Below are 57,671 nucleotides of genomic sequence, written 5' to 3'. Positions count from 1 at the left end.
TACTTGTGCTATGACCTTGAATTGCAGTTCTGGAAACAAAAAAAGTAAAATTCGAGCTATTGCTGAAACTGACGGAATTGTAGCAATGATTCCTGTTCAAAAAATGGAAGAATGGTCAGGAAAATACAGAAGTTGGCGAACATTTATTTTTGAAAGTTACAACAATCGCTTTGAAGAATTGCTTTCTGCTATAGACAATATAGCATTTATGAATATGAACGAACGTTTGTACAATTACCTTTCGGAACGAAGTAAAGTTGAAAATTCAAACATAATCAATAAAACGCATCAAGAAATTGCTGGGGAGCTCAATAGTTCGCGTGTTGTTATTTCCAGATTATTAAAACTTCTTGAAAGAGAACAAAAAATAAAACTCAACAGAAATAGTATTGAGCTTTTGTAAAAATTACTTTTTTTCCGTGAGGTATTTCCAATATCTTTTAGGAAGATGTTGTAAGTGTAATTTTTTATTTTTTCGCTCTTTTATATTGGTACTATCAAAATAATTTTTCCAAAGCAGTTCGTAATTTCGTTCTTTTTCGTGTAGAAGTGATGACGGATTGTGAAGATTTTTTTTCATTTGTTCATCAGGGATGAAAAAATCAATCTGTTGCAAATCATAGAATATACCATAATTTCTGTGCAAATCGTAAATCATCCATTTTTGAGAAGAATAACGATTTTTGAAATGTGGAGCAATTAAGGGAAGTACATCAAAATCAGGAGCTATGTGGGCGTAAAAAGAAGAATCCTGAAGTTTCTGAAAACGAACAAAAGCCTCCATACGATGCTTTTCCCTTTTTACGGATTTTACAATTTTTGAAATTTGCATTATGTGACTATCAGCAAAATTTTGGAAAATATTTCTTTTTTCTTGTACAAGGTATTTTATAGCATAGAATATCAGATTTTCTCGCGAATTATTTTCTGACAGGAAAACCAAAAGCAACATCTTAACAGCCGTTCTGTCAGCATATTTTTCAACACCTTTTATAACACGTTCTGCTTTTTCCACATTGGTAACAACAAGATGTTTTTCAGCAAATAAATGTGATATAACAAACTGATTTGAAACAATATTCACATCATTATACTTGTACTCAAACACTTCAAAAACAGCAGTGAGTAGCCCTTCAAAACTACCATCGTAAATCAGTTGTATCATCAGAATAAACTCAATTGTTGCGAAAAATCTTTTCTGTATTTTGATTGTGAATCTTTCAGAATAATTTGACGTAAAGATATTTTATCCAAATGCTTTAAGAAAGGATTTGTCGTCTGAAAATCAATAAAAAACTTAGCTCTATTAACAGCTACTCCCATTTTTTTCAAATGTTCTATTCCAATGATTTGAAATCTCCGTGCATTGATTATTTTTCTGGCTGAAATTTGTCCTATTCCAGGTACTCGAAGTATCATTTCCAATGGAGCAACTTGCAGATTTACAGGAAACTTATCTATATTCCTTAATGCCCAAGCCAATTTTGGATCAATTTCCAAATCCAAAAAAGGACTTTTAGGGTCAAGTATTTCCTGTGCTTCGAACCCATAAAAACGCATTAACCAATCAGCTTGATACAAGCGATTTTCCCGAACCATAGGCACAGGTGTAGAAATGGCTGGTAATCGATTATCTTGAACTACAGGAACATAACCAGAATAATAAACGCGTTTCAGATTGAATTTTTTATAGAAATAATCAGCACTTCGTATTATTTGAATGTCATTTTCACCAGCCGCTCCAATTATAAACTGACTGCTTTGTCCTGCTGGTGCATATTTGGGAGTTGATTTGATTATTTTCTTTTCCGTTTTATGACGAACGATTTCATTTTTCACGAAATCCATTGGTTTCATCATTTCTTGATGATTTTTGTCTGGAGCGAGAAGTTTTAGTCCTGAAACTGTCGGAATTTCAAGATTTATACTTAATCTATCGGCATACAAACCCGCCTCAAGTAGCAACTCTTCAGAAGCTCCCGGAATAGTTTTCAGATGTATGTATCCATTAAATTTCTGCGTCAATCTGAGTTCCTTTGCAACTCGTACCAAACGCTCCATTGTATAATCAGGATTTTTGAAAATTCCTGAACTTAAGAACAAACCTTCAATATAATTTCTCCTGTAAAAATTAATTGTTAAATCCACCACTTCTTCCACAGTAAAAGCAGCTCGTTTAATATCATTGCTTTTTCGTGAAACGCAATAAATACAATCGTAAATGCAATGATTTGTAAGTAAAATTTTCAGTAAAGATACACATCTTCCATCTTCCGTATAAGTGTGGCAAATCCCTGAAAAGGAGGAATTTCCCAATCCTCCTTTAGTGTTTTTTCTATTACCTCCACTTGAAGAACAAGACACATCGTACTTGGCAGCATCTGCCAAAATGGAGAGCTTTTCATTGATTCTATCAAAATTCATTTAGATAATTTTTCAGTTATTTTTTTAGGATTTATTTTGACAAATATAAATTTTATTTATTAATTTTCAAAATATTTTGTAGTAGTTTTCACATAATCATCTATTTTTTCAGAACTTTTAAGCATTTCTAACTGATTTTCTGTAATTCTGGTAGGACGACTAAAACTTTTATAATAACCATCTTTACTTATCAGGATATTATGAGGAATTCCCGCTATCCGAAAAGCCTCTCTCGTTTGCCTCTCATCAATTGAATTCAACTGAATTCCAGCAGGATTTTGTTCTGATATAAATTTTTCCCACGAGGAACGATTGGTATCTAAGGAAATATCTATAAAGATAAGATTTTCGTCATTTTTAAACATTGCCTTAATTTCCTCAAGTCTTGGCTTTTCAGCCTTGCAAGGTCCACACCAAGTAGCCCAAAAAGTCACATACACATTTTTACCTTCAAAATCAGAAAGTTGCACATCTTTTCCTTCTAAATTTTTAAATGTATATTGAGGTAACTTCGTAGGTGATGACTCTCTGAAATCCCACAAAACCATCACATTATGCAAATTTCCCATTTCATCTACGGAAAAGCCTTTCTTTCTGATTATCAATGGTTGTGAAAATAAAAAATATCCAAAAATTCCTAACAGAGGAATCAAAAACAGGAAACGTGTTTTTGGTAGAATTTTTTTTCGCGAAAGTAGCAAAGCCAATACAGCACACAAAATCAAGACAAAAACGAACGGAATGTAAAAAAATTTTAACGGAACGAAAGCAAAAAGTCCTACAAGTAAAAAAGGTAAAAGAGACAATCTAGTTTTTTGATTAATGCGTCCGGCAAAGTAAAATCCCAAACAAGTCATTAGTATAGGAATCCACTTCAATGTTCTTATTTTGTGTATCTCAATAAATCTTGCTAACAAAAATATTATCCCAAAAGTTGCTACACAAACTAAAACTCCTAATATCAACCTACGAAAATCTCCCATTTTATTCATAATGTATAATCCTTTTCTGGCAAAGTTAGTACAATATCAGAAATAAAAACAAAAAACTGACAAAAAGTCATCATTAAAACAATTCTTAACAAAAAGAACAACCTAAATAAAACACTATTAAACAGATATCTAAAATAAAAATTACTTTCAATATATTAAGCTATCAATTTAGAAATAAGACAAAAAGTCATTTATTTTTTAATGGTATAAAAATTGACTTTACTTGAGCGAACACACAAAAACATTAGGACTATGAATTTTAACAATTATACCATCAAATCACAAGAAGCTGTACAACGGGCCCAGCAAATTGCTCAAAGTTACGGACATCAAGAATTGCAAAACGAACACTTTTTCAAAGCCATTGAAGAAGTTGACCAAAACGTATTGCCTTTCTTACTTAAAAAACTGAATATCAACAGAGAGCAACTCTCAAAAGTGTTAGAAACTGCCTTACAAAGTTTTCCAAAGGTTAGTGGCGGACAAATGTCGCTCTCACGCGAAGCAAATACAATGCTCAACGAGGCGGCAAACATCGCCAAAAAAATGAATGACGAATACGTTTCTATCGAGCATTTAATTTTAGCTATCTTTAAGTCAAACAGCAAGATAGGACAATCTCTTAAAGACCAAGGTGTTAAAGAAAAAGACCTTGAAAAAGCCATTCAGGAATTGCGTAAAGGTGAACGCGTAACTTCGGCTTCCGCAGAAGAAACCTACAATTCGCTCAACAAATATGCAAAAAACCTCAACCAAATGGCGGATAGTGGCAAACTTGATCCCGTGATTGGGCGTGATGAGGAAATCCGTCGTGTATTGCAAATCCTTTCTCGACGAACCAAAAACAACCCAATGCTCGTAGGAGAACCTGGGGTAGGAAAAACTGCAATCGCCGAAGGATTAGCTCATCGTATTGTTCAAGGAGATGTTCCTGAAAATCTGAAAGATAAATCCATCTATTCTTTAGATATGGGTGCCTTAATTGCAGGTGCGAAATACAAAGGCGAATTTGAAGAACGACTAAAATCCGTTGTAAAAGAAGTTACTTCGTCAGACGGAAATATCATTCTTTTCATTGATGAAATCCATACGCTTGTGGGTGCTGGTGGTGGCGAAGGAGCAATGGACGCTGCCAACATTCTCAAACCTGCTTTGGCTCGAGGCGAATTACGTGCAATCGGAGCTACAACATTGGACGAATATCAAAAATATTTCGAAAAAGACAAAGCCTTAGAACGTCGTTTTCAGAAAGTTATGGTAGAAGAACCCGATACAGAAAGTGCTATTTCTATCCTTCGCGGAATTAAAGAAAAGTACGAAACGCATCACAAAGTTCGCATCAAAGACGAAGCTATCATTGCCGCCGTTGAACTCTCCGAGCGTTATATAACCAATCGTTTTCTGCCCGATAAAGCCATCGACCTAATGGACGAAGCCGCTGCAAAATTGCGTATGGAAATCAATTCGAAACCCGAAGAATTGGATGTTCTCGACCGAAAAATAATGCAGTTAGAAATTGAAATTGAAGCCATTAAGCGTGAAAATGATGAACAAAAACTCAAAATGCTTTATGCCGATGTAGCCAATTTGAAGGAAGAGCGAAACGCTATTTTCGCCAAATGGCAAAGTGAAAAGAATGTGATTGACGAGGTGCAAATCACTAAAGAAGCCATCGAAAATTACAAACTCGAAGCTGAAAAAGCTGAACGCGAGGGCGATTATGCCAAAGTAGCCGAACTTCGTTACGGAAAAATCAAAGAAGCTCAAGACAAATTAGTACTTCTTCAAGAAAAATTAGACGAAGCACAAGGAAATTCACTTATAAAAGAAGAAGTTACATCGGAAAATATCGCCGAAGTAGTTGCCAAATGGACAGGAATTCCTGTAACGAAAATGTTACAAGGCGAACGCGAAAAATTACTAAAATTAGAAAGCGAACTGCACAAACGTGTCGTAGGGCAAGAGGAAGCCATCGAAGCCATTTCCGATGCTATCCGCCGAAGCAAAGCAGGTTTACAAGACCCAAAAAAGCCTATCGGTTCGTTCCTTTTCTTGGGTACAACTGGGGTCGGAAAAACTGAACTTGCCAAAGCTCTTGCGGAGTATCTGTTTGACGATGAGAATGCTATGACGCGTATTGATATGAGTGAATATCAAGAACGTCACGCCGTAAGCCGATTGGTGGGAGCGCCTCCGGGGTATGTGGGCTACGACGAAGGTGGGCAACTTACTGAAGCCGTTCGTCGAAGACCTTATTCGGTAATTTTGTTGGACGAAATCGAAAAAGCTCACCCCGACACGTTTAATATTCTGTTACAAGTACTTGACGAAGGGCGACTTACAGACAACAAAGGACGTACTGCCGATTTCAAAAACACCATTATCATTATGACCTCCAACATTGGTAGCCATTTGATACAAGAAAGTTTTGAAAAATACGCGAACGACCTTGAAAAAGCCACTGAAATTGCCAAAGATGATGTTTTGCAATTATTGAAGCAATCGGTTCGTCCTGAGTTTATTAACCGAATTGATGATATTGTGATGTTTACGCCACTCACTCGCGAAAATATCCGAAGCATTGTACGTTTGCAATTGCGTTCTATCATTAAAATGGTGGCTCGTGAAAATATTTTGCTCGACGCTACCGATCAGGCGATTGATTATTTAGCAGAAAAAGGCTTTGACCCTCAGTTTGGAGCTCGTCCCGTAAAACGAACACTTCAAAAAGAGGTACTTAACCGATTATCCAAAGAAATTTTGAGTGGTAACATCCACAAAGATAAGACCATTCTGTTAGATGCCTTTGATAATCAATTAGTTTTCAGAAATTAGAAAATTGAAAAATGAATAGTGAAACAAAACTTTGCTGAGATTTTACTTCAGCAAAGTTTTTATTTTTATACCTCAATTCATAATCATCTCTTTTTAGGAAATTTACAAATCAAAATTGATATCATTTTTTTAGCTTTCAATATCTATTCAAAAATAATTTTGAAATTTCAATAAAAAAGTATAGTTTTGCTGAGTACTTAAAGCATAAGAATATGAGTGTACTAGTTAATAAAAATTCAAAAATAATTGTACAAGGTTTCACAGGTAGTGAGGGAACTTTTCACGCTGAACAAATGATTGAATACGGAACAAATGTAGTCGGAGGAATTACGCCAGGAAAAGGTGGACAAACTCATTTGGGAAGGCCTGTTTTTAATACTGTTAAAGAAGCTGTTAAAGAAACTGGAGCCGATGTTTCTATTATTTTCGTTCCGCCAGCCTTTGCAGCTGATGCTATTATGGAAGCAGCCGATGCAGGAATAAAAGTAGTTATCACTATTACTGAGGGAATCCCTGTAGCTGATATGATTCGAGTAGCTAATTACATAAAAGGAAGAGATTGTCGTTTGGTAGGACCTAATTGCCCTGGGGTAATTACGCCTGAAGAAGCAAAAGTAGGTATTATGCCAGGCTTTATATTCAAAAAAGGAAATGTAGGTATTGTTTCAAAATCAGGAACTTTAACCTACGAGGCTGCCGACCAAATTGTGCGTCAAGGACTTGGCATTACAACTGCTATCGGTATTGGAGGCGATCCAATCATTGGAACAACTACTAAAGAAGCCGTAGAGTTACTGATGAATGACCCTGAAACAGAATGCATCGTGATGATTGGAGAAATTGGAGGTCAGTTGGAGCCTGAAGCAGCACGTTGGATTAAAGCTAACGGAAATAAAAAACCAGTGGTAGGATTCATCGCGGGAGAAACTGCACCAAAAGGAAGAACGATGGGACACGCTGGTGCTATCGTAGGTGGAGCTGATGACACTGCCGAAGCTAAAAAACGTATATTAAAAGAATGTGGTATCCACGTAGTTGATTCTCCCGCAAAAATTGGAGAGAAAGTAGCTGAAGTCATTAGAAAGTAATTTTTCAAAATATATGCAAAAGCAGAATTCAAAATAAGGAACTTCTGCTTTTATTTTTTGTTTCAACCTAAAAACACTTTAAATCAAGTAGATACTTATAAAAAATGCAAACAGATAATATACAATATTACAACAACGTTTTGGAACTAATGGGAAACACTCCTTTAGTTTCTTTAGAAAAAATCACAAAAAATTTAAAAGGACGTTACTTTGCTAAAGTAGAAGCCTTCAATCCAGGGCATTCAGCAAAAGACCGCATCGCTCTCTATTTAATTGATGAAGCGGAACGCAATGGAGAATTAAAACCTGGAGGAACAATCGTTGAAAATACATCTGGCAACACAGGATTTAGCTTAGCTATGATTAGTGCCATCAGAGGTTATCGATGTATTTTAGCCATTAGCGATAAATCTTCGCAAGATAAAATAGATATGCTAAAAGCTATGGGAGCAGAAGTACACGTTTGTCCTGCAAGTGTTCCTGCTGATGATCCTCGCTCATATTACAAAACTGCCGAACGACTGCACAAGGAAACTCCTAATTCTATCTACATTAATCAGTATTTCAATGAGAAAAATATTGATGCTCACTACCACTCCACAGGAAAGGAAATTTGGGAACAAACCTCTGGAAAAGTCACACACGTAGTGGTTTGTAGTGGAACAGGCGGAACTATATCTGGAATAGGACGTTATTTGAAAGAAAAAAATCCGAATATAAAAATTTTAGGAGTTGATGCCGAAGGTTCTGCTATTAAAAAGTATCACGAAACTCGCGAATTTGACCCAAATGAATTACACTCATATCAAGTAGAAGGATTAGGTAAGAATATGATTCCTACTGCGACTGATTTCGATATTATTGATGAATTCGTTAAAGTAAACGATAAAGAAAGTGCTTTGGCTGCTCGTAAAATCACTACCGAAACAGGAATCTTCTGCGGATATACCAGCGGTTCGGCATTTGTGGCAACAGAAAAATACGCTCAAAAAGGCTCTTTTGACGAAAACAGCGTAGTTGTTATCCTTTTTCCTGATCACGGCTCCCGCTATATGAGTAAAATTTACAGCGATGAATGGATGAAAAAACGAGGTTTTTTATAACAACAAAATATAAAAATCTTAAGTAGATATTTATACAAAAATCAATCTTATAGATATAATTTTCATCAATAACAAAGCAAAAACAACACAAAACATATATACATCTTCTAAAAGATATGTATATAAAATAGTAAAAATGTATATATATTTTCAAAAAGATATATATACATTTTTTATGAGTTATAAATATCAAAGTATAAAGACATATACTAACAACTTAACTATCTTAATTTCAATTATTTAATTTTAAATATATTTTTATGAGAAATTATTTATTTTTACTATTAATCACAAGTATTTTTATTAGTTCTTGTATCAGAGAAGAAGGAGCTAATCTTGAAGCTGATATTGAAAATGCAACTATTCCTGATGCAAAAAAAATGCTTCGTTCTGAACCTATTATCGGGAATAATTCAATTATTTTCACACTAAAAGAATTCAACGGAAATTACTTATTTTCTCCAAAATTTGAGCTTAGCAAAGGTGCTACAATATATCCAAATAATAGCACTGAATTAGATTTTAGTAAGCCTCAGAAGTATACTGTTATCTCCGAAAATGGAGAATGGAAAAAAGAATATAGCGTATCTTTTGTTGTTGATAACAGCACTGCTCTTCGACATTATTCTTTTGAAAATGCAGAAACCATTAACACAACTTACCCAGAAGGACACTTTCATAAATTCTTCGAAATACTTCAAGAACAAAAAAGATATGACTGGGCTACTGCTAATGAAGGTTATAATACATTAGCAAAGAACTTATTAAAAAAGGGAGAAGAACTTACTCCTGCTGTATATCCTTCGGCACAAATTCCTGATGGATATATAGGAAATGGTATAAAGTTAGAGACAAAAAGTACAGGTTTTTTAGGAGATTTATTTGGAACTCCTCTGGCAGCTGGAAATCTTTTCTTAGGAACGTTCAAACAAACTTTCCCAATTATTAAATCAACAAGGTTTGGAATGAACTACAATTTCAAGGAAACACCTAAAGCTATTAAAGGTTATTTCAAATATTCTGCTGGTGAAAATCTAACGATAACCAAGAGAGAAACGAACCTAACACGCGATACGTGGGACGCTTATGCTATATTATTTGAAAAAACCGAAAAGGATAATTTTCTATACGGAAACCACGCTTTTAAAGATCCGAGAATAGTTAGTGTAGCACGTTTAAAGCCCGAACAACGAATCGAAACTAATCAGTGGACACCATTTGAACTATTTTTTGAGAATATTGATGGGAAGAAATTCAATCCCGAATCCGAATATATGTTTACTATTGTACTGACTTCTAGCATTGAAGGTGACGTATTTAACGGAGCTGTGGGTAGTACTTTATATGTAGATGAAATACAAATTATCACTGAATAAATTAATTTTATGAGAAAAATAATACTTGGAATTGCCCTACTAACAGGGATTATGTGTAATGCACAACAAACAGAAACATCAAAAAATCACTTCTTTAACACTAATATTGATTACCAAATAAGAGCTAATTTCAGCGTTGGAGGCAGTGCTCCAATAGGTATTCCTCGGGAAATCCGAAGAATAGAAAGTTATAACCCAATGATACTTTTAGGAGCAGAAATCAATACAACCAAATGGTTTTCTGACGAGAAAATATGGGGAATACGCTTAGGAATCCGTTCTGAAAGAAAGGGAATGGAAACAAAAGCTCAAGTAAAAAACTACATCACTGAGATTGAAAAATCAGGAGAAAAGATACGAGGTTACTATACAGGAATGGTTAAAACTGAAGTTATAAACTCATATATTAGTTTACCTATTTCGGCAGTTTACAGAATTTCTGATAGATGGAATCTTTACACAGGTGGATATTTCAGCAGAGCCATTTATCAACAATTTAAAGGTTCTGTATCAGAGGGTTATTTACGACAAGATACTCCCATTGGAGCAAAAATAAGTTTTGAGCAGAACGAACAAGCTAAATATGATTTTTCTGATAAAATTCAGAAAACAGAATGGGGAGCTTTGTTAGGAGCAGAATGGTATTTAAGTGATAAATTTTGCTTCTTCCCAGAAATCACATACAGCTTCAATAGTTTACTAAATCCAAATTTTGAAGCTATTTCTTTCAGTTTGCATAATGTGTATCTGAATTTAGGTTTAGGATATAGTTTCTAAATTATTTACTAAAAATATAGAGAAAAAAGGTGATTGATTTAATAAATTTTTAGTAAAACAAGTTCATCAAAACGATAAAAACATACACAGTTGATTGACCTCTCAAAAAAAATATAATACAATTTAAATCAACAACTTAAAACAAAAATACATTATTAAAAGGGATAATTCTAAAAGAAAAATAATGTTAAAAGCAGATAGACTTTAAGAACTTTATGAAAAATTAAATGGTAAATAAAAATTTACTCTTAAATTTGTCCCTCAAAAACGATGAAAAATTAAATAAATATGAAAGATTTATTTGAACACATAAAAGAGAATAAAGGAAATATCGGTCGTTGGGCATCACACGCCGAAGGGTATTATGTTTTCCCTAAATTGGAGGGAGAATTAGGACCAAGAATGCAATTTCAAGGAAAAGAAATCCTAAATTGGAGTATCAACGATTATTTAGGTTTGGCAAATCACCCTGAAATTCGTAAAGTTGATGCCGAAGCTGCTGCTGAGTACGGAGCTGCTTACCCAATGGGAGCTAGAATGATGAGTGGACACACGTCAATGCACGAAGAGTTAGAAAGAAACTTGGCTGAATTTACCCACAAACAAGCAGCCTACTTGCTTAACTTCGGTTATCAGGGGATGGTTTCTATCATCGATGCGTTGGTAACGAAAAACGATGTGATTGTGTACGATGTGGATTCGCACGGTTGTATTATTGATGGAGTTCGTCTTCACTTTGGAAAACGATTTACTTACAAACATAATGACGTAGAGAGTTTTGCTAAAAACATTGAACGAGCTAAAAAACTTGCTGACACTACAGGCGGAGGTATTTTGGTAATTACTGAGGGAGTTTTCGGAATGCGCGGACAACAAGGAAAACTTAAAGAAATCCTTTCATACAAAGAGAAATATGGTTTCCGTATTTTGGTAGATGACGCTCACGGTTTCGGAACGCTCGGAAAAACAGGAGCAGGAGCAGGTGAAGAACAAGGCGTTCAAGACCAAATCGATTTGTATTTCTCTACTTTTGCCAAGTCAATGGCAGGAATTGGGGCTTTTGTTTCGGGAGATAAAGAAATTATCGACTATTTGAAGTACAATTTGCGTTCGCAGATGTTTGCCAAAGCCTTGCCGATGATTTACGTAAAAGGGGCTTTGAAACGTTTGGAAATGCTTCGCACGATGCCAGAACTAAAACAAAAACTTTGGGACAATGTAAATGCACTCCAAAACGGACTAAAATCCAGAGGATTTAACATTGGTGATACAAACACGTGTGTTACACCTGTTTTCTTAGAGGGAAGTATTCCTGAAGCTATGGCAATGGTAAACGATCTACGCGAGAACTATCGTATTTTTCTTTCCATTGTAGTATATCCAGTAATTCCAAAAGGAATGATTCTTTTGAGAATGATTCCAACGGCTTCTCACACAATGAAAGACATTGAAGAAACGCTTAATGCTTTTTCTGCTATTCGCGAGAAATTAGAAAATGGTGTGTATCGTGAGCAAAACGCAGCCTTAGCGGAGCAAATGGGACATATGTAGCAATTAACTACATCACACAAAAATAATAATAGGGCGAATTATAGTTCGCCCTTACTAATTAAGTATCCATACAAATTACGAATGCTTGTAATCATTCCCACATATAACGAAATTGAAAATATTGAGGCTATCATCAAAGCGGTTTTTAGCCAATCCGAAAAGTTTCATATTTTGATTGTAGATGATAATTCTCCCGACGGGACTGCCAAAAAAGTGCAAGAATTACAGCAGATATTCCCTGAAAGATTGTTTTTAGAAATCAGAACAGAAAAAAAAGGACTTGGAACAGCATATATTCACGGGTTTAAGTGGGCTTTACAGCATAATTACGACTATATTTTTGAAATGGATGCTGATTTTTCGCACAATCCAGCTGATTTATTGCGTTTACACGCTGAATGTAGCCAAAATGAAAGTGATATAGCAATAGGTTCACGATATGTTAAAGGAGTAAATGTGGTAAATTGGCCTCTTTCTCGTATTTTGCTTTCATACGGGGCTTCTCTGTATGTAAAAATTATCACAGGAATGAAAATTCACGACCCAACAGCAGGATTTGTTTGTTATTCTCGAAAGGTAATTGAAAGTATTGACCTTGATGAAATCAAGTTTGTGGGATACGCATTTCAAATTGAAATGAAATACAAATCTTTCCTTAAAAACTTTAAAATCAAAGAAGTACCTATTATTTTTATAGACAGAGCAAAAGGAAAATCTAAAATGAATGGAAGTATCATCAAAGAAGCCATTTGGGGTGTGATAGCTATGAAATTGCGAAATATTTTTTAACTTTGCCCACTTACTTTAATAAGATGATTACATTTATTAATCGAAGAATCAAGAGTTTATATTATGTATTTGTAGGGGTTTGGCACTTAATTCGCAAAGAGCCACCAATATTTGTACATACATTTGTTACACTACTTTTATTTTTTGTAGGATTTTATTTCGGAATTTCAAGAACTGAATGGATGATTCAGATTCTCTGTTGTGGCATTGTTTTAACAATTGAAAGCCTCAATACAGCAATCGAAAAAATTTGTGATTTTATCCACCCAGACTATCACAAAAAAATAGGAACTATTAAGGACATTTCAGCTGGTGCTGTGGGTTTTGCTGTAGGCACTGCAACAATTGTTTTAGCGATTCTCTATTATCCCTATTTCTTTTAAAAAGAAAAAAATCAAAAATAATTTTGTCTCTTTCACAAATTATTTTACATTTGCCACCGATTTACACAAAGAAAATAAATGTTTAACATAAAAAAACACGAAGTAAAAATGCTTAATTTCACTCAAAATATCTCGGTTTGTTTGCCATTTTTAGTGGCAAGGCTTCGTGTTGCTCTGTTTTGTTAGAACAATAGTATAATAAAATATTAGAACCCGAAGTCAGCAGATTTCGGGTTTTTATTTTGCTCATAACACTCCCCTACTTATCCAAAGTCTTGGATAAAATTTATCCTAAAAGAAAAAGTTTTATTGCAAAATAATTCCCAAAATCTTTTTTAATCAATTGATAAACAAAGAAAAATGGGAAATTCATATATAGAAAATTCTCGATTAAGAAGCCTTAGAACACGAAAAAGATTGATAAAAGAGGCTTTCGAGAAATACATTCGTCAGCAAAATAAACTATGGCGAAAACTTTGGAATCAGAAGCGAGACATTCCTCTGGTTCCGCTACCTGAACCTTATCAAAAGGGATTTGTGCGTTTTTTTGCACTTCGGGACGACATCGCTCGGAGTAAAAGTGCCGATTTTTTCAATCAAATTTTAGAGAAAATCAACACTTATCAATATTCCGACAATCGTAAATTTCTGAAAAAGAAACGAAAACGAGGTAAAAAAATACAAGTTCCACGCGAACAAAAATTACACAAAATTATCGAATGGCAATTTCCAAAGTATAAAAAATTGGAATTCAACTACAAGGAACAGATATATTTTGTGAAAACCGAAGAATACAATCCGCATCGGAAAGTTTTTGAAACTTACTACGAATTTCGAGACCCTTGGCGATTTGTGTTGCGTGTAAAACCTTATATGATAACACATTATCGTCCACTGGATTTGGATTTGGAGCGAGAACTTGCCCAGTTGGATAAGCTTCTGGATAATCATAAAGTTCGTGGCATCATACAAAAGAAAATAGTTGGTAGAAGCTATGGTTGGAAAGATGTTGAGAAGAAAAAAGGCAAAGAAAAATACAAATACAACAACTTAAAAAACAATAATTTATCAAAAATGAGGGTTTCCGCTACCGAAATTGCTTCTATTTTTGAAGAAACTTTTTAAAAGAAATTGAAAATGAAAAAGATATATAAAGAAAAATACACTCACTTTTGGGAAAACGGAACTTGGGTGGTTTGTCCGAATTGTCAAAAAAATGCTATTATCCATCATACGGGCGAAACTTTCCCAAATCATTCAGTCTTGAAGTGCAATCATTGTGGTTTGATCAAAAAAAGCGGTGATTTATCGCTTTTTAATTTGATTGTTAAACTCAATTGTCCATTTTGTGGCAACAATATTGAACTGACATACCAAGATGTCAAAGAAAAACAATCTTTAATCAATATCAAATGCCGAAAATGTAATAATTTACTCTCCGTAAAGCCTCGTTATCAACCCAATTATTCAACACTTTATACCGATAAAGTAAACGGACTGATGTGTGATAATACTTTCGGTCTGCCCTATTTCTTTCAGGAGAATGTTCGTGGGAATTTGTTTTGGGCAAAAAACGACAAACATTTGTTAGAAATGGAAAATTACATCAGTTCGGATTTGCGCCCTCGAAAAGGAATGACAATGGTAGCAAAATTGCCGACTTTTATCAAAATCAAGAAAAATAAAGAAATTGTACTTAAAATTTTAGAAAAATGGAAAAAATTATACAAATAACTTCAGGAAAAGGACCTTTGGAATGCCAATGGGTAGTCGCTAAAGTACTGAAAATCTTTTTGCAAGAAGCCAAAGAAAAAAATATACAAGCAGAAGTCCTACACCGAGAAGAAGGTGACGAAAACTTAATCTTAAAATCTGTCACACTTCTTTTGAAAGGAACTGATTTACAAGATTTTTTAAAGAATTGGCTCGGCTCAATTTGTTGGGTAGGAAAATCTACTTTTAGGAAATTTCACCAGCGGTCGAACTGGTTTATTGGTGTTTTTGAGCTTTCTCCATCAGAAAAAATAGCTTTCCGTGAAAGTGATATTTCATTTCAAATGGTGCGTTCGCAAGGCAGTGGCGGACAGAATGTGAACAAAGTAAATTCGGCAGTGAGGGCAACGCATCAGCCTTCGGGGGTGAGTGTTTTTGTGCAAGATACGCGTTCACAATTGGAAAACAAGAAGTTAGCCATCGTCCGAATTAAAGAAAAATTACAACTTTTTGAATTGGAGAAACTCAAGCAACAAGCTCAAAATCAGTGGAACACTCATCAGCAAGTGGCGAGAGGCAACGCGGTTCGCACCTTTCACGGAACAGATTTCAAACGGAATTTTGTGGATAAATCTTACAAAAAAGAACGAACAAAAAATAAGAAAATTGATTTTGATGAATAATTGCTAATTGTCAGTTATTAATTTTCTTCTTGTAGACACTTTGTAGACACTCATTTCTTGATGATGTAAGCATTTGTCAGTAGTTTTGTCAAAAAATCATTAACCATTGACAATTAACCTTTACAAAAATGTGGAAAAATGATAGAAAAAATATAGGAAAACGAGGTTCAGAAGAGGGAACCATTATTTCCGATTTAGAACATAGTGACGGAGCCAGAATAACAATAGAAAAAGACGGATTGACCGCTCCTTTTTCTGTAACGCTGGGTGTGTATGGAGAATTTATGCATATCGATTTTTTCTCAACACAATCAGAAGCAGAAAGTTATCAGACAAAAGTAATGCGTGAAATAGAAAAATTATTCGCAATTTTATCCGAAGAAAACCCTGACAGAGGAGCGGAATATCAAAAGATTATCAAAAACATTACACAGTGAAAAATTTAAAATTAAGAAAAATGAAAGACTATATCGCACAAATGTTAGAACTACAAGAAGAAAAGAATAGTTTGTTTTTTGAGTTTCAGAAACTCCCTATCAATGAGCAGGTTGAATATCTGAATACAAAATTAGATTTACAACAATATAACAAATTAAAAACGAATTTTCTGTTAGATGTAATGAATAACTATTACATTGATAATGAAGTACTAATGCAAGTTTGGAAATCTTGGCTTGGCACAAGCATTATGCACGAATGTTATACGCGTATAGGCTTGATTTCTTTTTTTGTCAAAAATCCTGAGTTAAAATCAGAGATGATAACGGAAACTTTTGATTTTATTGAGAAAAATTTGATTGTACAATATTCTGAAAATGAAAGATATAGTGACGACATAATCGTGTATCACGCTGCCTTACTTTTATGGGATTTGGGCTACAAAAATGCCTTGCAATCACTCATCAAAAAATATCAAACCATTTGTGACGATTATTTTGATGAAGAGGAATATGCAGAAATAGACAATTTAGTAGAAAAATGAAAAAGAAAGAATTAAAAAATAGAGAAAATTACAAAAAAATAAGCAAATTCATCAGTTTGGTGTTGCGACACAGCCCTGAAGTCATTGGTATTAGCCTTGACAAAAATGGGTGGACAGATACTGGTATCTTAATAAAAAAACTTTCCTCAAAGTTTGATATTGATTTGAATATTCTCAAAGAAATTGTAGCCTCAGACGACAAGCAACGTTATAGTTTTTCATCTGATTTTACGAAAATTAGAGCCAATCAAGGTCATTCCGTTTCGGTTGACTTAGAGCTACTTCCGCAAAAACCTCCCGTCATTTTGTATCACGGCACAGCTCAACGTTTTGTGCAAAGTATTTATCAAAAAGGTATTCAGAAACAAAACAGACAATATGTACATTTGAGTAAAGATGTGGAAACCGCTCAAAAAGTAGGTAGTCGACACGGAGAAGTTTTTGTTTTTCAGATAGATACTAACAAAATGCTCAGCGAGGGGTATTTGTTCTATCTTTCGGAAAATGGTGTTTGGCTTACTGATGAAGTTCCTACAAGGTTTTTAAGTCCTTATAACAAACTTGTGGAGTGAAAATAATTTGAAAAACAAACAATGGGAAATTTAAAATTAAAAGGAAAAGATTTATTAAAGTTAGGATATCCTAATAATCAGTCGGTTAATGTTGCGTTGGAAGTAATGAAACGCAATTTTAACGATAAAAATCAGGCGTATATAAAATCTTTATTGAAAGAAATTCTGGCAAACCCGAAAGCATTTGAAAAACATCTAACCTTTGGGCAAATCGCTGAAGAATTGCTTTCTTCCAAAAAGACAGAAAAACGCCAACTCAATACACAACGAGCTGATTTCAAAATCTTTGGCGAAAACATTTCGGAGGAAGCCAAAAACCAACTTTACACAGCTTTAAAACTGCCTATTTCGGTAAGCGGAGCGTTGATGCCCGATGCTCACAGTGGTTATGGCTTGCCTATCGGGGGCGTTTTAGCGGTTGAAAATGCTGTAATTCCGTATGGCGTGGGGCTTGATATTGGTTGCCGTATGTGTTTGAGTATCTTAGATATACCTATTTCGTATCTCGATGGTGCGAAAGACAAATATGAAAAAATACTTGTAGAACACACCAAATTTGGAATGTATGAAACTCACAAATCACACATTGAACACGAAATTTTTGACCGAGATACTTTCGAGCTTATTCCAATCCTTAAAAGGCTAAAAGGTAAAGCCATCAAACAAATGGGAACTTCGGGCGGAGGCAATCATTTTGTGGAATTTGGAGAGGTAAAAATTCTGGAGGAAGATGAGCAAATAGGGCTTCCAAAAGGGACTTACTTGGGCATATTGTCGCATAGTGGTTCGCGAGGTTTCGGAGCGGAAATAGCCCAATATTATGTGCGAAAAGCAATGGAACAATGCCCATTACCCAAAGAAGCTCAGCAATTTGCGTGGCTTGACCTCGACACACATCTCGGTTTAGAGTATTGGACAGCGATGAACCTCGCAGGAGATTATGCTTCGGCTTGTCACGAGGATATTCATCGGCGATTGATAAAGGCGTTGGGAGGAAGATTGAAAGCACGGATTGAAAATCATCATAATTTTGCCTGGAAAGAAGTTCACAACGGCAAAGAAGTGATTGTACATCGTAAGGGAGCCACTCCCGCAGGTGAGGGAGAACTTGGTATTATTCCCGCATCAATGACCGAGAAAGGTTTTATCGTTCGTGGCAGAGGAAATCCTGATTCGCTTTGCTCAGCATCGCACGGAGCTGGTAGGGAACATTCCAGAGCGGCTTGTAAAACGCTTTTCACTCAGAGCGACCTCAAAAAAGAACTGAAAAACAAGAAAGTAACACTCATCGGAGGGAATACCGAAGAAGCCCCAATGGCATACAAAAACATCAATGAGGTAATGAATGCTCAAACCGATTTGGTGGACATTTTAGGTAGCTTTCAACCGCGAATTGTGCGAATGGAATCGTGACACGATAGGTATTTTTCCAAAACATATGAAATAAATTATCGGTACATCATATTCTAAAACAAAAGGACGAAGTATTTTTCGTCCTTTTTTGGTTATAAAAATAACGTTTTACATTGCTACCAACTCAACGAATTACAAACCGAATGTAAGATATCAAACCTTTCAAGTATTTTTTAAAATCTGCAATATAGTGCTTCTCCCCTATGTACAATTGTACATAACACATTTCCGTTTTATGCAAAATATAATTTTATTTTTTATAAAACACCAGTGAAATGGCTTATGTAACATTTTATTTTTCATAAAACACCAGTGAAATAGCTCGTGTAACATTTTATTTTTCATAAAACATCAGTGAAATAGCTCGTGTAACATTTTATTTTTCATAAAATACCAGTGAAATGACTCGTGTAACATTTTATTTTTCATAAAACACCAGTGAAACACCCTTTGCGGAATTAGGCGAAGCTCATTTCAGTAGTGAAATATCAGTTTAAACTTAAAAATGCTACTTCATTTCTATATTTTTCATTCAGTTGTAGATATTTTGTAGATATTTTACTTTGTAAAGAATAGAATTTATCATCTATCTTTGTGTTAGATAAAAAGAAATAAATAAAAAATGAAGATTGGAAGGCTTTTTCAAAACCAAGAATTCGTATTTTCTGATTTTAACGGACAGAAAATAGAACAATTAATAGCTGTATATGATGATTCACATTGTAAAAATGTTGTAATGGTCTATCTTAAAGTAAAAAATCATTCGTAGCATCAATTCTTTTTAGATATTGGCATCGGTTTTTGGGAAAATTGGGGAGAAAATGAAATAGAAATAGACGATAGCTTTACTTATATTGACAAAACTAACAATTTTGAAATTAAAAATAACATTATTGATAAAATTTGGTGTGAAATTGACACAAATAACAATAGTCAAATTAACATAAAACTTACTGATGGCAAACAAATTACCTTAAAAACAATATGCAACACACATTGCGAAAACGAAGATAGATTGGAAATCAATAAAATTATCAATAATTCAGAAAATCCATAAGAAAAAAGAGCGAATTACGTTATTTCTTCCAAAATATTCTAAACTTCAATACTATGACAAAAGGAAAAAATATATTCAAATTTCGTGATTGGCTTGTTAAAACTGAAAAACACTCAAATTTGGAACAAGAAATCAACTACATTCATTTTGAGGAAAACGAAACACGAACCAAATCAATTGTAATTGACTTAACCAATGACAAATATGTAGGTCGCTTTACAATGTGGGAAGACGATAGTTGTGTAACAGAACTTATTGAGATAGAAACAGAAAGCAATATTTTATTTTGTAGGTTTGACTTTATCGATTTGGAAGATTTTAAACACAAATACAATGAATTACTGCTTTTTTTCGTCTAAATATTTTCAATAATTCACATAACGGCTCAAATCTTCCTATATTTTTCATATCTTTGAGGCATTAATTTTTTAAATTCTGTAAACTATATGGTAAAAAAATTATTTCTTTCGCTATTTTCTTTAGTATTTTTTAATTTATATTCACAAAATGACCCTACTAACGACAGATTAGATTGGTTCAAAGACGCCAAATTAGGGATTTTCATTCACTGGGGATATTACGGAGTAAATGGAATCACAGAGTCGTGGTCGATGTATCATAAACGCATCTCTCACGCTGATTATCTAAAGCAAGGAGAACAATTTACGGCATCAAATTACAATCCTGAACAGTGGTTGGATTTATTTGACAGAATAGGTGCTAAATATGTGGTTCTGACAACAAAACATCACGATGGAATAGCGCTGTGGGATACAAAATATAGTTCTTTAAACACCGTGAAACACGCGGCTGCCAAAAAAGATTTATTAGTTCCGTTTGTGAATGCAGTTCGTAACAAAGGAATGAAATTAGGATTTTATTATTCACTGTGCGATTGGTCACATCCTGATTATTCTCCCGTTACTTTTGAACGTATTAAAAATGTTAAAAAGTTCTATCCACAAAAAGGACAGAAAAACAGCTCTCCGTGGGAACGATTTGTAGCTTTCAATTTCAATCAGTTAGAAGAATTGAGTGCGTACAAACCTGACCTTTATTGGTTCGATGGTGATTGGGAACACAAAGCCGAAGAATGGAAATCGGCAGAAATTAAAAAAAGTTTATTGAAATGGAATCCTAAGGTAATCGTAAATTCTCGGCTAAATGAATACGGAGACTATAAAACACCAGAACAAGGAGTTCCAATTGTTCGCCCTGAAGGAGCTTGGGAATTCTGTATGACAATGAATGATAATTGGGGGTATTTTCCTTCAGATACAAATTACAAACCAATTGCTCAAATCATTCGTACTTTTGTTGAAGTTATCAGTACTGGAGGGAATTTATTACTGAATATAGGTCCAAAACCCGATGGAACTATCGCAAAAGAACAAGTAGAACGATTGGAAGCTCTCGGACAATGGATTCAAACACACAAAGAAGCTGTTTACAACACTGAAGCAGGACTTCCGTACGGACATTTCTACGGTCCTACGATGTTGAGCAAAGACCATAAAAAACTTTACTTATGTTTGTTCGATTCTCCAAAGAATTACATTCAGCTGAAAGGTATTCAAACAAAAGTAAAATCCATCAAAGTATTAAGTTCAGGTGAAAATCTCACTTTTGAGCGTAACGGAGGAGCCGCTTGGAACAATATCCCAGGAATTCTGAGAATTTCCGTTCCCTCAGAAAAATCACTTAATCCTTATGTTACCATTCTCGAAGTGGAACTTGAAAAGGAACTTGTTTTATATCGAGGTCACGGAAATGCCGTTGAATTAAATATGTAATCGGATATTTTTTAAATTTTCAATTGTTTTCTTCGGATTATCGGAATTGAAAACAAAACTTCCGGCAACTAAAGCATCTGCCCCTGACTCAATGAGTTTTGGGGCATTTTTATCGCTCACGCCACCATCAACTTCAATAAGTGCGTTGGATTTAGCTTTTAAAATAAGTTCTTTGGTTTGGCGTATTTTTTTATACGTATTTTCAATAAATGACTGCCCTCCAAAACCTGGATTTACACTCATAATAAGTACTAAATCAACATCTTGGATAATATCCTCTAAAACAGATACAGGCGTATGCGGATTAAGTGCCACACCAGCCTTCATTCCTTCACTTTTAATAGCTTGAATGGTTCTGTGTAAGTGCGTACAAGCTTCGTAATGAACGGTAAGTATGTCGCTTCCTAATTTTTTAAAAGTAGAAATGTATCTATCTGGATCGATAATCATCAAATGTACATCTAAAGTTTTTTTTGCGTGTTTACTGATGGCATCAAGTACAGGCATTCCGTAAGAAATATTCGGAACAAACACGCCGTCCATAATATCTATATGAAACCAATCGGCTTGGCTTTCATTAACCATTTCTACATCACGTTGCAGATTTCCAAAATCTGCCGCCAAAATTGAAGGTGCTAAAATCATTTCTGCTTTATATTTATTTTTTTTAGTTATAAACGAAAAAACACAAACTCTTAACCTTTTTAAATTCAGATTAAAAGTTTGTATTTTTTTACACGATATTATTTATTGACTGATTACAAATACGTTTTCAAAATCTTGCTTCGAGAAGTGTGTTTCAATCTTCGGATTGCTTTTTCTTTAATTTGACGCACACGTTCGCGAGTGAGTTCAAAAGTTTCTCCAATTTCTTCAAGTGTCATTGCGTGTTGGTCTCCCAAGCCAAAGTACAAACGAATTACATCAGCTTCACGAGGTGTAAGCGTTTCCAAGGCTCGTTCTATTTCAGTACGTAATGAATCCAAAATCAATTCTTTATCAGGATTTGGCGATTCACTACTACGCAAAACATCATACAAATTTGAATCCTCGCCTTCCACTAAAGGAGCGTCCATTGAAATATGACGACCTGCATTTTTCATTGATTCTTTTACATCGTTTACCGACATATCCAATTCCTTAGCAATTTCCTCGGCAGAAGGAACTCGCTCGTGAGCCTGTTCCAAATAGGCGTACATTTTATTGATTTTGTTAATCGAGCCGATTTTATTAAGCGGCAAACGAACAATCCGAGACTGCTCTGCCAACGCTTGTAAAATAGATTGACGAATCCACCAAACAGCATACGAAATGAATTTAAACCCTCGTGTTTCATCAAAACGTTGAGCTGCTTTTATAAGTCCAAGATTCCCCTCATTAATCAAATCAGGAAGTGTAAGACCTTGATTTTGATATTGTTTTGCCACCGACACCACAAAACGCAAATTCGCTTTTGTCAGTTTTTCCAGAGCGATGTTATCCCCAGCCTTAATGCGTTGTGCTAATTCTACTTCCTCATCAGCTGTAATTAAATCCACCTTTCCTATCTCCTGAAGATATTTATCAAGAGAAGCCGTTTCACGATTGGTTACCTGTTTGGTAATTTTTAGTTGTCTCATTTAAAAATTATCCTTATTTTTGTGTTTTCTAAAAAGTATTTTTGTAATAATTACACCTCATTATACGTTTTGTGTAGAAGAAAAGTTACAAAAAGAAGAAACTTTAACATTACTTTAACTAATGAAGTATTCATTCATTATTCCTGTATATAATCGTCCTGATGAAATTGATGAGCTTTTAAATAGTATCTCAAAGCAAACATACGAAAATGATTTTGAGGTAGTTGTCATTGAAGATGGTTCTTCTATTTCTTCGAAAGAAATTTGTAAAAAATATTCAAACATATTAGATATAAACTACATCTTCAAGGAAAATACAGGACCTGGGGCATCACGCAATTACGGAATGCAACGAGCAAAAAATGATTATTTTATAATTCTAGACTCAGATTGTTTATTACCAGAACATTATCTTGAATCAGTAGATGATTTTCTCCAAAAAAATTATGTTGATTGTTTTGGTGGCTCGGATACTGCCGATGATAATTTCACCGATATTCAAAAGGCTATAAATTATGTAATGACCTCATTGTTGACAACTGGAGGCATTCGAGGAAGCAACAAAAGTGTACAAAAATTTGAACCTCGTAGTTTTAATATGGGACTTTCCAGAAAAGCTTTTGAAGCTACAAAGGGATTTGGAAAAATACACCCTGGAGAAGATCCTGATTTGGTTATAAGACTTTGGAAATTAGGTTTTAAAACAGCATTTATTGAAGAAGCTTTCGTGTACCACAAACGCAGAATTTCTTGGACAAAATTTAAAACACAAGTTAGTAAATTCGGACAAACACGTGCCATTCTAAATCATTGGTATCCAGAAACAAAAAAAATAATCTATTGGCTACCTCTTTGCTTTTCTTTAGGACTAATTTTTTCTATTTTGTTTACTTTCTTTGGATATTCACAAGGAATTTTTGTTTACGGCTCTTATTTTATTTTTTTAATGTTAGATAGTGCCAGAGCAAATAAGAACATTAAAATTGGCTTTCTGTCAGTTTGGGCTATTTTGGTACAATTCTTTAGCTATGGTTTTGGCTTTTTGTTTGCTTCTGTAAAACTTTGTTTTTCCTCTAAAAAGCCTGAAATATTATTTCCACATTTATTTTTTCGGTAACAATTTACATTTTCATAAAAACATTAAATATTCTTTTTCAAAAAAATAAAAACGATTGATTCACATCAATCGTTTTTTAAAATAATAAAAAAGAAAACTTAAAAATAAAAATTATGAAAAAAACTTTGTTATTTACTTATTTTGATAAATATTCTGTAATTCCTAACTTCTCCAACTTTGAATAAATTTCCTGCAACTGACTCGCTGTTAGTGTCACGTGAGGATATCTCGCACAACCACAATCTATTCCTAACAAACGCATAAAACTTTTTCCTCCTCCATTAAATCCGCCGTAAGAAGCCACTATATTAACAAATTCTATTGCTTTTTGTTGCAAATCAGCAGCAAATTCGTTATTACCTTTCTCAAAATTTTCTTTAATTGTCAGATAAAGTTTTGCTAAATGATTGTAAGTACTACCAACCCAACCTGTTGCACCTAATGGTAAACTTGGTAAAAAAGCCTCATCAACACCAAAAAGAACATTAAATTCTTGATTACCATAAAATCTTGATTGGGTAAAATGAATCATATTATTTTGCGTGAACTTTAAACCTGCAAAAGTAGGAATTTCTTCCTTTGCTCTTTGCATAAACTGAGTCATATCAAAATTTGCCCCTGTCAAGTCAGGAATATGGTAATAGTAAAAAGGTATGTTTGGAGCTGCCTCAGCAATAGCTTTGCAATACTCTATTAATTTTTCAAGATTAGGTTTAAAATAAAAAGGTGCTAACGTGGAGATTGCATCAACCTTGTCTGCAGAATGTTTTGCCAATTCAACAGCGTAATTCAAATTAATATCTCCTACGTGGTTGGTAATGAAAAAGTCTGGGGATTTCTGCTCTGCCCACGCCTCAATAATTTCTTTTCTTTCCTCTACTGAAAGTGAAGCAAAATCACCTGTAGAGCCATTAGCAAAAATACCCTTAACACCATTTCTTTTTAAGAAATCGGCATATTGAGGAACTATCTTTGTAGATACACTCCCTTTTGAATCCATCGGAGCGTAGGTTGCAGCTATTAAACTTTTCATTTGCTGTATTATGTATTACATAGTGCAAAATTACATCTTTTTTTAAAAGTACCAAAAAATATTTCAGTATTTTTAATATAATTTTCACTTGAATGTTAAAGAAATTTACAAAAGAGTTTTCACTTTTTATAATGATTTGTGATTACATTACGAACCGATACAAAACCTATCTCATCTAAATTAATTTGATTTACAGAAATCCATTTTAAAGCTTGTATCTCATCTTCTGCATTTACCTTTAACTGAGTATCTTCAAGGAAACATTCAAAAAAAATATCCATTGTACGATAAGGAACATTTTTGTACAAATAGTTATTTGGATAAGTTGTAACATACCTTAATTGTGAAGGTTGTATATCTAACCCCATTTCTTCCTTAACTTCACGACAAGCGGCTTGTTCTGCATTTTCATTAGGGTCAATGAATCCTCCAGGCAAATCCAACTTTCCTTTATCAGGCTCCACGTTCCGAATCGTAAAGAGAATTTTATCCTGATTCCTAAACACAACAACAACCGCAGCCGCAATATTATGATAGTAAACAAACCCACAATCGTGGCACAAAAAGCGTACATTATTAGGAAATTCAACATTTGTTGAAGTACAATTAGGACAATATTTAAAGATTATTTTCTCCATTTTTTTTATAATAATTTTTATTGACAAACAAAAAAGGGAAATCTCTTTCCCTTTTCATTATTTCTATCTGTATAACGTAAAATTACCATAGAACTTACGATTATCTTTTGCTTTATTAAGCTCTAAAATATACCAATAATCACCCGATGGCATATGTTTACCTTCATAAGTTCCGTCCCAAGATTCGATAGGTGTTAATATCGTCATTTTCCTACCATTTCTATCAAAGATATACGTTCTTGATTTTGGATAATTTTCAAGATTTTTTGGTTTCCATCTATCATTTATTCCATCACCATCTGGAGTAAAGAAATTTGGCATTACAATATCATAGAAAATCTTTCTTATCGTAAGACTGTAAGTACAACCCAAAGCATCTGTTACCTCAACTGAAATTTCTTTGCCAACTTCGTTTGTTACTGGATCGATGTATTGCGGGTCACTTTCTTTTACAATATAAACAGGATTATTTCCTTGATTTTGATTATTAAATGAATATTGATACGGAGCAACCCCTCCTTCTGCTTTTACTTCAATCGTATTCAAGCCATTATTGGTAACTTCCGTTGCTGTTAATGCCTTGATTTCTTCTATGGTTAAAGTCAGAACTGAACTTGTGCATTTTCCTAATTGCTGACCATCAGAATGTGATTTTACGTATTCAATAGTTAAGGTTTGAGTTGCTACTGTTCTGTCGTAATTATCTATAAAACCATAATTTCCTTCAACTCTTGAAAATGTACTTCTAACTCCATTTAGAATATAGAATGTGTGATTTATATCCACAGGACTTGCAAACCTTACTGCAATCGGGTCATAAATTCCATTAGAATTACACATTTTATCTTGATAAGCCTCTTTTGGCTGAATATCAGGAAATTCTTCAATAGTAAATTCACTTGTAACTACCGAGCAACCAGTAGCATCAGTTACTTTAGCATAGTAAGTCCCTGATTTTAAAATCGGATCTGTTGTAATTGCCACTTCTGAAGCCAACGCTGGATTTGAAGGGTTAGGTGTTACATACGAAACAGGAGTAACCCTACTATTAGACTCTTTTGTGTAAATATCAATCGAATAAGGTTGTGTTCCTCCTTTAGCTTTGATATTCACATAGCCATCAGATTGCCCGTAGCAAACAATTCTGTCTGAAACCGTTACATCTATTTTAGTTTCTATTAAAGTAGGTTGTGTTATTGTAGTATTTGTAACCACTTTACACCCCATATTATCCACAATCGTCATCACATAACTTCCTGCTTTTAAATTCTCAAAAACATTTGAATCCTGTATTACCTTAGGATTTACACCATCTTCTAACTCATAAGTAAACACATTTGAGCCAGAGCCTCCACTCACATTTGTAACGATTATCTTACCATCATTCTGCCCGTTACAACTTACATTCGTTGTTGTCACACTAGCAACTACCGCTTCTGGAGCCTTTAACTCAACTGTTTGTGTTCCCATATAAGTAGAACAACCCCATCCATCCGTTAGAGTAATTGCATACACCCCTGCCGATACCCCTTTAAATGTAACAATTTTATTCTGAATTGTTTGGGTTACATTTTCTGTACCAGAGGACAACGTCACTTCGTAAGGAGCTTTACCTCCACTTACGACCTCAACAGTAATATCTCCTTTATTAGTTTCACAACTTACCTGAGGAGTTACTGGAGTCGCTTTTATGACAATTTCAGAATCTGCTTGTGGTATTGTAAATAAAGTGCTTACAGAACAACCATTTGCCATTGAAATTGCTTCAACACGATAATCACCAGCAAACAAGTTCGAAATCTCTGAAGAAGAGTCTCCCAAAGGAACGGTTCCTGTTATTACCTGATTTGTTACCTGATGCGTAATTGTATAAGTAAATCCTTCAGTTGATTTATCTCCGCCGATAGTTGGCTTCTTATCCAAGAAAGTAAGCGTTATTCGACCATCATTTCCTTGATAACAAGAAGGTTGTCTTTCATTTGATTTATTAATTTCAAATTTATTTGTTAAATCAGCGACCACATATGTGCCTTTAACACTACAATTTGTAGTCAAATTCTCAACTGTTACTTCATACTCACCCGTTGGCAATAAACCTGTAAATGTATGATTTACGGAACTTGTAGCCGTTGTTGATGAGGAGGTTTCGCTTATCGTAAAATTATCGCTCAATCTTTTTGCTGTAAACCGAAGCTCTGTTCCTGAGATGTAGTTCGGGGTAGCTGTAACATTCACTGAAATTTGTTCGTTTACCAAACAAGTTATAGGTTTAGTAGGAGTTACTACAACGTTTGACAGATTGAACACAGGATTGATTGTTACTTCATTCGTGTTTGCTGAACAACCTGCAGAATCTCGCACTTCTACATAAAAAGTTCCTCCATTAATGTCTGTAATAGAAATAGTTGGCTGATTATTTCCTCCAATAGAAGTACCCGTTGCTTTATTGAAAAATTCCCAAGTATATGGAGCTATTCCTCCACTTATTTGATTTATATCAAAGGAAATTACTGCTTCCAAGTTGGAATTCAAAGCACACGATAATTGTGTAACACTCAACGAATTATTTGCGAGAATAGGAGGATTTGACTTAACAATCTCTTGTATTTGACGTTTACATCCGTTACTTCCTGTTAGTTCAATTGTGTATTCAATTCCTGCAATTGTTCCTGATAAATTCGTGAATTTTGCCGTATTTGAAGAAGATGACGTTGGCACAATTGCCATAGGAGTTATTGTTCCTGTTGTCAAATCCTTCATCTGAATTATTTTAAAATCAATTGGTTCTAAATCAGCTGATATTGATACTAACTCAATGCTTCCTTCTGCTCGTTTGTGGCAAGATTCAGGAGTTACTTTCGTCTGTTGTGTATCTACTTCTGGAAGTTTAGCAGCCTCCACAATAACAGAATTACTTACTATTGACGTTGAGCAAGAAGTCATTTGTGAATCCTTAACTCGGAATTCGTACTCTCCAACTGCCAAAACATCTACCACCACAGAAGTTGATGTATTTGAAGGAATTGTTATTGTTGAAGAAGAAATTGGTGTATATACATTATTCGCTCTATCTATCACTTGTACAAGCTCATAAGTATAAATTCCTGTTCCTCCTGAAATCTCGTCTAAAGTAATTTGAGCCACTGGATTTGAACAAGAAAGACCTCTTGTTACACTTGCAGTTCCCAATTTCACTGGCGGATTTACAACAAATGTACGTGTGTCTCCACAATTATTTTCATCAGCAACAGTTATGGTATAAGTTCCTGGAGATAATTCTGGAATGGTAAATGGTGTTGTATTTATTTGTACAGGAGCTGCTCCATTAAGCACATAATGATGTCCCAATGTAGGTTCTCCAAAAGTTATGCTAACATTTACATTATTTTTCCCGTTTGACAAGTTACATACATCTACCTCAATATTGTCTATTGACGGCTGAAGTGCCTGAGTAATGGTAAACGTTCTTTGTGTATACTCCTTAATACAACCACTACTATCCAATACGTATACCTTATAGGTTCCTATTGGTAAGTCTAAAATATTATCTCCAAAGTTTGTTACAACATCTGTTGAACTTGGTGTAGTAAAATCGGCACTATTAGGAAAAGGGGCTGTACTCGTTCGAGCCATATAACGATACGGAGCCAACCCTTCTATCGTTGTGTCTACACGTAATTGCCCTTTATCTACACAATTCACTTTATCTCTTATTATCGTTATATCTCTAATTTCCACAGGAGCTTTAAAATCAAATACTTCAAAGCTGGTTACCATTTTTGTTCCACAAAGGATAGATTTCTCAACCTTGTATGTGTCAGACACATTAGGTGTGTATGTCCTGTTAGTTTCTCCTACAAGCATTGAATTTCCTCTAAACCACTGATAACCTGTAAATCCTGCTTCTGCTTCAAGAACGGTTGCTCCACAAGAAATTTTTGTCTGTTTATTTTCTGAAGTATCAATTTCAATGGTTGAAGAAATCGTTTTTGTGTCGTTTCGTGAACAAGTTACTCCTCCACCCTCATAATTTATTGTAGAAGTAAATTGAAGGATATTCATACAAGGTTTTCCTGCTTCTATCTGTCCCCCAGAAAGTTGCAACGGAATTCTAATCTTTCCTCCCGATGTTGGATAATTCGAAATTGTAAAAGTATATGACTTATTGGCTGGATTATACACATATGTTGTTGCTGTTCCAGCCTCTGAAATATCAACAGAATGTGTTGTTGATGGTTCTACATTGGAATTGGTTGGCAATTGTATAATTAATTCTGCCTTTGATATATTCTCTTGTCCTATATTTTGATAACTTACCTCATAATAAAATAGTTGGTCAGCAGTTAATGTTGTCAATTCATTTGTACTTCCATCAGTGTACCTATCTGTTAAAGAAGATTCTAATTTAGGTTCCTCAATTGTGATAACCAATGTTCTTGAGGTTGTGTTTCCCAATGCATCTGTAAAAGTATAAACAACAGAATGTACTCCTGCTCTTAATTCCAGGGGTTGCGTATGTGTTGATGATACCGTTACTGTGTTAGGGCAAATATCCGTATAAGTAGGTTCCTGCCAAACAATATTACTTACTGAACACAATCCTGCTGGTATTATATGAGTTTGATTATCTGGAAATGTAGTAATTTGAGGAGCATCTCTATCATCTATTATTGTAACTGTTGTTGTTTGTACACTTCCTGAATTTGAACTGCAACCAAAATGATTTTTAAGTTTTACAGAAACCTCATAAGTTGTTTGAGTATGTACAGTCTCTGTAAATATCTTTTGTCCAACTCCTACTGGTCCTTCTTTTACTCCTGTGTTAGGATTAATTCTAAACCACTCAATATCGAACAAAGCAGGAGAAACATTTACTTCCATAGTAGCTACATCTGCTGGACAGATATTTTGAGAAGAGTTAACTCTAAGTTGGAATGCAGCATCAGAATTAACCTCTACCAGTTGTGTTACGTAATCAAAACAACTATTTTTAATTCTTACACTGTACTTGCCATTGTCCAAATTTTGAAAAGAATGTGTTTTCGTTGTTGACGAAAGCGTTTCTGTGACAATAGTTTGAGTTGCACCCATTTCTTCCTTGTATAAAGTATAAGTAATATCTTCATCAGCTAAATCACTAAGAGACAAATCAATGAGAACCATTCCTGAGCCACTCGTAGTTCCACAAGAAATACTTGACACATAGGGTTGAAAACTACGTGGCTCAATTTCAATATTAGGAGAATAGCCTCTAACTTCCTGAAGTACATATGGGTTATCTGGAGTTCTAAGTCCTGTTAATGGATAATTTGCAAACGGTGGCAACAAAGTCCACATAAACTCTAAAAGCTCGGGACTGACTGTTACCGTAGGATAATAGTAATTTAGTGTAACTAACCTATATGTACCTGCTGTCACATTCGAAAAAGTCTTATCAGAATTAAAACTTTTCACATCAACTTCATCCCAAATCCCAGAAGTGTTTCTACGTTGTAAATAAGTCCTTATTCTACTTCCGTTAGAAGCTTGTCCTAAAGTATAAACAATTTCATTCGTATCACATTTTTTTACAACTTTGTATGAAGGAGTATTATTACCAGCCCCAAACGACATTATGTCAGTAAATCTAATTGACCTTGTTGCAGAATCACAAGCATCTTCCAACTTGAAAATGTATCCTCCTGGAGGGAAATCACCAAATCCTACAAATTCAACTCCATTGGGGTTAATAGTACCTGGAATTAATGGTATTTCTATCGGAAAATTAATCGTTTTATTAGTAGATTTCTCAAAGAATAATGATGTTGAAAAAGACACAGAAGATTGTCCGTCAGCACGCGTAATGGTTAATTTTGCCCTACTTCCCGTTCCTGGATTTGTAGGGTGTTCATAATAAAAATCCGTAGGAATAGGCATTCTAAAAGATGCTGTGCCATCATAAATTCCTCTATTTTTTTGAATACTATTAAACGCTTTATCAAAACGATTGGTTGAAAGATAATTTACATTACGAATAATCTGCTCCTGAACAGGACATCCCGAACCAGAAACAACACGAACGCGATAATTTCCTGCTCCGTGTGGAGTCACGTCTACCACATCATAATCAGGTTCTGTATGAGTAACTGAAGAATAAACCCCTGTGGATATTTCTTTCTCAACTTCGTATCTAAATTTCCCAGAAAGCCAGTTTTGCCTTGTGTATGCATTTGCCCATTGGTATCCTGTTACTGGGAAAGTTCCTCCTGATAACAAATCAGTAAAATATTTCGTTCCTGAATTACTAAATGATGTTTTAATTCTTAAGTAAGGATCACAGGCTCCAGACTCAGAAGATGAATTAGATAATGAAAACCCTCTCTGTGGAGTAATATCTAATTTGAATCGTCGTTGCAAAACTGTTCCGAAGCCGTCATCAATAGTAATTAGCAGCTCATCCCCTTCCAAATAAACTGGAAGTGTTCTATATCCCCAGCCATTGAAGCCTCTGAGTGGATTTGCAGTATAATAGTCAAGATTATCAACATTTCCAATTCTGGTAGGATCGGATGAATTTATGACCTCTATTTTAGCCCTTCCCGTTTCTCTAAAATAACGTAATATATCATTATTACGACATCCTGCATTATGATGAACAGTTTGCCCATCAGCTCTTCGTATATTTATACCAAAACTATATTTACAATCATCTTCTGCACGTAATGCTATCGGCCCCCAAACAATGTCATATGACCCTGGCATATATATCGCTGGAGGAGTAGTTATCTCAACCCTTTTAATATCCTCCTCACAATTTCTGATGTTACTTGGAACAACATTCTTTACCACCAAAAACACTTTTGTATTTGAAGGTATCCTATCTGTGGCAGATTCTTTTGTTAGTGTGTAAGAAAAATTAGCTGATGCATCAGGACGTGTTACATTCCTAATTGGCACCAATACATTTCCATTTTCATCTTCCAAACTTACCTGAAAATCGGTTCCTACACCAGTTCCTCCAACAATAGTAAACCTAATTGTTCCATCTTCTTGAGAAAAAGCTGGAGAAGTTGTACTTGTTCTGGACATCGTTGCCCCACAAAGCTCCAAATTACTAATATTCAATTTAGTATAAGTTCCTAAAACACTGATTTTTTTGGGAGAAGAAGATACTCCCGATGGGTCGTGTACCAATACAGAATACTCTCCTGAAGCCAGATTATCAAATGTAACTATTTCTCCCAAAGCCACATTGTGTTTTAATCCTCCTATTGCACCACTTGGTAACTTCAGCTCTATTGTAAGTGATGCAGTACAACCAGCACTTGCCACAGGGAGTTCTACGGAAACGTGTCCGTTTGCCAAACAAACAGATTCTACAGAAGTTACTTTAAAAGCGTTAATATCATAACATTGTCCCACAACTGATTGAGACACAACAAAAAAAAGTAATATCAGAAATATTCTCCTCATCATATATAAAAAACTAAGGTTAAAAAAGAAACATAAATATTAATTAAACCACTATAAATCAATTAAATAATCTTCTTTATATATCTTCTAACCTTTAATTAGGTTCACTCTGCAAAATTATTTCTTTTTTCGTACGTAGGAAAAAAAATAACATTTTTAAATATCAACAAGAAAAAAAAGAGCATCAATAACTTACTTTAACAAAACTTTGTGCTTTTATTACCATTTGTCGAGCTGTTCGATAACGTTATATGCCGTCATATCAAATCTTATCGGAACCACAGACACATAACCGTTCGCTAATGCCCACTCATCGGTATCTTCTCCAACATCTTCATTGATAAACTTTCCTGTCATCCAATAATAAGTTCTTCCTTGCGGACTTATTCTTCTATCAAATTTTTCCTGCCAACGAGCCTGAGCCTGACGACAAATCCGAATTCCTTTGATTTCATCTCTTTTCAATTTTGGAATATTAACATTCAACACCACTCCTTTCGGAAGCCCGTTTTTCAGTACATTCAATGTAATTTTTTTTACAAAATCACGTGCTTCTTCAAAGTCAGCTTCCCAACTATAATCCAATAATGAAAAACCAATTGCCGGAATTCCCTCAATACCAGCCTCTACCGCAGCACTCATAGTTCCAGAATAAATCACATTTATTGATGAATTGGAGCCGTGATTAATTCCACTTACACATAAATCGGGAGTACGTTTCAGTACTTCGTGACGGGCTATTTTCACGCAATCCACTGGAGTCCCACTACAAGTATATTCTCTTTGAATTCCGTTATCTATGTGTATTGGTTCGCAATGTAATGTAGAATTAAGAGTAACAGCGTGTCCCATACCACTTTGGGGCGAATCAGGAGCTACTACAACCACCTCCCCTATTTCATTCATTACACGTATCAAACAACGAATGCCTGGAGCTGTAATTCCATCATCATTCGTTACTAAAATTAAAGGTCTTTTCTGCATTTTTTAATATTGATAAAAAGATAATTTTATTCGTCCCAGACTTCTTCTACTTCCCAATTCGCCCTAATTTCCAACAAATTAGGATAGTATAGTATCCTCTCAGGCTGGATTCGTTCCAAAAAATTACCCGTATCCCAAATCTTATTTTTATTTTTATCTTCTATAATTCGAATTTTGTATTTACCTGGATTTATATTCTCAAAAACGTATTCTTTTTGAGCAGATTCAAAGTAAAGTTCACTTTCCGTTTTATCTCCTTTTTCATTAGTAAGTTGTAAAATAACAGGAAATTGTAACTCTTTTTTGATTGTAAGTTTTAGTATAGAATAGTCTTCCAATTTTTTAGTTTTCAGATTTACTCGCAAAGTATCGTTAGTATTGCCAAAAAAATCGGTTATTGCTTCAGGAAGAGCTTCAATTCGGTACGACGTGTTGTATTTTTTATCGAACAAAAGAGAATATTCTAATTTATTCTCATCCAACTTGGTTTTGAAAGGAAGTTGTAACGAGTCCTTATCAAAAACTTTGATTTTTGTAGTATCAACTTTCAGTATTGGAATATTAGACCTCCACGCAAAATTTTTCCCCATAGGAAGTTCTCCCGAAAAACTATTAGAAATCAATAAACTATCAGGTTTCATATTCTTCAACCGAACTTTAAAAGTGTCTATCTTCTGACTTTTTTGTACGGCAAAAAGCAATGAATCAGATTGTTTTGGAGAAAACCAAAAATTCAAAGTATCTTTCTTTGGTTCTTTCGAAATTATGTATTTAAAATCTCCTTTTATGGGTGAAATTGGTTTAATTTTCACACTATCCGTACTTCCTTCAAAACCAAAACTGATTCTGTTTTCAGATACCTGTGTAGGACGAGCAGGTTTATAATTCAGAATTTCCTTGAACAATGTAAGCTCGTATGGTGGCAATGTATCATTATCCTCTACCGAAATAGGTTCATTCCAAAAAGCTATTTTATCTTCTTTCTGGTCAAAACGATAATTGCTGTTTTTATCTTTCAAAGCCACCAGAATGTATTTCCCTTTTCGAAGATAATTCAACTCAAATGTTTCGAGGCTATCAAGAGTATTGGTAACATAAGTTGGTTTATCCTTGTACACTAATGAATCTTTATAATTCTCGTTATATTCATAAAGCATTATCGTAACAAAGTTATCTGGTTTAGGCTTGTATGCATCTTTTATTTTGCCTTTAATTTTCAGCGAATCAACAAAATTTCCAGTAGAAAAAACATATTTAAAATCAGAATACGGATTTCCCTCATTATAATCTTGAATGCTGCTTCCAAAATTAAAAACATATGTTGTATTAGGTTTTAATGTATCCAAAATACTTATATCTAATTTCTTAGAAGCCGACATTGGTGATATAATCGGAAAATTTTCCATAGGAGGAGAAATGATAAGCTGTTTGCGTAAGTCCTTAATTACTACAAACTCATCAAAGATTAGTCGTATTTTATTGCGATTAAATTGTGTTACTCCTGATTTTGGGTCGGCAAAGAGCAAAACTGGTGGCTTTTCATCTTTAGGACCTCCCGTTGGCGAACCTCTTCTTGCACATTGCCAAAAAACTGATATTAAGATTATTAAAAATAAAAAATAGCTATATTTCTTTGAATTTTTCTTCATTTTATACAAACTTTTTTCGAGGTAGAAACCACAAAAGTACTATTTTTTGTAAATTATGAAAAACTTGCTTCTTAAAAAACTTCCATTTTGAAACTTTCAAACACTTCCTTACTTTTGCAAAAGAATTTTAAAACTCAAAACCACATTGATTTTCTCTTGGATATTAAATAAATTTCCGCGTCCTTGGCTTATAAAAATAAGTTATTGTGTGCGTCCTTTCATAAGTTTGTACTTTCGTGGAAGCAAATATGAAGACCCCATTGATGGCAAAAAATTTCGTAAATTTTTGCCCTACGGGTATGCCGCTCAGCGTCCTAACGTACTATCACCTTCCACACTTTCTTTGGAAAGACATCGATTGCTATGGCTTTATCTCACTCGCGAAACAAACTTCTTCCAACAGGAAATGAAAGTGTTACACGTAGCCCCCGAGCAGGCGTTTTATGAGCGTTTTAAAAAACAATCTCTCTGGAAATACATAACTACCGATTTGTATTCACCTTTGGCTGATGTAAAAGCTGATTTGTGTAACTTGCCTTTTGCTGACAACACTTTCGATTTGATTTTATGCAATCACGTTTTGGAACATATCCCAGACGACCAAAAAGCTATGAGCGAACTATTTAGGGTTATGAAATCTGGCGGAACAGGAATTTTTCAAATCCCACAGGATTACAATCGTGAGGTTACTTTTGAAGATGACAGCATTACCGACCCTGACGAGCGTACAAAAATCTTTGGGCAATACGACCACGTTCGCATCTACGGAATGGATTACTTTGATAAACTCCGAAAAATTGGTTTTCAAGTTAATGAAGTGCATTACGCCAAGCAATTTTCCGATGAAGAAATAGAAAAATATCGCATCGTTAAGGAAGAAATCATACCTGTTTGCAAAAAACCTTGACAGAATATGAATTATTTGCTACCTTTTTACTTCATTTTTCTTTAAATCTCTATACAAGCCCGTTTGCCAATTATTTTGATTGATAAATTTTAGTAGTTTTTCAAATCGGGAAATCATTTTTTCGCCTGAATTTCGCATTACGTAACTCGGAAAATTGAATTCTTTCTGATGCAAATCGGTAAATTCCCAAGGATGAAAATACAATGTGGCATAACCTCTGTATTTCATCGTTCTTTTTAGCAAAAAATGGTAAAACCACTGCGGAAAATTGTGAAAAGAAAGCCAAAAAAGCGGAATACGAACAAGCGGACTCACAGCAGCAGGAATTTGTAATAAATCTTCTTCAACGAATATTTGCTTGGGAACGTGTATTTTGTTATATCTGCCTGGAAGTAAGGTCGGATTTACGGACGAGTTGTACTCATAGCCTGCCTTTTTCACCTCTTTTGAACAAACCTCCGCCATTCTCGGCATTCGTAGTCCCTTTACTGAAGTGCCAAACATCTGTTCAAGAGAATCCTTTGATTGCTTCAAATGTGTGTTCTCAAACTGAGAATGATAAAAGGTGTGGGAAGCCAATTCGTGTCCTTCTGCCAAAAGTCTTTCTATCAAATCAGGAACTTCTCTGGCAAAAACCACCGTCGAGAAAAACGTAGCTTTGGCATCGTAACCTTTAAGCAAATCCAAAATCGCTGTTAAACCCTCACGGGAGATATGTATTTGTCTATCAAAATCAATATCGTAGCCATATTCCTTAGGCATATCAAATTCTTCTATGTCAAATGAAAGGTAAATCATCGGTACTGAAATATTTTCCTACAAGTAGTTTTACTTTTTATTAAGAATGCAAATATACATTTTATGTACGTTATTAAAAGTTAAAAGTAACTCGTTTAGTTTCTCGTTTTTGCCAATAATCTTTGTACATTGTCAATGATTCTTTTACAATAACATACAATGGATTATTTGTATCTTTTAATTCTTCCAGATGAAAGAAATCAATTTCAATTGTACGTTCATCAATCCAATCCAGCGATAGCATACAATCATTCAAAGAATTAAAATTCAACCAAAAATAAGACGGAAACTGAAACATTTCTTGCATTTTCATCAAAAAAGCTCTTTCAGTTTTAACGTTTCGCAAATCAATAACTATTTTCAGATAATCTTTTCTGTAATCTGTGAAATTCATTGCATTGTTTTTTAGTAATTTCCTATTGTTTTCCTTTTATTTTAATATGCAAGAAAAGAACATTCTTACTTTTCTAAAGTTTCTTTTCAAAAATGATATAACTTGGTCTGGATTTAGTTTGTTTGAATATCTTCCCAACATAAATTCCGATGATTCCCAGTATAATGAGTTGCAATCCACCGAAGAAAACAATAGTCATTATCAATGATGCCCAACCAGAAATCTCTGTTCCATTAACAAACGACCAAATTACGTATGGAATGTACAAAAGTGAAAACAATGAAAAGGTAAATCCCAAGTAAACGGCAAAATACAAAGGTTTTACACTAAAAGCTGTGACACCTACCAACGCCAAGTGGAGCATTTTTTTGATTGTGTATTTAGTTTCACCCGAAAACCTATTCTGAGCCACATATGGGACGTACGTTTGACGAAAGCCAATCCAAGGAACAATCCCCCGAAGAAAAGGTTCGCCCTCATTCATTGAACGAATAACCTCTACCACCGATTTATCCAACAGACGAAAGTCAGCCGAACCTTCTCTTATCTTTACGTCGGAAACTAAATTCAGCATTTTGTAGAAATATTTAGAGGTTTTCTCCTTTTTCTTTGATATATCTGAAGGATATGTGCGAATTGTTGCCACAACTTGGTTACCTTCCTCCCATTTTTCGACAAGTTCGGGAATAAGTTCTGGCGGATGTTGCAAATCGGCGTCCATAGAAATAACAATATCGCCAAAAGCGTGGTCAAGTCCTGCCTTTACAGCCAATTGATGTCCAAAATTCCTCGAAAAGGAGATATATTTCACATTTTCATCTGTCTCGTTTAACTTTTTTAGATGGTGAAGTGTATTATCTGAACTTCCATCATTCACAAAAATGATTGTATAGGTGTATTTTTCAGAAAGCTTTTCCTTGAAGACCTTTAAAATGGCTTCATATAGGACAAATACGTTCTCATTTTCATTATAACAAGGTACAACTATATCAATTTTCTTCTTTTGCATAGCTTGATATTTTACTGATTTCCTCAGATAATTTTCGCCAAAGTTAATCTTTTAGTTTGAAAAAATGAATACTTACAATATTTTTGATATAAATAATCAAAGACAATTACATACAAATCTATTTTTATTCTGTACAAACTCAATTTTATTGCACACTTACTTTATATCATTACGTACAGATGTAATTTCATTACCTACTAACTTAATTTTCTTATCTACATACTTAATTTTGTTATGTACGGACTTGATTTCGCTTTGTACGAACTTGATTTTGCTTTGTACGAACTTAATATTGTTGTGTACCGACTTAATTTTGCTATGTACGGACTTAATATCGTTTACAAATATGATTTTTGAATTAAAAAAAAGTTATTTTTTATAAAAATATAGATTATTTAGATATATTCATTTTATTTTTAGAACATTCCACCACTATTTTACCTCTATTTATTGATAATATCTTCTATTTTATCCCAAATATAACTCCAAACTGCGTCTTTGTGTTTTAGTACTTCATCTTTTCTCTTCTGAAGTTCAAAAAGTACTTTCGTTTTATTTTCAATCATATTTTGTTTTTTCTCCTTGCTGTATTTTTCATCAGGAAGTTTTATGTTATTATAAAGAAGTATGCACAAAGCATTGACAACTATGTACTTTTTCTCAATGGGGAAACTCTGGTCATCGAAGGATTCGAGTAATAATTTCAAATTATCCATCTCTGCGAGTATCAAGTCCTCGTCCTGTTCCATAAAATAATAGTTTGGGTTTTCACTCCATATTGTAAAGAGTTCTTGGTCTATCTTTGGAATTGAATGGCTTACAGAAATTGTTTTAGTGGAACCACATTTGCTACAAGGTGTTTCCTTCCAGAGTTTTTTATCATCAAAAAGTTCAAAAGCGGCTTCAATTTTTGTTATCGGAAAGCTGTCCTTGTTTCCACACTGGCAAGTTTTGGTTACATTGTATGTTGTTTTCTCATTTGTTTCCTCCATAATGACTTTTTGCTCTATATTTTTGTTTCTTTTTCAATATGTTTTTCTTCATTGTAATTCAAAAAACACATCTCATAAATCATTGTAATCCAAATGATAGTAGGCGGAATAGCACGTAAGGAATATTTTATGATGTATCCCTCTTTCAAAGGCTTAAATAAGTCCGTTGGCGAGAGCGAAGCCAATATTGCCAAGACCAGAAGCATAATTTTCAGCTTTTTGTTCTTATTGGGGCTGACCATAAACCAAATCCCAATGCCAACATAGGCTATAACATAGGTACTATTCTCCGTTCCTGTACTAAACAGACATAAAAATAAGCTCACTGAAGCCAAAAACATCAATTGGAAACTTATATTCTTGTATTGTTTAATCCGAAGATACGGAAGTGAAAACAAAACCAAGCCTATTATGATAACAACCAGATTATTATTGTAAATTCCTGTACGTTGTAAGAAGCCTAATAAGGAAAGATTTTGCAGATTATAGGTTAATGCGTTCAAATTAGAATTATTTTTCATAGCCAAACGCTCAAACCACTGCTGATATTGCTCAATGACGTATTCTGCAGAGGAATAAATCATTGGAAAGCAGAAAAGTACAATCAACCACACGATGCCTGTCCACACAAAACGGATTTTATTCTTAGAAAAGAAGAAAAATGCCAGTCCTACAATGCCATAGAGCTTCGTTAAAATACCAATGACGATAAGAAGTGTCGCCCACTGGTCTTTCCCCTTATAAATGAATACATAAGCACCAACGAGTAAGGCTATAATGCTGATATTGAACTGTTGCATTGCGGCAGCTGTGTACAAATCGTGGGCAGCGATGTATAAAACCCCGATGATTGCCATCTTTGAAAGCGGTAGTTGCCTAATTACCCAATACAGGAAGAATGCATTTGCCATAATCCACAACGAAACTCCTAACCAATTGGGCAAAACCGCAAACGGAGCAATCACCGCACTGAAAAATATGCCATAATGATTCACATCGAAGTATTCCGCAGGATATTCCACATAAAGGGGCAACTCTTTTATGGTATGCCAAAACACTCCTTTGAATATCAAATAATTATTGTACTCTCCCCGAACAAAAACATTTTGAATAATGGTCGCTAATGGCAAGGCAAACCACAAAATAGTAATAAAACGATACTCTTTGAATAACTTTTTAAGCATTTTTATGAATGATTTTGGCAAAAGTAAGAAAATAAGAACAATGACCAAGCTCCAAAAATCAAAAGCTTTTTAACTTTCAAGTTATTTTTCTACTTTTGCAAAAAATCAATTCATTAGGAACATCAAAATCGTTATTTTTATAAAATGAAATATCTATTTTATTCGCTTTTCATTGTGCTGTTTACCTTACATAACGCTGTTTTCTCACAAAAAAAGCCTATTTTCAAAGTAGTTTTAGATGCAGGACACGGCGGAAAAGACCCAGGTAAAGTAGCCCCAAACAAATTGTATGAAAAAGATGTTGTTTTAAATATTGTTTTGGAAGCAGGAAAGATATTGGAGCAACACGCAGATATTAAAGTTGTTTACACCCGAAAAACTGATGTTTTTGTCGATTTATACGAACGTGGAGCCATTGCCAATAAAGCAAAGGCGGATATTTTTGTTTCTGTACACTGCAACGCTGCTGACAAGAAAACAGCACAAGGAGCAGAAACCTTTGTACTGGGGCTTCACGCCAACGAACAAAACTTTGAGGTAGCCAAAGTTGAAAACGAAGTAATCTATTTGGAGGACAATTACGAGAAAAAGTATGCTGATTACAACATCAATTCTCCTGAGTCTTTCATCGGATTATCAATTATGCAGGAAGAGTTTTTAGAGCAGAGCATTCAACTTGCTAAGTACGTTCAAAATAATTTCACCAACGAAATGAAACGCTTTAATCGAGGCGTAAAACAAGCTGGTTTTATCGTTCTGCATCAGACGTATATGCCGAGCATACTGATTGAAACAGCTTTTCTGTCAAATACTGAAGAACAAACCTTTTTAGCCTCAAAAAAGGGGCAAAATGAGTTTGCTAAAAACATTGCCGATGCCATTCTATCTTATAAAAAATGGGTACAAGCAAGGAGTTCTTATATAGGTCCTGATGTTTCTGTTTCAAAAGTAAGATCTTCTCCCAAAGCAAAAACTTCAACGAAAGTGGGTGCAAAAAGTAATAATACAACTAAAAAATCAACTATTACCTATAAAGTACAAATTTCGTCAAGTCCGAAGAAATTAGAAATAAAACCTTTCAATTTCAAAGGTTTATCCCCTATATCATCAGAAAAAATCGGCAAAATATATTGCTATTTTTACGGAAGTGCAAAGAAACATACCGAAGCCCTATCGCTACTTTCCAAAGCAAAAAAAAAAGGTTACAAAGATGCTTACATCGTTGCTTATTCCAACGGAAAGAAAATTACTATTGAGCAAGCAAAGAAGCAAGAACGATAAATTTAACCATTTCTTGTGTAAATATTGCTTTTTTATGTGTATTTTTGCCCTTTGAATCAAAAATAAATTAAATGAAATTAACGAAAGAAATTAAAACAGCATTCATTGTTATAGCTGGAATTGCTTGTTTTTTTATAGGATTTAACTTTCTGAAGTCTAAATCAATATTCAAAAGAACTAATACGTATTACGCTGTTTTTGACCACTCTGGAGGATTAAAATCTGGTACTCAAGTAACCGTTAATGGTGTGCAGATAGGAGTAGTTGAATCTGTAAAAATAGAAGAAAAAACTGCAAAAATTAAAATTACGCTTTCTTGTTCAAAAGATTTCACTTTTTCAAAAAATAGTAAAGTAGAGCTTTACAATAGCCTTTTAGGAGGTGCTGGATTGCAAATCGTTCCTGTGTTTGATAATGCCCCTGAAGCACAATCAGGAGATACGTTGCAGTCATCAATACAAATGGATATGTTACAGGCTTTAAGCACGAAGTTTGAACCTACTCAATTGAAATTAAACAACTTACTATCTCAATCAGATACCACGCTAAATTCTATAAACACACTATTAGACGATAAAACTATCGCAGATTTGAAAAAATCTATCGCAGACCTAAGTACAACGATGAATAGCTTAAGCAAAGCTTCTGTAAATCTGAATAATATGTTGGCAGTAAATCAAGAGAACTTAAAAGTAACCTTGCAAAATGCTAATAAGATGACAGCTAATTTAGCCAAAGTTTCTGATGAATTAGTTCAAGCAGAATTCAACAAGATTGTTACAGATGTACAAAAAATGCTAACAAACTTGAATAATGTTTTGGTCAATATTGAATCTGGTAATGGAAGTATAGGCAAACTAATGAAAGACGAAGGCTTATACAAAAATGTTGAAAATGCTTCCAAACAACTGGAACTTCTACTGGAAGATTTACGTTTAAATCCAAAACGATATATGCATTTTTCGGTTTTTGGTAAAAAACATCAGTCTTATCAAGAAAACGAAAAATAAATTTTCAGAAAAGCAGTCAGTTGTGATTAACAAACGAACTGCTTTTTATTTTCTGTTTATAAAATCCAATTAATTGTATTATAACAAACAATTATTGATACATTTCTGATTATGAATCTACTACCCAACATAGTATTTTGCTTATTACTAATCATTTCCATTGGATTTTTCACAATGAATGTTCGTAAATTAATCCGTAACATTCGTTTGGGGAAAAGTGAAGACACCTCTGACAATCGAGCAAAACGCTGGAAAAATATGTTTCGAATTGCATTAGGGCAAGGAAAAATGACCGTTCGCCCAATTGCTGGAATTTTGCATATTCTTGTATATCTTGGCTTTATAATCATCAATATTGAGGTAATCGAAATCATTTTAGATGGAATTTTTGGAACGCATCGTTTGTTTGCTTTTTTGGGAGGTTTTTACGATATCTTGATTGGCTCTTTTGAAATTTTAGCTTTTTTGGTAATCACTTCAGTAACAATCTTTTGGATACGACGTAATATTTTAAAAATCAGTAGATTTCAAAAAAAAGAGTTAAAAGATTGGGCAAAAAAAGACGGAAATATCATCTTATACATCGAAGTTATTTTAATGTTTCTTTTCTTAACAATGAATGCCGCTGATTATCGTCTGCAGCAATTAGGCGTTGAGCCATACATACAAGCAGGAAGCTTTCCTGTGAGTAAATGGATTAGCCAATTAATGTACAATTTTCCAGCTTCAACATTGATTATCATTGAACGTGTTTATTGGTGGTTACACATCGTAGGGATATTGTTCTTCCTGAATTATTTATATTATTCAAAGCATTTGCATATCGTTTTAGCATTTCCAAATACATTTTTCGCTTCCACTCGTCCGCAAGGAGCTTTAAAAGTGAATCAAGCTGTTTTGAAAGAAGTAAAGTTGATGTTAGACCCTAATGTTGACCCTTTTGCAACAACTGAAGAAAATTCCAATTCTCCTGAAAAGTTCGGAGCTTCTGATGTTTTCGACCTCACTTGGGTACAATTGCTCAATGCATATACTTGCACTGAGTGCGGACGATGTACTGATGAATGTCCCGCTAACCTAACTGGAAAAAAGCTTTCACCACGAAATATTATAATGAAAACACGTGATCGTTTGGAGGAAGTGAGCAAAAATATTGATACCAATAAAGGAACTTTCAAGGAAGATAACAAACAATTATTAAACGATTACATTACTCCTGAAGAGCTTTGGGCGTGTACCTCTTGTAATGCTTGTGTAGAGGCTTGTCCTGTAAGTATCAACCCCTTATCAATCATTATGGATATGCGTCAATATTTAGTGATGGAACAATCAGCAGCTCCAAAAGAACTCAATAATATGATGTCTAACATTGAAAATAATGGAGCTCCTTGGGCTTATAGTCGTTCTGATAGAATGAATTGGGCTCAAGAATAGAATATCTCTTATTTTTAAATCTTTTGTTCTTTTCTTTTTCAAACAATTTTAAAAGATTAATTTCGTATCAAATTGAAAAAACTCACTGAAGATTTTAATTTTCTACTCAATTATGAATCAAAAACTTAATATTCCTACAATGGCGGAAATGGCTGCACAAGGTAAATCTCCTGAAATTCTTTTTTGGGTAGGAAGTGCAGGAAGTTATGATGACCGAGCCAAACGGATTGTGAAGGCTTTTGCACACTTACTAAACCAAGCCAAAGTTAGTTTTGCTGTACTTGGAACGGAAGAAAGCGATACAGGCGACCCTGCAAAACGTGCTGGGAATGAGTTTCTTTTCCAAATGCAAGCAATGATGAATATTCAAGTGTTAGAGACTTATAATGTTAAAGAAATAGTTACCACTTGTCCGCATATTTTCAATACTTTAAAAAATGAATATCCTGCTTTAGGTGGAAATTACAAAGTATGGCATCACACACAATATCTGAAAAAATTAATTTCAGAAGGAAAACTTTCTGTTAATCAGGATAAACTGAACGGAAAGCGAATTACTTTTCACGATCCTTGTTATTTGGGTCGTGGAAACAATATATACGATGCTCCTCGTGAGATTTTACAAAAACTTGGAGCAAACTTAACCGAAATGAAAAAGAGTAAAAAACGTTCATTATGCTGTGGTGCTGGAGGAACGCAAATGTTCAAAGAACCTGAAAAAGGAAACAAAGACATTAATATTTTGCGTACAGAACAAGCTCTTGAAACACAACCTAATATAATAGTAACTGCGTGTCCGTTTTGCAATACAATGCTTACAGATGGAATAAAATTCAAAGAAAAGGAAAGCTCCATAGAAGTATTAGACATTGCAGAATTACTTTATGAAGCTACAATATAAATAAAAAGCTGGAACTTGTTAGTTTCCAGCTTTTTTCAAATTTCATATTCCCCAAAAATATACTTAAACTTTAAATATCTATCTTACAAACAGATAGCCTTGTTTTGTATTTGATTTTCCCGTAATGTATTGATATTTGAGTATATAGAAATACGTTCCTGTAGGAATACGTTTGCCTTTTCGGAAAACTCCTTTCACATTAGCATATCCTCGGAAAACTTCACCATTTTTTTGGTAGTTTTTCGATTCATATACTTTCTGACCTAATTCGTTAAAAATCTCAATTTGAAGATTTTTATAATTCTCGATAGGTTCAAATTTCAAGTAATTCTCCGAACCTGACTCGGTAGAAACCCCATTGTAAACAATCATTTCTTGGGTCAGTTCTGTCCCTGCAGGTGGTTGTACTCCTCCCGTAGGAGGTGTAGGCTGTGAAGATTTTTTAATGGTAACTTTCTGTTCGTGAGTAGCTTTATTTCCACATTCATCAGATGCCTCCCATTTGTAAATGATTACTTTGTTTCCGTTTTCTTCCTTGTTTTCTTGGCTTTTAACAACTTCAACCTTTTCAGAGCAATTATCTGTTGCGTTTAAATTGACTTGTGCTGGAACTTTATTTTCTTCCACAGAAATATCAGTTGGTAAAGTTCCTGAAAATGTAGGAGCTTTATCATCTCTTACAGAAATAGTTTGCGTAAAAATAAGACTTTGGCTACAACCTGTTGCGGTGTAAACTCTTTCTATTGTATAATTGCAGTTGTCTCCTTTTCTGGTATCTTGATGTGTTATGCTTACCGAGTTACAACCGCTGGTTTCAAACTGCGAATTATCCGCATCTGGAATAGCATCACAAGAAACCGAAATAAAAGCCTCAGGAACTTTTGTAAACACCAAATCAGCTGGTGGTGGAGGTGGTGTTGCATCAGGGTTTATGGTTATGGTTTGTTCGTAGTATTCTTCATTTCCGTACGAATCGGTAGCCAACCAACTATAAACAACTACCTCTTTTCCTTGACCATTGATTCTGTTATCTGTGGAAGATTTTACTTCAATTTTATTCCCACAATCGGTTGCTGTCAATTCTGCTCTTTGTGGTACTTCACTCCTACTTTTAACCACCATATCTTGCGGATAAGCTGATAGTTTAGGTTTTTCAATATCTCGAACTACGATATATTGTGTGTGAGAAATGGTTTTGGCTACCTCATCTACGGCAACCCAAACTCTTTTAATTTGAAACCCCTTTTGGTCACCAAACAATTGTTTGTTTTCCGTGAGATATACTTTTGGAGATTTTCCGCCAATAACCTGCAACTGAGGAGCTTCATTTTCTGTATAAGCATTATGACAATAAGTTACAAAATCTTTCGGAAGTGTTCCTACAAATTGTAAAGGCTCTACAGATTCTGGTAAAAGTTTTACTTCAATATATTGAACAAAACTTGTTTGATTGTTACAATCATCTGTAACTGTCCAAGTTCGGGTTGTAATATTTCCGTTTTTTTCTTCCTTATTGACAATTGTTACAGGGTTCGAACCACAAGTAGAAGTGGCTTTTATATTGGCTTTCAGAGGAATTTCAGATTCTTGATTTACAACAACATACTTTTCAGGAAGATTATTTAAAGTAATTGCCGATTTTTCAATCTCAAAACCTCCCTCACCTGTTCTTATATCATTATCCGTCAAAGCAAAAGCGATATGGTCAAGAACTTCAACCTTGATAAGTCCTAAGCCTGAATGAAATATGGGTGTATTACCTACCTGATGATAAACTTTTCTTCCTATGGCAATATTAGGCATTACGATTTCGCAACTTCCATCATTTTCTGTTTCTCGCACTAAGATGTGCTTAAAGGTTTTCCCAAAATCATCAGAAAGTAATATACGTACTTTGGTATTTTGAAAAAGAGTTTGGTCTACGTCCCAAGTAAGGGTTACCTTTTCACCCATTTTGTATTTTTTCCCTTCAAACTTAGTAATTTTGAAAGGTTCTCCTTCTACAAATTTCACCTTAGCTTCGTGCATATCATATCGAGTAGCGTGGTTACTTCTTTCGTTAAGAGTGTTTTTAGTATCATTTACCCCTAACCAAAAAGTATATTCTTTTCCTACTTTTAAATCATATTGTTTCCTAAGAAAGCCGTTTTCTGTCACCCAATGCGTATAGTATGCTTTTGTGTTTACAGATGAAGATTTTTCGGTTACAAATTCAGCAACAGAAGATGTTTCGTCATTTTTTATATCTGCTTGATGAATAGCGTACAAAAGTGGGTCATTATCAGGGTCAGTAGCATTAATGGTGAATTGAAAAAACGTTTCCTTTGGAAGTCTATATTCTGATTCAAGTTTTGAAACATCTATTATAGGTGCTTGATTTTTAGTATCTATCCCGAAAACAGGATTTTCTCCTTTGAGCCATTCTTTTTTGAGTATGGTTCTGGTTCGGTCTTGATAATAAGCTCCATCTCCCAAAATTCTTCTTCGAATGAAATAAATACTTGGCAAAGAAAAGAAATCACGAGGAGAGCCATAACTCATTATAGAAGTCCCGTTCTCTGGTTCGGTTTTGATGGTTGAATCTCCTCCTGTTGTAAAGGTATGTAACGAACCAAACATATGCCCAAGTTCGTGACCAATAGTCGCATAACTTTTTATAGCCACAGCTGCTGATTTTTTTGATGCGTCAAAAGCACCTCCGAGTACTGCTAATCCGTTGTTTTTACTTCTGGATTTGGCAATAACAATACCCACATCGTAATTGTCTGCACCTATAAGCTGATTTATTTTAAGAGTCGAATTATCAATAATATAGCGAGAGGTTTTATTATCAAAAGTCTGTTTATCACTTGTGTTAAAAATGAGTTTTTCGTCATTTACAATTTCAAACTTTATTCCTATATCTCGCATATAAATTTCATTGAGTGTAGCTTCTAGCGAACTCCAATATTTTTTAACCGCCTCTATACTTCCTTCTCTTCTGTAATAGTACCAATCCACCAATACTGCCAATCGATATACACGTAAAATTTCATCGGAATGTATGTGATATGTATTTTTTTCGGTTGCTGGTCGAGAAAAAGGTGTTTGTTGCGGAGTCTTTGGGTGGTGTACGTGGCAATTTCCGTCTGAACATACTCCACATTTTTCGCCCTTTTCTTCGCTGAAAAGGATAATATAGCCATCATCAGAGGTTTTGATATCCCATTGAGTTTGCTTCCATTCAAAATTACCTAATATTTTTTGATCTTTTGAAATCGAAAGTGTAGCAACGAACTCGTCATTGTTGTGGCCCACAAAAGTACGGATACCTTCCTTTTCAGTAAACGAAGTGTTACGTTCTTCCCACTGCAATAAAATTTTCTCATTTTCAGATATAGGCACTGCCCATTCTATGTTATTTCCTGCTGAAAATAAGCGAATTACATCAATGGATTTTTTTGAAGTTTCAATGGTTTCCTGTGCAAAAGCCACTTGCCCAAAACTGATGAAACTAAAAATGAGATAGATATAGTATTTCATCAAATAATATTTTTTAGAATGAGATTTTTCAATTTTCTTTGAAAACTAAAACTCCCTTTGTAAAAGTTTTACAAAGGGAATTTTAACAATTATCTTACAAACAAATAGCCTTGTTTTGTGTTTGATTTTCCTGTAATATTTTGATATTTGAGTACATAGAAATACGTCCCTGTAGGAAGACGCTTACCTTTTCGGAAAACTCCTTTNACNTTNGCATATCCTCGGAAAACTTCACCATTTTTTTGGTAGTTTTTCGACTCATATACTTTCTGACCCAATTCGTTAAAAATCTCAATTTGAAGATTTTTATAATTCTCAATAGGCTCAAATTTCAAGTAATTCTCCGAACCTGACTCGGTAGAAACGCCATTGTAAACAATCATTTCTTGGGTCAGATCTGTCCCTGCAGGTGGTTGTACTCCACCCGTAGGAGGTGTAGGTTTTGAAGATTTTTTAATGGTAACTTTCTGTTCGTGAGTAACTTTATTCCCACATTCATCGGAAGCTTCCCATTTGTAAATGATTACTTTGTTCCCGTTTTCTTCCTTGTTTTCTTGACTCTTGGTTACTTGAATATTTTCAGAACAATTGTCCGTAGCCGTTAAATCAACTTGTGTTGGAATATTGTTTTCTTCCACAGAAATATCAGTTGGTAAAGTTCCTGAAAATGTAGGTTTTACATCATCTTTTATCGTAATGATTTGAGTATGCGTGATAGTTTTTCCGCAGTCGTTAGTGGCTATCCAAGAGCGTGTTAACACGTAATCATTTTTGCATTTCTCGTTCGATTTTGTTTCTCCATTATAAACCACTTTCGGATTACAGCTACCTGACACTTTCAATGTAGGAACTGATGGAATTTCCTTTTCGCAAGTAACTGTCATATTTTTAGGCAATTCGCCCACAAAATTGATTTCTGACGGAATAACAGTAATTTTCTGTGTGTGAGTAACTTTATTTCCACAATCATCAGAGGCTTCCCATTTGTAAATGATTACCTTGTTCCCGTTTTCTTCCTTGTTTTCTTGACTCTTGGTCACCTGAATATTTTCGGAACAATTATCCGTAGCCGTTAAATCAACTTGTGTTGGGACTTTACTTTCTTCCACCGAAACATTGGTTGGTAAAGGTTCTTTGAATACAGGTGATTTATCATCTCTTACAGAGATAGTTTGTGTAAAAATAAGACTTTGGTTACAACCCGTTGCCGTGTAAACCCGCTCTATCGTATAATTGCAGTTACCTCCTATTTTCGTATCTTGATGTGTAATATTTACCGAAACACAGCCATCAGTTGCAAATTGTGAGTTATCTGCATTCGGAATAGCCTCACAAGAAACTGAGATTGAAGCCTCAGGAGTTTTTGTAAATGTAAGTATTTCAGGTAAAGAAGGGTCACGAGTAATTGTAAAACCTCCTACTTTAGGGTCGAAAGTGGTAAGCGCATAGGCAATTCCATCAATTTCTTCTATTTTTATGATTCCTGCGTTTACATTCCATTTTTGTTCTCCAAAAGCAATCGTCTTAACCGAAATATTCGGTAGTTTTATGGTATGATTTCCGTCATTTTCCGTAGAAGCAGCCAAAGTGTATTTAAACGTTTTACCAAAATCGTCCGAAAGCAAAATTCGAACTTTGCTAGTATTTTTATCGAAAATCTTGCTATCTACACTCCAAGTAAGCTGGACTTCTTCCCCTTCTTTATAATTGTTTTTCATTGAAGAAGTAATCTTAAAAGGTGTTCCCTCTTCAATAATTACTTGGGTTTGAGCTATATCATACTGGCTGATATATTCGCTGGTTTGCTGAGATTGAGCATCACTCACGCCCAACCAAAAAGTAAACTTACCTATAGCATTAGGTGTCGTATTATGTACCAAATTAAGAGTTTTTTCACTATACTCTGTTTGAAATACAACAGGGTTGCTACTAGTGGCTTTTCGTGTTAAAAAACGAGCATTTGAGGCTTGACGTTCTGGACGAATGTCCGTCTGATGGGCTGCGTACAACAAAGACTTACTTTCAGGGTCTTGAGCAGGAATATAAAACTGAAAAAAAGTCTCTTTCGGAATTTTATAACTTGTTTTTATTTTCGTTTTGTTAATGGTAGGAGGTTGATTTTGAATATATTTTCCGTAAGGAAAATTAGTCACTGACGGATGATTACCTACTTTTTGAGTTCGATTGGTATCCGAAAAATAAGGTACGTTAACCAATTTTTCTCGAATCATTTGTATGCTTCGTAAGGAAAAAAAATCCCGAGGATATCCATACGACATTATGGATTGTCCTGTCGACATTTCCGTTTTATCACTGGCAGGGTCAATTTGAGGTCTGGAAGGAGAAGTAATGGAGAAAGTATGTCTTGCCCCAAACAAATGTCCTATTTCGTGCATAATAACGGGACGAGAGACCAAAGCCACCGCCGCAGCCTTTTCGGTTTTGTAGGCGTTTTCTAAATACGCAAGTCCCGCTACTTCTGTAACTTTGGCTATGTATATTCCTAAATCATAACTTTGGCTACCTATTTTTGAATTTATTATTCTTGTGGCATTGTTAATGATATAATCTGCATTTCTGCCAGAAATTTCATCTCTTTGGGTCGAAATTAGTTTTTCATCCTTTACAACTTCAAATCGGATACCTAAATCACGCGTATATACCTCATTGAGTTCCATTTCTTTGGTTGCCCAAAATTTTTTAACTTCTTCCACCTTGCTACTGAAACCAATGATACTTGTATCCGAAAAATATTCATAACTAACTGCCATCGCTAATCGATAGATTCTAAGTACATTTGTGTTGGGAATGGAAGGTGTTGGAGTGTCGGAATCTGACAGAAGTATAGGACGTTTGGTGGAAGGCTTATCAGAATGACAATGTCCGTTAGCACACGTACCGCATTTGTGATTAGAACTTTCGGTGTACAAGATTAGAAAACCATCTTCCGACGTTTTTAAAACGATTTCTTTGTCTTTCCAACGAATATTTCCCGAAATGGTGCCATTCAAAATAGAAATAACCGCTACTAAATTTTTATCGTGATACCCCACAAACGAACGAATTCCCTCACTTTGAGTAAACGAAGTGTTACGTTCTTCCCACTGCAATAAAATTTTCTCATTTTTAGATATAGGCACTGCCCATTCTATCTTATTTCCTACTGAAAATAAACGAATTACATCAATAGCTTTTGTTGAAGTTTTAATCGTTTCTTGTGCAAAAGCCACTTGCCCAAAACTGATAAAACTAAAAATGAGATAGATATAGTATTTCATCGAGTAATATTGTTTAGTATGAGATTTTTCGATTTTTGGTAAAAAAACAAAACTCCCTTCGTAAAACTTTGCAAAGGGAATTTTAATAATTATCTTACAAACAAATAGCCTTGTTTTGTATTTGATTTTCCTGTAATGTCTTGATATTTAAGTATATAGAAATACGTTCCTGTAGGAAGACGCTTACCTTTTCGGAAAACGCCTTTCACGTTGGCATATCCTCGGAAAACTTCGCCATTTTTTTGATAGTTTTTCGATTCATATACTTTCTGACCTAATTCGTTAAAAATCTCAATTTGAAGATTTTTATAATTTTCGATAGGTTCAAACTTCAAGTAATTCTCCGAACCAGATTCGGTAGAAACACCATTGTAAACAATCATCTCTTTCGTTGGTTCTATTCCTGTAGGTGGTTGTACTCCACCCGTAGGAGGTGTAGGTTTTGAAGATTTTTTAATGGTAACTTTCTGTTCGTGAAAAACTTTATTTCCACATTCATCGGAAGCCTCCCATTTATAAATGATTACTTTATTTTCTCCTTCCTGTCTTTCTTCTTTTGATTTGATAACTTCAATATTAGCAGAACAATTGTCCGTAGCAGTTAACGTTTCTTGTGTTGGAATATTGTTTTCTTCCACAGAAACATCTGCAGGTAAAGATTCATTAAATGTAGGAGCTTTATCATCTCTTACAGAAATAGTTTGCGTAAAAATAAGACTTTGGCTACAACCTGTTGCGGTGTAAACTCTTTCTATTGTATAATTGCAGTTGTCTCCTTTTCTGGTATCTTGATGTGTTATAATTACCGAGTTACAACCGCTGGTTTCAAACTGCGAATTATCCGCATTTGGAATAGCATCACAAGAAACCGAAAGAAAAGCCGTAGGAGTTTTTGTAAACACCAAATCAGCTGGTGGTGGAGGTGGCGTGGTAGTCTTTTCAATTTCGATATGTTGAACAAAACTTGATGTATTACCACAATCATCCGTAGCTATCCAAGTTCTGGTAACAAAATTTTCATTTTTTACTTCCTCTTTTTTAAGTGTCAATGGTGAACTACCATTAGCTGTACAAGTTGATACAGCTTCTATTGGTTCATTGGGAATATTATTTTCATCAGATACTTTAAGATATTTTGTAGGCGTTTTAGTAAAAGTTATCGCCGAGGCTTCTATCTCAAAACCTCCCTTTCCTGTAGCAATATCGTTGTCCGTTAAGGCAAAAGCGATATGATCGAGGACTTCAATTTTGATAAGTCCCAAACCAGAATGAAATATTGGAACTCCATTTGCTTCATAATGAACTTTTCTTCCTATTGAGGTATCAGGCATTATAATATCACAATTTCCGTCATTTTCTGTTTCAGGAACTAAGATATGCTTAAAAGTTTGCCCAAAATCATCAGAGAGTAAAACACGTACTTTGTAATCTTTTAATAAATCGTCAACCTGCCAAGTAAGGTTTACTTTTTCACCTGTTTTGTACTTTTTGCTCTGAAAATTCGTTATTTTAAAAGGCTTCCCTTCTACAAATTTGACTTTTGTTTCGTACATATCATAGCGAGTAGAATGATTGAGTCTTTCATCAAAAGTATTTTTAGTATCATTTACCCCTAACCAAAACGTATATGCTTTTCCAGAGCTAAAGTTATATTGTTTTTTAACAAAATTTCCTATTTGCCAATGATTATAAAATGCTTTTATATTTTTATTGGTAGATTTTTCAGATTCAAATTCAGCATTCGATAGATTTATATCTGCTTGATGAAACGCATACAAAAGGGGGTCATTATCAGGGTCGGTTGCATCAACTGTAAACTGAAAAAAAGTCTCTTTCGGAAGTATATATTCTTCTTTAAGTTTTGAAGTGTTAATGATAGGAGCTTGATTAGTCGTTTGTATTTCAGCAACTTTATGTTGAATTTCCAATATTTTTTTACGAATGTAATAGATGCTTGGTAACGAAAAAAAGTCAACAGGATGCCCGTAGCTCATAATAGACTGACCTTTACCAGGTTCGGTCATATACGACGAACTCCCACCTGTTGAAAAAGTATGTACTGAACCAAACAAATGTCCGAGTTCGTGAGTAATGATATGCATATCGTTATTAGCCATTGCCCGAGCTTTTGATTTGGATGACCTGATGGAACCTGCGGTGGCTAACCCACCTATACTAGTATCACTATTTCTTGCAATTACAATTCCGGCATCGTAACTTTCATTACCAATAAGTTCATCTATTTTAGCAGAAGCCCCATCTATAATAGCAGCTGAACGTTTTCCATCAAAAATAGCCTCTTTACTATCACTAATAATCAATTCATCTCTATCAACTATTTGAAATTTAATACCAATCTCTCTTGTATAGTGTTCATTGAGTTTGGTTTCTAACCTACTCCAAAAACTTTTTACAGCATCCTTGCTTCCATAATATCTGTTATAATAATGTTTGTCTACCAACACAGCTAAACGAAATACACGTAGCACATTGTCTGTAGAGATTTTACGAATAATTTTTTCTGGTCTGGCAGTTAAGCGGCCTCGAAGGGGTTTTTTATCGCTATGCGTACCACAATGGCCGTTGTGGCAACCTCCGCATTCCCCTTCGGAATGTTCCTTATAAGTGGAAAGATATCCATCGTTAGTAGTTGTTATTTTCCATTCATTTTCTTTCCAAGTGAAGTCCCCTGATATATTATTTCCATCTTTTGAAATAGATAAAGTTGCCACAAACAAGTCTCCTTCATATCCTACAAAAGTGCGAATACCTTCCTTCTCGGCAAACGAGGTTTTACGTTCGTACCATTGCAAATTGACTTTTTCGGAAGATGAAACAGGAATAGCCCACTGCAATGAACTGGCAGAAAAAAGGCTTACTATATCATTGACTTTTAGTTGTGTGTTGATGTTTTCCTGTGCAGAAACGCCTTGCAGAAAAAACATAAATAATAAAATAATGATTTTGTATCTCATAATTAGTAAGTTAGTATTTATGTGCAAATTATTACAATTTTAGATTCTGTTGTTTAATAAGTACAAAGTTTCCTTTTTCTTAATGAGTTAGTCGAAAACATAGAGAAACTTCGGATGCAAAGATACATTATTTGAGTTAATTGATAAGTATTTTTATAATATTTTAGAAAACAAACATCATTTAATTATAATAAAAAATCTTATTTTAGTTAAAATTATGCTTTAAAAAATTAACAAACTTTGAATAAAAAATGGACATATTTAGATATTGAAAAAGAAATATGAATTCTCAACTTAAGAATTAATTTATCTAATTTATCTTCGGAAGTTCCAACGAACGTTTGATAGCAAATAACCTAAAAGCAATTATGAAAGCAATCGCAATAAACGAGGAAATATAATCATCAAAAAGATTAATTTCCCTCAATCCTAAATAAACCAAACTTCCTGAAACACAAGGAGTAGCATAAATCTCCTTATGAAAAATTATCGGGATTTCATTACATAATATATCTCGAATAACTCCCCCAAAACAAGCACTCATCGCTGCTATCGAAATCACGATAATTGGATGTAAATCGTACGAAAAAGAAAGAGCTATCTCAGTTCCTATAATTGAGAAAAACGCTATTCCAATAGTGTCAAAAAGCAAGAGAGATTTGCGTAAATAATGCATTTTTTTTCGAAAAATAATGGCAAAAAAAGTCCCTCCAAAAATCATTCCTACATAAATCGGTGCTTGCATCCAAAAAACAGGCGTCCTTCCCATCATTACATCACGAAGCGTTCCTCCTCCAAGCCCTGTAACAAAAGCGATGATGAACACTCCAAACAAATCCAACTTTTTTTCACGTGCTGCCAATGCTCCTGAAATGGCAAATACAAAAACTCCAGCTAAATCAACTATATAGAATAAATCCATCTTTTACTAAAATTGAAAGGCAAAAATAAACTTAAATATTAAAATGAAGAAACTAACCTCAATTATTTTCGTTTTTGTATTCTCAAAATTTTGTTTACAAAAATAACAAAACTTTAACATCGGTCATTTGCCCTAATAATGTTGTGGTTAGGCATTTCATTTTTATTTTGTTTCTTTTCTAATTTGTTTTTTGGAAAAATTTCTTCGTATCTTCGCCAAGAAAATAAAGAAATGTACTATGGGAATTTTTGAGAAACGTGAAAGCTACAAACCTTTTGAATATCCGGAAGTTATGGATTTTGTAGATGCAATGCACAGGTCATTTTGGGTGCATTCAGAAGTTGAATTTACAGCAGATATTCAGGACTTTAAGTCTAACCTTTCCATCATTGAAAAAGAAGCTGTCAAACGTGCTTTACTTGGTATTGCTCAAGTGGAAGTTTCTGTAAAAACTTTCTGGGGCGACCTTTACGACCTTTTTCCAAAACCTGAATTCAACGGCTTGGGTGCCACATTTGCCGAGTGTGAATTTCGTCATAGTGAGGCGTATTCGCGTCTTTTAGAAGTACTTGGATACAACAACGAATTTGAAAATTTACTCGAAGTACCTATTTTCAAGGAAAGAAATAATGTTTTGAAAGAGTATTTAGCGAAAAATAAGGAAAACGCTATGGAACGCATCTTGTTTTTTACGCTAATTATCGAAAATGCTTCTCTTTTTAGCCAATTTGCAACTATTTTATCTTTTACACGTTTCAAGGGATATATGAAGAATGTTGCAAACATCATCGCTTGGACTTCTGTTGATGAGCAACTACACGCTAATGCAGGTATATACATTTTGAGAAAAATATTCGAAGAAAACCCAGAAATGAAAAAAAGAGCTAAAGAAGAAGCAACTGACTTCATTCGAAATTATATCGCTCTGGAAGACAAAATGTTAGATTGGATTTTTGAAGAAGGAGAAATTGATTTTTTCACCAAAGAGGATTTAGCAAACTATATGCGTTATCGCCTTGATGATTCACTAACACAATTAGG

Annotated in this window: 47 protein-coding genes (2 of these 47 cut by a window edge); 27 read left to right on the top strand and 20 right to left on the bottom strand. The window is 34.4% G+C overall.

Annotation, left to right across the window (positions count from 1 at the left end; all coding sequences use genetic code 11):
- Positions 1 to 403 carry the 3' portion of a Crp/Fnr family transcriptional regulator gene (locus YW9_RS0109895; protein ID WP_018280013.1) on the top strand. 230 nt of this gene lie to the left of the window's left edge, so 403 of the gene's 633 nt are visible here — the last part of the coding sequence; the start codon falls outside the window, past its left edge; it ends in the stop codon at positions 401 to 403.
- A 3-nt stretch (positions 404 to 406) separates the two neighbouring features.
- Here YW9_RS0109895 and YW9_RS0109890 read toward each other — a convergent pair whose 3' ends face one another.
- The 3 genes from YW9_RS0109890 to YW9_RS13170 are packed head-to-tail and all read right to left on the bottom strand — an operon-like array spanning position 407 to position 3,416.
- Positions 407 to 1,165 (bottom strand): TIGR03915 family putative DNA repair protein, encoded by a 759-nt coding sequence (locus tag YW9_RS0109890; protein ID WP_018280012.1) that lies wholly within the window; start codon positions 1,163 to 1,165, stop codon positions 407 to 409.
- Complete coding sequence (locus tag YW9_RS0109885) at positions 1,165 to 2,424, bottom strand: putative DNA modification/repair radical SAM protein (protein ID WP_018280011.1); 1,260 nt, start codon at positions 2,422 to 2,424, stop codon at positions 1,165 to 1,167. Before YW9_RS0109885 ends, YW9_RS0109890 begins: the two co-directional genes overlap by 1 nt.
- Positions 2,425 to 2,483: 59 nt before the next feature.
- Positions 2,484 to 3,416, bottom strand: coding sequence for a TlpA family protein disulfide reductase (locus YW9_RS13170; RefSeq protein WP_018280010.1), 933 nt, complete (start codon positions 3,414 to 3,416; stop codon positions 2,484 to 2,486).
- A gap of 252 nt (positions 3,417 to 3,668) precedes the next feature.
- On the opposite strand from YW9_RS13170, the gene clpB reads away from it, so the two are divergent.
- The 8 genes from clpB to YW9_RS0109835 all read left to right on the top strand — a co-directional run bounded on the left by clpB (position 3,669) and on the right by YW9_RS0109835 (position 13,318).
- Positions 3,669 to 6,251 carry an ATP-dependent chaperone ClpB gene (clpB, locus tag YW9_RS0109875; protein ID WP_018280009.1) on the top strand — a complete coding sequence of 861 codons (2,583 nt, stop codon included), beginning with the start codon at positions 3,669 to 3,671 and terminating at the stop codon, positions 6,249 to 6,251.
- A gap of 212 nt (positions 6,252 to 6,463) precedes the next feature.
- Positions 6,464 to 7,339 carry a succinate--CoA ligase subunit alpha gene (gene sucD, locus YW9_RS0109865; protein WP_018280007.1) on the top strand — a complete coding sequence of 292 codons (876 nt, stop codon included), beginning with the start codon at positions 6,464 to 6,466 and terminating at the stop codon, positions 7,337 to 7,339.
- 104 nt (positions 7,340 to 7,443) lie between these two features.
- Positions 7,444 to 8,442, top strand: coding sequence for a PLP-dependent cysteine synthase family protein (locus YW9_RS0109860; RefSeq protein WP_018280006.1), 999 nt, complete (start codon positions 7,444 to 7,446; stop codon positions 8,440 to 8,442).
- Between the two features lie 260 nt (positions 8,443 to 8,702).
- Positions 8,703 to 9,818: a PCMD domain-containing protein gene (locus YW9_RS0109855; protein ID WP_018280005.1), complete on the top strand. Its 1,116-nt coding sequence runs from the start codon at positions 8,703 to 8,705 to the stop codon at positions 9,816 to 9,818.
- 9 nt (positions 9,819 to 9,827) lie between these two features.
- On the top strand, positions 9,828 to 10,595 hold the full coding sequence (locus tag YW9_RS0109850) for an outer membrane beta-barrel protein (protein WP_026193958.1): 768 nt from the start codon (positions 9,828 to 9,830) through the stop codon (positions 10,593 to 10,595).
- A 288-nt stretch (positions 10,596 to 10,883) separates the two neighbouring features.
- Positions 10,884 to 12,146, top strand: coding sequence for an aminotransferase class I/II-fold pyridoxal phosphate-dependent enzyme (locus YW9_RS0109845; protein ID WP_018280003.1), 1,263 nt, complete (start codon positions 10,884 to 10,886; stop codon positions 12,144 to 12,146).
- Between the two features lie 81 nt (positions 12,147 to 12,227).
- Entirely contained in the window at positions 12,228 to 12,935 is a 708-nt protein-coding gene (locus YW9_RS0109840; RefSeq protein WP_018280002.1) for a polyprenol monophosphomannose synthase, read from the top strand.
- Positions 12,936 to 12,958: 23 nt separating this feature from the next.
- The gene (locus YW9_RS0109835; RefSeq protein WP_018280001.1) at positions 12,959 to 13,318 is read left to right on the top strand and encodes a diacylglycerol kinase family protein; all 360 of its coding nucleotides are present in this window, start codon (positions 12,959 to 12,961) and stop codon (positions 13,316 to 13,318) included.
- A gap of 118 nt (positions 13,319 to 13,436) precedes the next feature.
- Here the strand turns inward: YW9_RS0109835 and YW9_RS13805 are convergent, their stop codons facing one another.
- Positions 13,437 to 13,568, bottom strand: coding sequence for a hypothetical protein (locus tag YW9_RS13805; protein WP_255320964.1), 132 nt, complete (start codon positions 13,566 to 13,568; stop codon positions 13,437 to 13,439).
- Positions 13,569 to 13,678: 110 nt separating this feature from the next.
- On the opposite strand from YW9_RS13805, the gene YW9_RS0109830 reads away from it, so the two are divergent.
- From YW9_RS0109830 to YW9_RS0109785, 10 genes are all read left to right on the top strand, one after another.
- Positions 13,679 to 14,443 carry a hypothetical protein gene (locus YW9_RS0109830; protein ID WP_018280000.1) on the top strand — a complete coding sequence of 255 codons (765 nt, stop codon included), beginning with the start codon at positions 13,679 to 13,681 and terminating at the stop codon, positions 14,441 to 14,443.
- A 12-nt stretch (positions 14,444 to 14,455) separates the two neighbouring features.
- Positions 14,456 to 15,052, top strand: a complete 597-nt coding sequence (locus YW9_RS0109825; RefSeq protein ID WP_018279999.1) for a hypothetical protein — start codon at positions 14,456 to 14,458, stop codon at positions 15,050 to 15,052.
- Positions 15,031 to 15,714 carry a peptide chain release factor H gene (prfH, locus tag YW9_RS0109820; RefSeq protein WP_018279998.1) on the top strand — a complete coding sequence of 228 codons (684 nt, stop codon included), beginning with the start codon at positions 15,031 to 15,033 and terminating at the stop codon, positions 15,712 to 15,714. Before YW9_RS0109825 ends, prfH begins: the two co-directional genes overlap by 22 nt.
- Positions 15,715 to 15,842: 128 nt before the next feature.
- Positions 15,843 to 16,151 (top strand): hypothetical protein, encoded by a 309-nt coding sequence (locus YW9_RS0109815; RefSeq protein ID WP_018279997.1) that lies wholly within the window; start codon positions 15,843 to 15,845, stop codon positions 16,149 to 16,151.
- Between the two features lie 20 nt (positions 16,152 to 16,171).
- A complete protein-coding gene (locus YW9_RS0109810; RefSeq protein ID WP_018279996.1) occupies positions 16,172 to 16,696 on the top strand; it encodes a hypothetical protein in 525 nt (174 codons plus the stop codon).
- Positions 16,693 to 17,268: an RNA 2'-phosphotransferase gene (locus YW9_RS0109805; protein WP_018279995.1), complete on the top strand. Its 576-nt coding sequence runs from the start codon at positions 16,693 to 16,695 to the stop codon at positions 17,266 to 17,268. The genes YW9_RS0109810 and YW9_RS0109805 overlap by 4 nt, the downstream gene beginning before the upstream one ends.
- A gap of 21 nt (positions 17,269 to 17,289) precedes the next feature.
- Complete coding sequence (locus tag YW9_RS0109800) at positions 17,290 to 18,681, top strand: RtcB family protein (RefSeq protein WP_018279994.1); 1,392 nt, start codon at positions 17,290 to 17,292, stop codon at positions 18,679 to 18,681.
- A gap of 622 nt (positions 18,682 to 19,303) precedes the next feature.
- Positions 19,304 to 19,450: a hypothetical protein gene (locus YW9_RS13500; protein WP_018279993.1), complete on the top strand. Its 147-nt coding sequence runs from the start codon at positions 19,304 to 19,306 to the stop codon at positions 19,448 to 19,450.
- A 341-nt stretch (positions 19,451 to 19,791) separates the two neighbouring features.
- Positions 19,792 to 20,097, top strand: coding sequence for an immunity protein TriTu family protein (locus tag YW9_RS0109790; protein ID WP_018279992.1), 306 nt, complete (start codon positions 19,792 to 19,794; stop codon positions 20,095 to 20,097).
- Positions 20,098 to 20,184: 87 nt separating this feature from the next.
- Positions 20,185 to 21,531 (top strand): alpha-L-fucosidase, encoded by a 1,347-nt coding sequence (locus tag YW9_RS0109785; RefSeq protein ID WP_018279991.1) that lies wholly within the window; start codon positions 20,185 to 20,187, stop codon positions 21,529 to 21,531.
- Here YW9_RS0109785 and rpe read toward each other — a convergent pair.
- Together rpe and YW9_RS0109775 are read right to left on the bottom strand one after the other, a co-directional pair.
- A complete protein-coding gene (gene rpe / locus YW9_RS0109780) occupies positions 21,520 to 22,176 on the bottom strand; it encodes a ribulose-phosphate 3-epimerase (RefSeq protein WP_018279990.1) in 657 nt (218 codons plus the stop codon). The genes YW9_RS0109785 and rpe overlap by 12 nt on opposite strands.
- A gap of 113 nt (positions 22,177 to 22,289) precedes the next feature.
- Positions 22,290 to 23,150 (bottom strand): sigma-70 family RNA polymerase sigma factor, encoded by an 861-nt coding sequence (locus tag YW9_RS0109775; RefSeq protein ID WP_018279989.1) that lies wholly within the window; start codon positions 23,148 to 23,150, stop codon positions 22,290 to 22,292.
- 121 nt (positions 23,151 to 23,271) lie between these two features.
- On the opposite strand from YW9_RS0109775, the gene YW9_RS0109770 reads away from it, so the two are divergent.
- A complete protein-coding gene (locus YW9_RS0109770; protein ID WP_018279988.1) occupies positions 23,272 to 24,267 on the top strand; it encodes a glycosyltransferase in 996 nt (331 codons plus the stop codon).
- Positions 24,268 to 24,403: 136 nt separating this feature from the next.
- Here YW9_RS0109770 and YW9_RS0109765 read toward each other — a convergent pair whose 3' ends face one another.
- The 5 genes from YW9_RS0109765 to YW9_RS0109745 form a co-directional block, all read right to left on the bottom strand.
- Positions 24,404 to 25,300, bottom strand: a complete 897-nt coding sequence (locus tag YW9_RS0109765; protein ID WP_018279987.1) for a dihydrodipicolinate synthase family protein — start codon at positions 25,298 to 25,300, stop codon at positions 24,404 to 24,406.
- A gap of 119 nt (positions 25,301 to 25,419) precedes the next feature.
- Complete coding sequence (locus YW9_RS0109760; protein WP_018279986.1) at positions 25,420 to 25,938, bottom strand: NUDIX hydrolase; 519 nt, start codon at positions 25,936 to 25,938, stop codon at positions 25,420 to 25,422.
- Positions 25,939 to 26,001: 63 nt separating this feature from the next.
- On the bottom strand, positions 26,002 to 33,393 hold the full coding sequence (locus YW9_RS0109755; RefSeq protein ID WP_026193954.1) for a T9SS type B sorting domain-containing protein: 7,392 nt from the start codon (positions 33,391 to 33,393) through the stop codon (positions 26,002 to 26,004).
- 216 nt (positions 33,394 to 33,609) lie between these two features.
- On the bottom strand, positions 33,610 to 34,374 hold the full coding sequence (gene surE / locus YW9_RS0109750; protein ID WP_018279984.1) for a 5'/3'-nucleotidase SurE: 765 nt from the start codon (positions 34,372 to 34,374) through the stop codon (positions 33,610 to 33,612).
- A 26-nt stretch (positions 34,375 to 34,400) separates the two neighbouring features.
- Entirely contained in the window at positions 34,401 to 36,023 is a 1,623-nt protein-coding gene (locus tag YW9_RS0109745; protein ID WP_018279983.1) for an Ig-like domain-containing protein, read from the bottom strand.
- Positions 36,024 to 36,168: 145 nt separating this feature from the next.
- On the opposite strand from YW9_RS0109745, the gene YW9_RS0109740 reads away from it, so the two are divergent.
- The gene (locus YW9_RS0109740) at positions 36,169 to 36,930 is read left to right on the top strand and encodes a class I SAM-dependent methyltransferase (RefSeq protein WP_018279982.1); all 762 of its coding nucleotides are present in this window, start codon (positions 36,169 to 36,171) and stop codon (positions 36,928 to 36,930) included.
- A gap of 18 nt (positions 36,931 to 36,948) precedes the next feature.
- Here YW9_RS0109740 and YW9_RS0109735 read toward each other — a convergent pair whose 3' ends face one another.
- The 3 genes from YW9_RS0109735 to YW9_RS0109725 all read right to left on the bottom strand — a co-directional run bounded on the left by YW9_RS0109735 (position 36,949) and on the right by YW9_RS0109725 (position 39,131).
- Positions 36,949 to 37,728 carry a polysaccharide deacetylase family protein gene (locus tag YW9_RS0109735; protein WP_018279981.1) on the bottom strand — a complete coding sequence of 260 codons (780 nt, stop codon included), beginning with the start codon at positions 37,726 to 37,728 and terminating at the stop codon, positions 36,949 to 36,951.
- Between the two features lie 73 nt (positions 37,729 to 37,801).
- The gene (locus tag YW9_RS0109730) at positions 37,802 to 38,122 is read right to left on the bottom strand and encodes a barstar family protein (protein WP_018279980.1); all 321 of its coding nucleotides are present in this window, start codon (positions 38,120 to 38,122) and stop codon (positions 37,802 to 37,804) included.
- Between the two features lie 73 nt (positions 38,123 to 38,195).
- Positions 38,196 to 39,131, bottom strand: coding sequence for a glycosyltransferase family 2 protein (locus tag YW9_RS0109725; protein WP_026193952.1), 936 nt, complete (start codon positions 39,129 to 39,131; stop codon positions 38,196 to 38,198).
- 234 nt (positions 39,132 to 39,365) lie between these two features.
- Here YW9_RS0109725 and YW9_RS13800 point away from each other — a divergent pair, with 234 nt between their 5' ends.
- Positions 39,366 to 39,488 carry a hypothetical protein gene (locus YW9_RS13800; protein ID WP_018279979.1) on the top strand — a complete coding sequence of 41 codons (123 nt, stop codon included), beginning with the start codon at positions 39,366 to 39,368 and terminating at the stop codon, positions 39,486 to 39,488.
- An 86-nt stretch (positions 39,489 to 39,574) separates the two neighbouring features.
- Here the strand turns inward: YW9_RS13800 and YW9_RS0109715 are convergent, their stop codons facing one another.
- Together YW9_RS0109715 and YW9_RS0109710 are read right to left on the bottom strand one after the other, a co-directional pair.
- Complete coding sequence (locus tag YW9_RS0109715) at positions 39,575 to 40,123, bottom strand: hypothetical protein (protein WP_018279978.1); 549 nt, start codon at positions 40,121 to 40,123, stop codon at positions 39,575 to 39,577.
- 14 nt (positions 40,124 to 40,137) lie between these two features.
- Positions 40,138 to 41,307: a glycosyltransferase family 87 protein gene (locus YW9_RS0109710; protein ID WP_018279977.1), complete on the bottom strand. Its 1,170-nt coding sequence runs from the start codon at positions 41,305 to 41,307 to the stop codon at positions 40,138 to 40,140.
- 144 nt (positions 41,308 to 41,451) lie between these two features.
- Between YW9_RS0109710 and YW9_RS0109705 the strand changes: the two genes are divergently transcribed.
- From YW9_RS0109705 to YW9_RS0109690, 4 genes are all read left to right on the top strand, one after another.
- Complete coding sequence (locus tag YW9_RS0109705) at positions 41,452 to 42,588, top strand: N-acetylmuramoyl-L-alanine amidase family protein (protein WP_018279976.1); 1,137 nt, start codon at positions 41,452 to 41,454, stop codon at positions 42,586 to 42,588.
- A 71-nt stretch (positions 42,589 to 42,659) separates the two neighbouring features.
- A complete protein-coding gene (locus YW9_RS0109700) occupies positions 42,660 to 43,598 on the top strand; it encodes an MlaD family protein (RefSeq protein ID WP_018279975.1) in 939 nt (312 codons plus the stop codon).
- A 111-nt stretch (positions 43,599 to 43,709) separates the two neighbouring features.
- Positions 43,710 to 45,032, top strand: coding sequence for a (Fe-S)-binding protein (locus tag YW9_RS0109695; RefSeq protein WP_026193951.1), 1,323 nt, complete (start codon positions 43,710 to 43,712; stop codon positions 45,030 to 45,032).
- 112 nt (positions 45,033 to 45,144) lie between these two features.
- Positions 45,145 to 45,933 (top strand): (Fe-S)-binding protein, encoded by a 789-nt coding sequence (locus tag YW9_RS0109690; RefSeq protein WP_018279973.1) that lies wholly within the window; start codon positions 45,145 to 45,147, stop codon positions 45,931 to 45,933.
- Positions 45,934 to 46,011: 78 nt separating this feature from the next.
- Here YW9_RS0109690 and YW9_RS0109685 read toward each other — a convergent pair whose 3' ends face one another.
- The 4 genes from YW9_RS0109685 to YW9_RS0109670 form a co-directional block, all read right to left on the bottom strand.
- Positions 46,012 to 49,455, bottom strand: coding sequence for a reprolysin-like metallopeptidase (locus YW9_RS0109685; protein WP_018279972.1), 3,444 nt, complete (start codon positions 49,453 to 49,455; stop codon positions 46,012 to 46,014).
- An 89-nt stretch (positions 49,456 to 49,544) separates the two neighbouring features.
- Positions 49,545 to 52,733, bottom strand: a complete 3,189-nt coding sequence (locus YW9_RS0109680; protein WP_018279971.1) for a reprolysin-like metallopeptidase — start codon at positions 52,731 to 52,733, stop codon at positions 49,545 to 49,547.
- Positions 52,734 to 52,822: 89 nt separating this feature from the next.
- On the bottom strand, positions 52,823 to 55,708 hold the full coding sequence (locus tag YW9_RS0109675) for a reprolysin-like metallopeptidase (RefSeq protein WP_018279970.1): 2,886 nt from the start codon (positions 55,706 to 55,708) through the stop codon (positions 52,823 to 52,825).
- A gap of 310 nt (positions 55,709 to 56,018) precedes the next feature.
- Positions 56,019 to 56,630: a trimeric intracellular cation channel family protein gene (locus YW9_RS0109670; RefSeq protein WP_018279969.1), complete on the bottom strand. Its 612-nt coding sequence runs from the start codon at positions 56,628 to 56,630 to the stop codon at positions 56,019 to 56,021.
- A 238-nt stretch (positions 56,631 to 56,868) separates the two neighbouring features.
- Between YW9_RS0109670 and YW9_RS0109660 the strand changes: the two genes are divergently transcribed.
- Positions 56,869 to 57,671, top strand: partial view of a ribonucleotide-diphosphate reductase subunit beta gene (locus tag YW9_RS0109660; protein ID WP_018279967.1) — the 5' portion only. It continues 157 nt past the right edge of the window; the window shows 803 of its 960 coding nt (coding positions 1–803); the start codon lies at positions 56,869 to 56,871; its stop codon lies beyond the right edge, outside the window.

This window comes from Capnocytophaga cynodegmi DSM 19736 (assembly GCF_000379185.1).
Lineage (GTDB): Bacteria > Bacteroidota > Bacteroidia > Flavobacteriales > Flavobacteriaceae > Capnocytophaga > Capnocytophaga cynodegmi.
Note: the sequence above shows the minus strand (reverse complement) of the source record. Positions and strands in the feature narration are given on the sequence as shown.

Excerpts from the sequence above, each read along its gene's own strand:
- YW9_RS0109890 (WP_018280012.1), bottom strand. The coding sequence starts at position 1,165 with ATGATACAACTGATTTACGATGGTAGTTTTGAAGGGCTACTCACTGCT.
- YW9_RS0109885 (WP_018280011.1), bottom strand. The coding sequence starts at position 2,424 with ATGAATTTTGATAGAATCAATGAAAAGCTCTCCATTTTGGCAGATGCT.
- YW9_RS13170 (WP_018280010.1), bottom strand. The coding sequence starts at position 3,416 with ATGAATAAAATGGGAGATTTTCGTAGGTTGATATTAGGAGTTTTAGTT.
- clpB (WP_018280009.1), top strand. The coding sequence starts at position 3,669 with ATGAATTTTAACAATTATACCATCAAATCACAAGAAGCTGTACAACGG.
- sucD (WP_018280007.1), top strand. The coding sequence starts at position 6,464 with ATGAGTGTACTAGTTAATAAAAATTCAAAAATAATTGTACAAGGTTTC.
- YW9_RS0109860 (WP_018280006.1), top strand. The coding sequence starts at position 7,444 with ATGCAAACAGATAATATACAATATTACAACAACGTTTTGGAACTAATG.
- YW9_RS0109855 (WP_018280005.1), top strand. The coding sequence starts at position 8,703 with ATGAGAAATTATTTATTTTTACTATTAATCACAAGTATTTTTATTAGT.
- YW9_RS0109850 (WP_026193958.1), top strand. The coding sequence starts at position 9,828 with ATGAGAAAAATAATACTTGGAATTGCCCTACTAACAGGGATTATGTGT.
- YW9_RS0109845 (WP_018280003.1), top strand. The coding sequence starts at position 10,884 with ATGAAAGATTTATTTGAACACATAAAAGAGAATAAAGGAAATATCGGT.
- YW9_RS0109840 (WP_018280002.1), top strand. The coding sequence starts at position 12,228 with ATGCTTGTAATCATTCCCACATATAACGAAATTGAAAATATTGAGGCT.
- YW9_RS0109835 (WP_018280001.1), top strand. The coding sequence starts at position 12,959 with ATGATTACATTTATTAATCGAAGAATCAAGAGTTTATATTATGTATTT.
- YW9_RS13805 (WP_255320964.1), bottom strand. The coding sequence starts at position 13,568 with ATGAGCAAAATAAAAACCCGAAATCTGCTGACTTCGGGTTCTAATATT.
- YW9_RS0109830 (WP_018280000.1), top strand. The coding sequence starts at position 13,679 with ATGGGAAATTCATATATAGAAAATTCTCGATTAAGAAGCCTTAGAACA.
- YW9_RS0109825 (WP_018279999.1), top strand. The coding sequence starts at position 14,456 with ATGAAAAAGATATATAAAGAAAAATACACTCACTTTTGGGAAAACGGA.
- prfH (WP_018279998.1), top strand. The coding sequence starts at position 15,031 with ATGGAAAAAATTATACAAATAACTTCAGGAAAAGGACCTTTGGAATGC.
- YW9_RS0109815 (WP_018279997.1), top strand. The coding sequence starts at position 15,843 with ATGTGGAAAAATGATAGAAAAAATATAGGAAAACGAGGTTCAGAAGAG.
- YW9_RS0109810 (WP_018279996.1), top strand. The coding sequence starts at position 16,172 with ATGAAAGACTATATCGCACAAATGTTAGAACTACAAGAAGAAAAGAAT.
- YW9_RS0109805 (WP_018279995.1), top strand. The coding sequence starts at position 16,693 with ATGAAAAAGAAAGAATTAAAAAATAGAGAAAATTACAAAAAAATAAGC.
- YW9_RS0109800 (WP_018279994.1), top strand. The coding sequence starts at position 17,290 with ATGGGAAATTTAAAATTAAAAGGAAAAGATTTATTAAAGTTAGGATAT.
- YW9_RS13500 (WP_018279993.1), top strand. The coding sequence starts at position 19,304 with ATGAAGATTGGAAGGCTTTTTCAAAACCAAGAATTCGTATTTTCTGAT.
- YW9_RS0109790 (WP_018279992.1), top strand. The coding sequence starts at position 19,792 with ATGACAAAAGGAAAAAATATATTCAAATTTCGTGATTGGCTTGTTAAA.
- YW9_RS0109785 (WP_018279991.1), top strand. The coding sequence starts at position 20,185 with ATGGTAAAAAAATTATTTCTTTCGCTATTTTCTTTAGTATTTTTTAAT.
- rpe (WP_018279990.1), bottom strand. The coding sequence starts at position 22,176 with ATGATTTTAGCACCTTCAATTTTGGCGGCAGATTTTGGAAATCTGCAA.
- YW9_RS0109775 (WP_018279989.1), bottom strand. The coding sequence starts at position 23,150 with ATGAGACAACTAAAAATTACCAAACAGGTAACCAATCGTGAAACGGCT.
- YW9_RS0109770 (WP_018279988.1), top strand. The coding sequence starts at position 23,272 with ATGAAGTATTCATTCATTATTCCTGTATATAATCGTCCTGATGAAATT.
- YW9_RS0109765 (WP_018279987.1), bottom strand. The coding sequence starts at position 25,300 with ATGAAAAGTTTAATAGCTGCAACCTACGCTCCGATGGATTCAAAAGGG.
- YW9_RS0109760 (WP_018279986.1), bottom strand. The coding sequence starts at position 25,938 with ATGGAGAAAATAATCTTTAAATATTGTCCTAATTGTACTTCAACAAAT.
- YW9_RS0109755 (WP_026193954.1), bottom strand. The coding sequence starts at position 33,393 with ATGATGAGGAGAATATTTCTGATATTACTTTTTTTTGTTGTGTCTCAA.
- surE (WP_018279984.1), bottom strand. The coding sequence starts at position 34,374 with ATGCAGAAAAGACCTTTAATTTTAGTAACGAATGATGATGGAATTACA.
- YW9_RS0109745 (WP_018279983.1), bottom strand. The coding sequence starts at position 36,023 with ATGAAGAAAAATTCAAAGAAATATAGCTATTTTTTATTTTTAATAATC.
- YW9_RS0109735 (WP_018279981.1), bottom strand. The coding sequence starts at position 37,728 with ATGATTTACCTTTCATTTGACATAGAAGAATTTGATATGCCTAAGGAA.
- YW9_RS0109730 (WP_018279980.1), bottom strand. The coding sequence starts at position 38,122 with ATGAATTTCACAGATTACAGAAAAGATTATCTGAAAATAGTTATTGAT.
- YW9_RS0109725 (WP_026193952.1), bottom strand. The coding sequence starts at position 39,131 with ATGCAAAAGAAGAAAATTGATATAGTTGTACCTTGTTATAATGAAAAT.
- YW9_RS13800 (WP_018279979.1), top strand. The coding sequence starts at position 39,366 with ATGTACGGACTTGATTTCGCTTTGTACGAACTTGATTTTGCTTTGTAC.
- YW9_RS0109715 (WP_018279978.1), bottom strand. The coding sequence starts at position 40,123 with ATGGAGGAAACAAATGAGAAAACAACATACAATGTAACCAAAACTTGC.
- YW9_RS0109710 (WP_018279977.1), bottom strand. The coding sequence starts at position 41,307 with ATGCTTAAAAAGTTATTCAAAGAGTATCGTTTTATTACTATTTTGTGG.
- YW9_RS0109705 (WP_018279976.1), top strand. The coding sequence starts at position 41,452 with ATGAAATATCTATTTTATTCGCTTTTCATTGTGCTGTTTACCTTACAT.
- YW9_RS0109700 (WP_018279975.1), top strand. The coding sequence starts at position 42,660 with ATGAAATTAACGAAAGAAATTAAAACAGCATTCATTGTTATAGCTGGA.
- YW9_RS0109695 (WP_026193951.1), top strand. The coding sequence starts at position 43,710 with ATGAATCTACTACCCAACATAGTATTTTGCTTATTACTAATCATTTCC.
- YW9_RS0109690 (WP_018279973.1), top strand. The coding sequence starts at position 45,145 with ATGAATCAAAAACTTAATATTCCTACAATGGCGGAAATGGCTGCACAA.
- YW9_RS0109685 (WP_018279972.1), bottom strand. The coding sequence starts at position 49,455 with ATGAAATACTATATCTATCTCATTTTTAGTTTCATCAGTTTTGGGCAA.
- YW9_RS0109675 (WP_018279970.1), bottom strand. The coding sequence starts at position 55,708 with ATGAGATACAAAATCATTATTTTATTATTTATGTTTTTTCTGCAAGGC.
- YW9_RS0109670 (WP_018279969.1), bottom strand. The coding sequence starts at position 56,630 with ATGGATTTATTCTATATAGTTGATTTAGCTGGAGTTTTTGTATTTGCC.